The sequence below is a fragment of the Pseudomonas sp. Marseille-Q5299 genome (assembly GCF_943737035.1).
In the GTDB taxonomy this organism is placed as follows: domain Bacteria; phylum Pseudomonadota; class Gammaproteobacteria; order Pseudomonadales; family Pseudomonadaceae; genus Aquipseudomonas; species Aquipseudomonas putida_E.
Genome location: NZ_CALSFR010000001.1, coordinates 903,135 through 959,259, shown reverse-complemented (window position 1 = coordinate 959,259; position 56,125 = coordinate 903,135). Strand labels below are relative to the sequence as shown.

Sequence of the window (56,125 nt, the reverse complement as noted above, 5' to 3'; positions counted from 1 at the left end):
CTTGCCTGGCATGGCGCGGCGGCATGGAGGCTGTGGCGGGCGCGGCAGTGTTGTTGGCGCTGCTGGGCAGGGTACGCGAACGCGCCATCTACCGCCGCGGCCTGGCCATGTTGCGCAGCGAGCGCGGGCGGGGCGGCGGGCGCGCCGGACCGCGGGCCGCGCTCACGGGGGGGGGGGTGGGGGCGGGTGATGCCTTGAGTGTTGCAGCGCTGATGAATCGAGCGCCGCCCGCGGCCTTGCGCTGATCGGTCGCTACCTGAGCGCGTGAGCGGTAGAATTGCGCGATTACCGCAATCCCCAGGCCCGTTTCGCCCATGAACACCCAGAGCATCATCGTCCCGAAACTCTCCACCGTGCCGGTGCACGAGGCCCGCGCCCGGGCCATCCTGCGCTGGCTGGTGCGCGAAAAAGTGGTCGAGGAGCAACTGACCACTTGCGGTCGCACCGGCAACCGCATGGGCCATGCCCTGGCCGAAGGCGCGCGCAAAATCGCCCTGCACCCGCAAAAGCTGCCGTTTGGCGCGCCGGTCAACGGCCTGGAAGTGATGCTCAAGCGCTGCATCTATACCCCCACCGAGGGTTTCCTCGAAGAAGCCGGCTGCCCCGAGTGCCGGCGCGAGGTGGGCGAACCCTTGTTCGAAAGCCTGGAAGAGTGGATGCCGGGGGTGAGTGACAACTTCACCTGCCCCTTGTGCGGCTTCGAGGACGACATCAATGGCTTCATTTACCTGCAGCCATGTGCCTTTTCCAACCTGGGGTTCATCTTCAACAACTGGGGCGAGGCCGGGTTTACCCAGGCCTTTCTCGACAGCTTCGCCGACTGGCTGGACCAGCCGGTGGCGGTGGTGCAGGTAAAACTGCCAGAACGCTGACCGAAGGCCCTTATTTTGCATTGAGCGGCGCGCCGTGGATGAGTATAATGGCGCGCTTCCATTTTTCCCGCCCGGGAGCCCCCGCGATGCTGCGTATCAGCCAAGAAGCCCTGACTTTCGACGATATCCTCCTTGTACCTGGCTACTCCGAGGTACTGCCCAATGAAGTCAGTCTCAAGACCCGTTTGACTCGTGGCATCGAGCTGAACATCCCTCTGGTTTCCGCCGCCATGGATACCGTGACCGAAGCGCGCCTGGCCATTGCCATGGCTCAGGAAGGCGGCATCGGCATCATCCACAAGAACATGACCATCGAACAGCAGGCCGGCGAAGTACGCAAGGTCAAGAAGTTCGAGGCTGGCGTGGTCAAGGACCCGATCACCATCGAAGCCGACGCCACCGTGCGCGACCTGTTCGACCTGACCCGCCTGAACAACATCTCGGGTGTTCCGGTGCTGGAGAACGGCGACCTGGTCGGTATCGTCACTTCCCGTGACGTACGCTTCGAAACCCGCCTGGATGCCAAGGTGCGCGACGTGATGACGCCCAAAGAGCGCCTGGTCACCGTGCGCGAAGGCGCCGACAAGAACGAAGTCCGCGAGCTGCTGCACAAGCACCGCCTGGAAAAAGTCCTGATCGTCGACGACAAGTTCAGCCTCAAGGGCATGATGACCGTCAAGGACATCGAAAAAGCCAAGGCCTACCCGCTGGCCAGCAAGGACGACCAGGGTCGCCTGCGCGTCGGCGCTGCCGTCGGCACCGGCAAGGACACCGGCGAGCGTGTTGCCGCCCTGGTAGCTGCTGGCGTTGACGTGGTTGTCGTCGACACTGCCCACGGCCACTCCAAAGGTGTGATCGACCGCGTTCGCTGGGTCAAGGAAACCTATCCGCAAGTTCAGGTGATCGGCGGCAACATCGCTACCGGCGCTGCGGCCAAGGCCCTGGCAGAAGCCGGCGCTGACGCCGTCAAGGTCGGTATCGGCCCAGGTTCGATCTGCACCACCCGTATCGTCGCTGGTGTCGGCGTACCGCAAATCAGTGCCATCGCCAACGTTGCAGCGGCACTGGAAGGCACTGGCGTGCCACTGATCGCCGACGGCGGCATCCGCTTCTCGGGTGACCTGTCCAAGGCCATCGTCGCCGGTGCTTCCTGCGTGATGATGGGTTCGATGTTCGCCGGTACCGAAGAAGCCCCGGGTGAAGTCGAGCTGTTCCAGGGCCGTTCCTACAAGGCCTACCGCGGCATGGGCTCGCTGGGTGCCATGGCACAGGCGCAAGGCTCCTCCGACCGTTACTTCCAGGACTCCTCGGCCGGTGCCGAGAAGCTGGTGCCGGAAGGTATCGAAGGCCGCGTACCGTACAAGGGCGCCCTGGCCGCGATCATCCACCAGCTGATGGGCGGCCTGCGTTCGTCCATGGGTTACACCGGCAGCGCAACCATCGAAGAGATGCGCACCAAGCCGGAATTCGTGCGCATCACCGGTGCCGGCATGGCCGAGTCCCACGTGCATGACGTGCAGATCACCAAAGAAGCCCCTAACTACCGGGTCGGCTGAAGCCTCCAGCGGTAAGTAGCAAGCTTCAAGCTCCAAGCGGTAGTTGCGTTGCAGCAGCTACCGCGTTTTCCCCGATCAACTTGCAGCTCGCAGCTAGACGCTTGCAGCTGCACCAGAGATTGAGTCATGGCCCTCGACATTCACGCTCACCGCATCCTGATCCTCGATTTCGGTTCCCAGTACACCCAGCTGATCGCCCGCCGCGTGCGCGAAATCGGCGTGTACTGCGAACTGCACCCGTTCGACATGGACGATGAAGCGATCCGCGAATTCAACCCGCGCGGCATCATCCTCGCCGGCGGCCCCGAGTCGGTCCACGAAGCCAACAGCCCGCGTGCACCGCAGGCCGTGTTCGACCTGAATGTACCGTTGCTGGGCATCTGCTACGGCATGCAGACCATGGCCGAGCAGCTGGGCGGCAAGGTCGAAGGTTCGGACCTGCGCGAGTTCGGTTATGCCCGCGTTGACGTGGTCGGCAAGAGCCGTCTGCTCGACGGCATCGAAGACCACGTTGATGGCGACGGCGTATTGGGCCTGGACGTGTGGATGAGCCACGGCGACAAGGTCACCCAGATGCCGGGCAACTTCAACATCCTGGCCAGCACCCCGAGCTGCCCGATCGCCGGCATGTTCGACGACGCGCGCGGCTACTACGGCGTGCAGTTCCACCCGGAAGTGACCCACACCAAGCAAGGCGGTCGCATCCTGTCCCGCTTCGTGCAGGACATCTGTGGCTGTGAAGCCCTGTGGACGCCTTCGAACATCGTCGAAGACGCCATAGCCCAGGTGCGTCAGCAAGTCGGCTCGGCCAACGTCCTGCTGGGCCTGTCTGGCGGTGTCGACTCCTCCGTGGTAGCCGCGCTGCTGCACCGCGCCATCGGCGACCAGCTGACCTGCGTCTTTGTCGACAACGGCCTGCTGCGCCTGCACGAAGGCGACCAGGTGATGGCCATGTTCAAGGAGAACATGGGCGTCAAAGTGATCCGCGCCGATGCCGAGAAGCAGTTCCTCGACAACCTGGAAGGCGAAGCCGACCCGGAGAAGAAGCGCAAGATCATCGGCCGCACTTTCATCGACGTGTTCGATGCCGAAGCCAGCAAACTGGACAACATCCAGTTCCTCGCCCAGGGCACCATCTACCCGGACGTGATCGAGTCTGCCGGCGCCAAGAGCGGCAAGGCCCACGTGATCAAGTCGCACCACAACGTGGGTGGCCTGCCGGAGGAAATGAACCTCAAGCTGGTCGAACCGCTGCGTGAACTGTTCAAGGACGAAGTGCGCAAGATCGGCCTGGAACTCGGCCTGCCGTACGACATGGTCTACCGCCACCCGTTCCCGGGCCCGGGCCTGGGTGTGCGTATCCTCGGTGAAGTGAAGAAGGAGTACGCCGACATCCTGCGTCGCGCCGACCACATCTTCATCGAAGAGCTGCGCAAGGCCGACTGGTACCACAAGACCAGCCAGGCGTTCGTGGTGTTCCAGCCGGTGAAATCGGTTGGCGTCGTGGGCGACGGCCGTCGCTACGCCTGGGTCGTGGCCCTGCGTGCTGTCGAGACCGTGGACTTCATGACCGCGCGCTGGGCGCACCTGCCTTACGACCTGCTGGAAACCGTCAGCGGCCGTATCATCAACGAAATCGACGGTATCTCGCGCGTGACTTACGACGTGTCGAGCAAGCCGCCGGCCACTATCGAGTGGGAATGAGTTGAGCCACGAGGGCGCCGCAAGGCGCCCTTGTTGTTTGCGGTTCGCAAAGTGGTTGATGGTCTTCAATGGGCTACATGACGCATGCCCCGCATCCTGAGGAAGATGTCCAGATCGGAAAGATGCTCTAGTCGTCGCTCATGAATGGTCGGCCAGTCTGGTCGCTCGATGTAATAGAAGCGTCCATCGCGTTTGACGGGGGTACGGCGCAGGCTAAGGTCGCGGCTGCGATTGATCAGGTACGTGTCGCTGTCGATATGTTCAAAGGTGTAGTCACCCGGCCTGATCAGCAATGTTTCAAAATCGGTCGCCGCTGTGGTGAATGGCTCAATCGAGGCGCGCAGCCGTATGTCGCTTTTCAGGTGCCAGACTTTGCCCCCCTTTTCTGGCGCGTCTACACCAGGGTCGACCGCATAGCTGTCGACGCCTCCGACCGGAGTATCCTCGACGCGCAACCCTACCACGCCTTCGGTTTCTGCCAGGCCTGTAACGCCATGGAAGTTATTGGCATGGGTGTTACCGACCAATGCGACCCATTTGCCTGGCCCGCGGGCAGCCTGGTCAGCTTCGATGATCAGGTGAGCATAGAAATTCATCATCTCCTGACGTGCCACGGGGGATGGTGGCGTTGCCCACGCCTGGCGGTAGCTTGCCATGCAGTCGATGGACTGGATACGCAAGCCGTTTTTCTGCGCCTCCAGCAATACCCGGCGGAAGGTGTATCGGCCTGCCAGGTCGGTCTGGTGTCCAAAGTCCTGTGCGGTGATATAGCGGTCCAGCGCTGTGGGCAGTTGGCCGCTGCGGTTGAAGGCGTCCAGGTCGGCCTGCTGGAAGTCGGTCGTGAAATGTTCCATGTACAACGTCTTGACCTTCAGCTTGCGTAGCACAGCCATGTTGTCGATCAAGAAGCGCTTGCTACCCAGGCTGCTATGCGCCTCGCCTACCACCAGGCCCTGGCTGTTCTCATAGATGTTTTGCAGGATCTGTTTTGGCGTTGTTCCGGGGATTATGTCTGGTAATCGAGGGCGCGCAGGCGCTTGCACAGTAGCCATGAAGTCGCGGGCATCCGTAGCCAGTTGCTCGCGAAGCGTGAGAAGGCGAGCGACGGCCGCTAGCCTGTCAGGGTCATGAATATTGATTCGCACCCCTGTTAGCTCTTCGTCTGCCACGTCTTTGAGTGAGGCGCGCAAGTCGGCAGGCACTTCGTAAGGTGTGGCGGCTAGCGCAGGCTGGCTTGTCCCGGTGGCGCGGCGCCCCCAGATTTTAAGCCTCGGGAGCATGCCACCCTTGAGCCCGCCCCGGTCGACGGGATACCAATGGCCCTCGTCATCCAGCCGGATGGGCTGGCTTTTGTAGAAAGAGAAGGGGGTCTCGGGAGGCACAATGGCCCAGGTTTTCAGCTCGGGCGCAAAGCGCACCTGATAGGGTAGCTCGTCGATCAGTACATAGAACTGCCCATCCTGCGTATAGATACCTTGGAGTGCTCCTGTGCCGGGCTCGCCGCTCAGTAGAACGTTGGTTTCGAATGGGCTAAGCAACGGCCAGCCTTCTGCGGGCTGGAACGGCGCAGGGACCCAGGCTTTCACCGCATCCGTCACGCTGGCATCCTCCTCCTCGCCCTGGACCACTTCGCCGGCCGTGGCTGGATCTTCTGCCGAACCTAGGTTTTTCCCTGTGCCTGCTTCAGTGACCTCGGCCAGTTCTGCAATGGGTTGCCCCGGCGCACTCAGGAGAAACGTGGCGTTGAACAGGGTTTCGATGGCCGAAAGAATTGCGCCTGTTACGCCTGCCTTGCGTTCGCAGGTTGTATGGCCACTGATCGCTTGATCGATATTGAGGCCAGTTTCTGCCATGCCGGCACCCACCAGGGCCAACGCAACGGGCCAGTCCACCGCAGCCATGGGGCCGAAGACTCTCAGCGACGCCCTCAGGTAGCCGATCCACAGTTGTTTGCGCAAATCGTCATTCGAGCGCAGGGAAACGTGCGCATCATCGAGCATTCGCTGATGGGCTTTGTCGCGCAGCCAGCTAAAAACATCGCCATCGATTCGCTGATCGAGCGTGTTAAGGCCGGAGTAATCATCTTTTCCCCAGCCTTGATACAGCAGGTCGACAAGGTGGTTGAGCCCGATGCTGGTATTGCCCTCGTCACGATCTTGGAGGGAGAAGTGCGCCATGAAGCGGGCCCGGTTTTCGGCCTGATTGCAGTGGTTGAGCACCCACCAGAACAGCGCCTGATCATTGTCGAACACCTGCAATGCATCGACATCGCCGGGCAAGTAGACAAGTTGCCTGCCATCTTGCATTTGTACGCGCAGGATATCCGTAGCCACATGTCCGCCGATATCGAATGTGCATGCACGAATACCCTTGCCCGTTGCAGACTGATGTTGCAGTGCTTCTATCGAAGGCGGCCAGGAGATGTCTCCCACCAAGGCTTGGGTGACTTCCCGGCAACACTTTGCAAGCCCTGACGTGGGGTCCTGTGCACAGGCTTCTAGCACTTTGCTCAGGAAGTTGGCCTTGGCCAATGTACGAAAGTTCTCGGAATGCGTTGACCAGAATGACTTCAACCGGCTTTTGAAGTGACTGGCGAAATCGATGCTCCAGAAGTACTCCAGGACATTCCTCGCGTCGAGTCGCACTTCGTTGAGTTCGTCGTAGGCATTTTTGCCGGGGCCATCGCTGTAGAAACCGACGAGGTAGCCGAGCAAGTCGGCATTGTCCTGATCATTGGCATCGAAGCGGTGCATGACCAGCTGGGGCAATGTCAGGGACTCGTACGGTGGGTCCAGATGTTGCCATCCGTTGAAGGTTCTGGGGCTGCTGACGGCGGTGTGAAACCGGTGCAGATAGACGCTGTCAGGGTCATGTGCCTCCAAGCCATGCCGGTCAAGGATCTGCTGCGCGACCTCTCGCGCCATCTGGCGCATGTCCGGGCACGTTTCACTCACTTGCCTGGCCAGCTTGGTCAGCGAATCAAGGGTATCTGGTTGCGTTTTGCCAAGTAACATAAGGGCTCTCAAGGGTCGAGGGTGAGGGCCGGAAAGTGGCAGAAACGGTGCCGTGGTGGCGGTATATAGTGCCTGCCAGGTGTGCTCAGGGCAGCGCTATGCAACACTTCACTTAATCTTTCCCATTTGCAGGTGTATCGTATTCGCCCTTCATCGCCAGCCGTGCTGGCAGCTTGACTGCGCTTAAACGAGGTACCCGCACCGATGTCCTTCACCCGTCGACAAATGCTCAAGGGCCTGACCGGCCTGGTTGTAGTAGGCCTGGGCGCCGGAGGCGCAGCGCGGTACTGGCTGGGCAAGGTCGAGGACGAGAATGCCGGGCACGACTACGAGCTGATCGCGGCGCCCCTGGAGGTCGAGCTTGTGCCCGGCTTCAAGACCGAGGCCTGGGCGTTCGGCCCGTCGGCGCCAGGTACCGAGTTGCGGGTTCGCCAGGGCACCTGGCTGCGGGTACGGTTCATCAACCATCTGCCGGTGGAAACCACCATTCACTGGCATGGCATCCGCCTGCCGCTGGAAATGGACGGTGTGCCGTATGTATCGCAGTTGCCGGTCAAGCCGGGCGAGTATTTCGACTACAAGTTCCGTGTGCCTGACGCCGGCAGCTACTGGTACCACCCGCACGTCAGCAGCTCTGAAGAACTCGGCCGCGGCCTGGTAGGCCCGCTGATCGTCGAGGAGCGTGAGCCAACCGGGTTTTTGCATGAGCGCACGCTGAGCCTGAAGAACTGGCACGTGGACGAGCAGGGTGCCTGGCTGCCATTCAGTATCCCCCGCGAAGCGGCGCGCAATGGTACCGCCGGTCGGCTGATCACCATCAATGGCCAGGCTGACTCGGTCACCGAATTACCGGCCGGGCAGGTGGTGCGCCTGCGTCTGCTCAACCTGGACAACACCTGGACCTATCGCCTGAACCTCAAGGGTGGCAATCACGAGGCCAGAATCTACGCCCTCGATGGCAACCCGGTCACCCCGCGTGTGCTCGATGACGAGTACTGGCTGGGGCCAGGCATGCGTATCTGCCTGGCGATCCGCATCCCCGAGGCAGGTGAAGAGATTTCCCTGCGCGACGGCTTCGTGCGCTTGGGCACCTTGCGCTCGGTAGCCAGCAACGATGCGCCCAGCGACTGGCCGCCTGCCTTGCCGCCGAACCCTGTGGCCGAGCCGGACCTGGAGAATGCCGAGAAGCTGAACTTCAATTTCGAATGGGTGGGCAAGGTTTCGGTCAACACCGAAAATGGCAGGCCGCCGAGCCTTTGGCAGATCAATGGTCAAGCCTGGGACATCACCGACAAGACCTGCGCCGACCGGCCGATCGCCACGCTGCAAAAAGGCAAGAGCTACATCTTCGAGTTGAAGAACATGACCCAATACCAGCACCCGATCCACCTGCATGGCATGAGCTTCAAGGTCATTGCCTCCAACAGGCACAAGATCGTCGAGCCGTGGTTCACCGACACCTACCTGCTGGGCAAGAACGAGCGGGCCCAGGTGGCGCTGGTGGCCGATAATCCAGGCACCTGGATGTTCCACTGCCATGTCATCGACCACATGGAAACCGGCCTGATGGCCGCGATTGCGGTGGTCTGATGCGCCCACAGATCATCGATCGCAGCCGTGATCAGGAATTCATGCGCATGGCCCTGGACCTGGCGGCACAAGGTGCCGCGCTGGGCGAGGTGCCGGTGGGCGCGGTGCTGGTGCAGCACGGCCAGGTGATCGGGCAGGGCTTCAACCGGCCGATCATCGACAGCGACCCCAGTGCCCATGCCGAGATGGTCGCCATCCGCGCGGCGGCAAAGTCTGCGAGCAATTACCGCCTGCCGGGCAGCACCCTTTATGTGACCCTGGAGCCTTGCAGCATGTGCGCGGGGCTGATCGTGCATTCGCGGGTGGCCCGGGTGGTGTATGGCGCGCTGGAGCCCAAGGCCGGCATCGTGCAGAGCCAGGGGCAATTTTTCAGCCAGGGCTTCCTGAACCATCGGGTAATGTTCGAAGGAGGGGTGCTGGCCGAGGAATGTGGCGCAATCTTGAGCGAATTCTTCAAGGCGCGGCGCGCCAAGGTGTAGGAGCGGCCTCGTGTCGCGAAAGGGCTGCAAGGCAGCCCCGCCTTTAATGCCTCAATACTGAACCCTGGACAGCTGTGCGGGCCTTTCGCAACACAAGGCAGCGCCTACATCGGCGGCGACTGTTCCGCCGGTTTGTCCTTGTTGACCCCCGGCACGTGCAGGTTGCCCTCGGCCACCTGGCCCTCGAGCTGCGGCTGGGTCACCCAGGTGAGGATGTCGTAGTAGCGGCGGATGTTGGCCACGAAATGCACCGGCTCGCCACCACGGGCGTAACCGTACTTGGTCTGGCGGTACCACTGTTTCTGCGACAGGCGCGGCAGCATCTTCTTCACGTCCAGCCACTTGTTCGGGTTGAGCTTTTCTCGTTTGGCCAGCGTGCGCGCGTCTTCAAGGTGGCCGCTGCCGACGTTGTAGGCCGCCAGGGCGAACCAGGTGCGGTCTGGCTCCTTGATGCTGTCGTCGAGCTGCTGCTTGACCAGCATGAAGTATTTGGCACCACCTTTGATGCTCTGCCTCGGGTCCAGGCGGTTGGACACGCCCATCGCCTGGGCGGTGCGCTGGGTCAGCATCATCAGGCCGCGTACGCCGGTCTTGGAGGTGACTTCCGGTTGCCACAAGGATTCCTGATAACCGATCGCGGCCAGCAGGCGCCAGTCCACCTGTTCGACCTTGGCGTAGCTCTTGAAGTATTTTTCGTATTTGGGCAGGCGCTGCTGCAAATGCTGCGCAAATGTGTAGGCGCCCACGTAACCGAGCACGTCGACGTGGCCGTAATAGCGGTCTTTCAAACGCTGCAGGGTGCCGTTTTTCTGCGATTTGTCGAGGAATTCGTTGACTTCGTTCAGCAGGCTGTTGTCTTCGCCCGGGGCGACCGCCCAGCGTTGGTTGCGGGTTTCGCCAAGGTCGAAGGCCACCCGCACGTTGGGGAAGTACACCTGGTTCATCGCCAGTTCGTTGGAGTCGACCAGCGTCAGGTCGACCTGCCCTTCATCGACCATGCGCAACAGGTCGACCACCTCCACCGCGTCGGACTCTTCGTATTCCAGGCCCGGGTAGCGCCTTTTCAGTTCGGCCAGCTGGTCGGCGTGGCTGCTGCCTTTTAGCACCATGATCTTCTTGCCGACCAGGCCCTTGGGGTTTGTTGGGCGCGAGCGGCCGTTGCGATAGATGACCTGAGGGGTCACTTCCAGGTATGGATGGGAGAACCTGGCCTGGGTCTTGCGCCGCTCGCTGCTGACCAGGCCGGCCGCTGCCAGCACCGGACCGGACGGTTTACCCAGGTCGTCGAACAGTTCGTCGAGGTTGTCGGCGGTCTCGATCTCCAGCTTGACGCCAAGATCGTCGGCGAAACGCTTGACCAGCTCGTACTCGAAGCCGGTTTCGCCGTTGCGGTCCTGGAAATAAGTGGCCGGGCTGTTGCGGGTGATCACGCGCAGCACGCCGTCCTCCTTCACGCGCTCGAGGGTGCTGGGTTTTTCAACGCAGGCACCGAGCAACAGAAAGAGACCGGTTGCGAAAAGCCATTTGGCGCAACGCTGGCGCAAAGCAGTATGGGCGAACATAGCTTGCAGTATACGCAAAGGACGGGGGGCGCCATATCTCGACAACTGCCAGGTTGTCTGGTAGCGCGTTCTGTGATGCAGCTTGCGGCTTGTCGCTTTTTTTGACCCCGAAGTCCGGTTCCGCCGCCCGGCAGCATTGCCCTCTGGCGGGTGCCGCAAGCCGCGGAATTAGGCTAGAATGCACGGCCTCTAAGCACACCCCTTCCTGAGGCTGTCCCGACGATGTTGATCCTGCGCGGCGCTCCTGCCCTTTCTGCCTTTCGCCACGGTAAATTACTCGAGCAACTGAGCCAGAAAGTCCCCGCTGTTACTGGTTTGTATGCCGAATTTGCCCACTTCGCCGATGTCGACGGCGAGCTGACCGCCGACCAGCAGCAGGTGCTGGGCCGTCTGCTCAAGTACGGCCCGAGCGTGCCGGTGCAGGAGCCGACTGGCCGCCTGTTCCTGGTCGTGCCGCGCCTGGGCACCATCTCGCCCTGGGCCAGCAAGGCCAGCGACATCGCCCACAACTGCGGCCTGCAGTCGATCCAGCGCCTGGAGCGCGGCATCGCCTACTACGTTGCCGGTGACCTGAGCGACGCCGACGCCGCCGTTGTCGCCGCTGAACTGCACGACCGCATGACCCAGCGCGTGCTGGCCCAGCTGGAGCAGGCGAGCGACCTGTTCAGCCATGCCCAGCCCAAGCCGATGACGTCGGTCGATATCCTGGCCGGTGGCCGCGACGCGCTGGCCAAGGCCAACATCGAGCTGGGCCTGGCCCTGGCCGAAGACGAGATCGACTACCTGGTCAACGCCTTCCATGGGCTCAAACGCAACCCGAACGACATCGAGCTGATGATGTTCGCCCAGGCCAACTCCGAACACTGCCGCCACAAGATCTTCAACGCCAGTTGGGACATCGACGGCCAGGCTCAGGAAAAGAGCCTGTTCGGCATGATCAAGAACACCTACCAGATGCACAGCGAAGGCGTGCTGTCTGCGTACAAGGACAACGCCTCGGTGATCGTCGGCAACGTTGCCGGGCGTTTCTTCCCGAACCCTGAGACCCGCCAGTACGGCGCGGTGCAGGAGCCGGTGCACATCCTGATGAAGGTCGAGACGCACAACCACCCGACCGCCATCGCTCCGTTCTCCGGTGCCTCCACCGGCTCGGGCGGCGAAATCCGTGACGAAGGTGCTACCGGCCGTGGCGCCAAGCCAAAAGCCGGCCTGACCGGCTTCACCGTGTCCAACCTGCGCATCCCGGGCTTCGAACAGCCATGGGAGCAGGCCTACGGTAAACCTGAGCGTATCGTTGACGCCCTCGACATCATGATCGAAGGCCCGCTGGGTGGCGCAGCGTTCAACAACGAATTCGGTCGCCCGGCTCTGACCGGCTACTTCCGTACCTTCGAGCAGGCCATCAACACCCCGCACGGTGAAGAAGTGCGCGGCTACCACAAGCCGATCATGCTGGCCGGCGGCATGGGCAACATCCGTGAAGACCACGTACAGAAGGCCGAAATCACCGTCGGCGCCAAGCTGATCGTGCTCGGTGGCCCGGCCATGCTGATCGGCCTGGGCGGCGGCGCCGCTTCGTCGGTCGCCACCGGTGCCAGCTCGGCGGACCTGGACTTCGCCTCGGTGCAGCGCGAAAACCCGGAAATGGAGCGCCGTTGCCAGGAGGTCATCGACCGTTGCTGGCAGCTGGGCGACAAGAACCCGATCGCCTTCATCCATGACGTTGGCGCCGGCGGCATTTCCAACGCCTTCCCTGAACTGGTGAACGACGGTGGCCGCGGTGGCCGCTTCGAACTGCGCAACGTGCCCAACGACGAGCCGGGCATGGCCCCGCACGAAATCTGGAGCAACGAATCGCAGGAGCGTTATGTGCTGGCCGTCAGCGCTGTCGACTTCGAACGCTTCCAGGCCATCTGTGAGCGCGAGCGCTGCCCGTTCGCCGTCGTTGGCGAGGCGACCGAAGAGCCGCACCTGACCGTGACCGACAGCCACTTCGGCAATACGCCGGTGGACATGCCGCTTGACGTGCTGCTGGGCAAGCCGCCGCGCATGCACCGTTCGGTAACCCGCGAAGCCGAACTGGGCGATGATTTCGACCCGAGCAAGGTAGACCTGGACAGCGCCGTGCAGCGTGTCCTGAACCACCCGGCGGTTGCCAGCAAGAGCTTCCTGATCACCATCGGCGACCGCACCATCACCGGCCTGGTGGCCCGCGACCAGATGGTCGGCCCGTGGCAGGTACCGGTAGCCGACTGCGCCGTCACGGCCACCAGCTTCGACGTGTACACCGGTGAAGCCATGGCCATGGGTGAGCGCACGCCGCTGGCAGTGCTCGACGCGCCAGCGTCCGGCCGCATGGCGATCGGTGAAACCCTGACCAACCTGGCTGCCGCGCAGATTGAAAAGCTGTCCGACATCAAACTGTCGGCCAACTGGATGTCCGCTGCCGGCCACCCAGGCGAAGACGCCCGTCTGTACGACACCGTCAAGGCTGTCGGTATGGAGTTGTGCCCGGAGCTGGGCCTGACCATTCCGGTCGGCAAGGACTCCATGTCGATGAAGACCAAGTGGAGTGAAGAGGGCGTCGAGAAGAGCGTCACTTCGCCAATGTCGCTGATCATCACCGGCTTCGCCCCGGTCACCGACATCCGCAAGACCCTGACCCCGCAACTGCGCATGGACAAGGGTGAGACGGACCTGATCCTGATCGACCTGGGCCGCGGCAAGAACCGCATGGGCGCTTCGATCCTGGCGCAGACCTACGGCAAGATCGCAGCCCAGGCTCCGGACGTCGACGACGCCGAAGACCTCAAGGCATTCTTCGCCGTGATCCAGGGCCTGAACGCCGACGGCCACCTGCTGGCCTACCACGACCGTTCCGACGGCGGCCTGCTGACTACCGTGCTGGAAATGGCCTTCGCCGGCCACTGCGGCCTCGACCTGCAACTGGACCCGCTGACCGACAACAGCAATGACGTGCCGGCCATCCTCTTCAACGAAGAGCTGGGCGCAGTCATCCAGGTTCGCCAGGATGCTACCCCGGACGTGCTGGCGCAGTTCAGCGCCGCAGGCCTGGGTGAAGGTTGCGTGGCGGTGATCGGCAAACCGGTCAACAACGCCGAGGTGTCCATCAGCCTGAACGGCCAGGTGCTGTTCGACGACGACCGTCGCATGCTGCAGCGCCAGTGGGCCGAGACCAGCTACCAGGTTCAGCGCCTGCGTGACAACGCCGACTGCGCCGACCAGGAGTTCGACGCGCTGCTCGAAGAAGACAACCCGGGCCTGTCGGTCAAGGTTGGTTACGACGTCAACGAGGACATCGCTGCGCCGTACATCAAGAAGGGCGTGCGCCCGCAAGTGGCGATCCTGCGTGAGCAGGGCGTCAACGGCCAGGTCGAGATGGCTGCCGCCTTCGACCGCGCCGGCTTCGCCGCCATCGACGTGCACATGAGCGACATCCTCGCTGGCCGCGTCGACTTCGAAGCCTTCAAGGGCCTGGTTGCCTGCGGTGGTTTCTCTTACGGTGACGTGCTCGGTGCCGGTGAAGGCTGGGCCAAGTCGGCCTTGTTCAACGCCCGTGCCCGTGATGCCTTCCAGGCCTTCTTCGAGCGTACCGACAGCTTCGCCCTGGGCGTGTGCAACGGTTGCCAGATGATGTCCAACCTTCACGAGCTGATCCCGGGCACCGAGTACTGGCCGCACTTCGTGCGCAACCGCTCGGAGCAGTTCGAAGCCCGTGTGGCCATGGTCGAGGTGCAGAAGTCCAACTCGATCTTCCTGCAGGGCATGGCCGGTTCGCGCATGCCGATCGCCATCGCCCACGGCGAAGGCCATGCCGAATTCGCCAGCGAAGAGGCACTGCTGGAAGCCGACCTGTCCGGTTGCGTGGCCCTGCGCTATGTCGACAACCACGGCAAGGTCACCGAAGCCTACCCGGCCAACCCGAACGGCTCGCCGCGTGGTATCACCGGCCTGACCAGCCGCGACGGCCGCGTGACCATCATGATGCCGCACCCGGAGCGCGTGTTCCGCGCCGTGCAGAACTCCTGGCGCCCGGATGAGTGGCAGGAAGACGCCGCGCTGATGCGTATGTTCCGTAACGCGCGCGTCTGGGTGAACTAAGGCGTGTACAAGCTCGCCTTCTTCGTCCCGGCCAGCCACGTCGACGTGGTCAAGGCCGCCGTGTTCGCCGCCGGTGGCGGGCGTATCGGCGACTACGACCACTGCGCCTGGCAAACCCTGGGCCACGGCCAGTTTCGCCCCTTGGACGGCAGCCAGCCGTTCCTTGGGCAAACCGGCCAGGTCGAGGTGGTGGAGGAGTGGAAGGTAGAGCTGGTGGTGGCCGACGACCTGATTGCCCAGGTCGTCGCTGCGCTCAGGCAGAGCCATCCTTACGAAACACCGGCCTACGAAGTCTGGCGCCTCGCCGATTTCTAGGCCGAGCTGAGTTCATCGCCGGCTTGCCGGCGATGAACCCGGTTCATTCAGCGACGCTCTGCGGCGCTTGCCCCTCCCGCCGCAACCCGGCACACGCCAGCAACCCCACCTCGAACAGCACCCACATCGGCACCGCCAGCATGGTCTGTGAGAACACATCCGGCGGCGTCAGGACCATCCCCACCACAAAGCAGCCGACAACTACGTAGGGCCTGCTGCGCCGTAACGTGGCCACGTCGGCCAGCCCCACCCAGACCACGATGAACGTTGCCACCGGGATCTCGAAGGCCAGGCCGAACGCCAGGAACAGCGCCATGATGAAGTCCAGGTACTGGCTGATGTCGGTCATCATCGCCACGCCGTCCGGCGTCACGCTGGCAAAAAAGCCGAACATCATCGGGAATACCAGGTAGAAGGCGAACGCCATGCCGGCGTAGAACAGCACAATGCTCGACACCAGCAAGGGCAGGGCGATGCGCCGCTCGCGGCGGTAAAGGCCCGGCGCAAGAAAACCCCAGGCCTGATGCAGCAGCAGCGGCATGGCCACGAACAGCGCACACATCGCGGTCAGCTTGAACGGTGTGAGAAAGGGCGAGGTGACACTGGTGGCGATCATGCTGGCGCCTTCCGGAAGGAAGCGGCGCAGCGGTTCGGAAATCAGTGTGTAGAGCTGCTGGGCGAAGGGGAACAGGCCGGCGAACACCAGCGCGACCAGTAGCAGGCAGCGCACCAGGCGCTTGCGCAGGTCGCGCAGGTGACCGGTGAGCGGCATGTGTGCCGCCGGGTCCAGGGCGATACTCATGAGGTGGTCTCCCGAATGACCGTGGCCGTTGCAGCGTCAGTGGCCGGTTCCGCCTTGAGGCTGATGCCCTGGCGCAGCTCCTGCTCGAGGCGTTGCAATGGCGCGCTGTCGAGGTTGGGCATGTCGATTTCGCGTTCCATCTGCGCGCGCAAACCCTGCATTGCCCGGCGCGCCTGGCCCAGGCCACGGCCCAGCGTACGCGCCGCGACGGGCAAGCGTTCCGGGCCAAGCACCAGCAGCGCGACGATGCCCACCAGCAGCATCTCGCTGAAGCCTACCTCGAACATCAGGCCTGCCGATCCGCGTGCGGCTGTGGCGCAGGCGAACGGGTCAGTGGCTCCTGTTGTACCTGCGGTGCTGCAGTTTGGGTGCTGGCATCGCTGTCGCCCCCCATGGACTTGCGAAAGCCCTGGATCGCTTCGCCAACATCACTGCCCAGACCCTTGAGGCGTTTGGTGCCAAACAGCAGAAACACGATCATCAGTACGATCACCAGCTGCCAGATTCCGATGCCACCCATTACGACCACTCCTGTAAGGCCATGAAAAGAAAGGCCAATCCTGCCTCGCGTAGATGACGCGAACATGACTGCAAGGTATTTGCAATCTGCCTGCAACAACTCCCCTGTTGACTGGCGCCTTGTTCGATAAGAGGAGTGCTGCGCCATGGGTGGCAAGCGACAGCAGGGCGCCGCGCTGCTGATGGTGTTGGTGGTACTGGCGATGCTCGCAGCGGGGATGGCCTGGCTGGTGGAGGACGGGCGGCGTCAGGTCGATGACGTACAGCTGCTGCGCCAACGGGTACAGGTGCGGGCCATGGAGCAGGCTGGCCTGGCCTATGCCGAGCAGGCCTTGCGTGACCCCGCCTGGCGGCTTAGCCCGCTGTTCTGGCAGGCGCTGCGGGGGCAACCGTTGACTTACGATTTTGGCGCCGGCCAGGCACAACTGCGGGTGTACGACCAGCACACCTGTTTCAACGTCAATGCGCTGCTGGGGGATGACGGTGAACGTGCCGAGCGCCAGCTACGGCGTTTGCTGGGCGACAACATGGCCGCGCAACGTCTGGTCGACGCCTTGGCAGACTGGCTCGACAGCGACAGCGATGCACGCCTGCAGGGCGCCGAAAGTGCCCAGTATCTGCGCCAGCAGCCGCCTCGTCTGGCGGCCAACCAGCCGATGCTGGACACCAGTGAGTTGAACCTGCTGCTCGAAGCGGATGCCTCGCGCCAGCGCCGTTATCCGATGTTGTGTGCTTTGCCGCAGACCACCGGCTGGCGTCTGAATGCCAATGCTGTAGGCCTGGAGCATCTGCCATTGCTGGAGGCGCTTTATGAAGGGCGGTATCCCCGCTCGTTGCTCAGCCGCATCGTCAGTGGTCGGCCGGCGTCGGGCTATGTAGATGCCGCGGCGTTGCGTCAGGCGCTGGGGGCGGTGGATGACGAAACCTTTGAGCGGTTGAGCGAAGGGTTGCTGCTCAACAGTGGGCATTTTCAGTTGCAGCTTTCGTTCGAAGAACAGGGCAGGACGATACGCAGCGCGTTTGAGCTGGAGGCGTTGGGAGTGGTGCAGTGGCATGCGCGGGTGCCGGCGCAGCAGGTGCGGGTGAAGAGTCGGGCGCCAATGGCCTGGTGATCATGTTCAAGGGCTGCCGTGCAGTCCAATCGCCGGCAAACCGGCTCCCATACCTGTAGGAGCCGGCTTGCCGGCGATTGGGCCGCGCAGCGGCCCTGATGCAAAAACGGATCAGACGGTCCCGATCTCCCCGCCATCATCGCGCTGGATCACCACGGTCGAAGCCCTCGGCCGTACCGTGGTCCCCGCTGGGGTCACATCGGTGGCCTTGTCGGTGTAAGGCCAGTTTTCCGGGTGCTGGATATTGACGAACATCGACTTGTTGTCCGGGCTGAAGGCAATCCCGGTCACCTCGCTGCCGTTCGGCCCGACGAAGAAGCGGCGCAAGTCCACCTGGTTCTGGGCATTGACCGGTATTTGGTTGCCAGCGGCATCCACCAGGTTGGTAGGGATCACCGCCAGCAACTGATCGTTGGTGTAATCGGTGACCGTGCTCTCGCCGTTGTCAGTCTCGAACCACAACACGCCACGGCTATCGAAGCTCATACCGTCGGGGCTGGCGAACTGGTTGAGTTCGGTCAGGCCCGAGCGGTTGATGTCTGCGGTGCCGGCGGCGTTGGCACCGAACACGAAGATATCCCAGGTGAAGCTCACGTGATCGTCGCTGTCGTGCCAGCGGATGATGTGGCCGTGGCGGTTAGGGCCACGCGGGTTGGCCGCATCGACTTTTTCCGGGGTGCGCGCGCTGTTGTTGGTCAGGGTCAGGTAGACGTCGCCATTGAGCGGGTTTACCGCTGTCCATTCCGGGCGGTCCATCGGTGTTGCGCCCACTGCATCACCGGCACCGCGAGTGTTGAGGATGATGCCTGCCAGGTCACCGTACAGCGCCCCGAGGGTGCTGCCGGCAGTGGTGGCGGTGGTCACGTCGAGCAGGATCCACTCGCCCGTGCCGTCTGCATTGAAGCGGGCCACGTAGAGGTTGCCCTGGTCCATGTACTTGGCGCCGGTGGCCAGGCGGTCGGCCGGGCTTGCGTCGGCGGCATCCCACACCGCGGTGGAGACGAACTTGTACAGGTACTCGTTGTTGGAGTCGTCGCCCATGTACCAGACCAGCGGTTTACCGGCCACCGGCAGGCCCGGGCAGCAGCCTTCGTGGCGGAAGCGGCCGAGTGCGGTGCGCTTGGTGGCCAGGGTGCTGCTGTTGTACGGGTCGATCTCGACAATGTAGCCATAGGTGCTGGCTTCGTTGCGGTAGTCGTCGGTGGCGCTGGCACCTTTGATGGTCACGTCGAAGCGGGCGAATTCATCGTTTTCTTCGGTGCTGTCACCAGCAGCGGTCTCCCACTTGTACTGGCCGCTGGAGGTGCCTACGCCGATGCGTCGCTGGTCCTCCGGACGGGTGTCCTTGTTGACGAAAATGCCAGGCCAGTTCTCTTCGCAGGTCAGGTAAGTGCCCCACGGGGTGTAGCCGTTGCCGCAGTTGTTGTTGGTGCCGCGGCAGTGCGTGCCGTCAGCCGAATACTTGGTCTTGACGTGGTCGGTGCCACGCAGCGGGCCAGTGATTTCCATGCGTGAGGCGGTGGTGAAACGGCGGTTGAGCGGGTCGTTGTCGACCACCTGCCAGCGCCCGTTGAGCTTCTGCAGGCGCACCACGCCGGCACCGTGGGCGTTGATTTCCTTGCGCACTTCTTCGGCCGGGCGATTGCCGCTGGCGTCGGTGGTCGGGCCGTTGGGGTGCAGGGCGGCGGCATCGATGTATTCGAAGTTGATCGCCAGCAGGCCGTCTTCGGAACTGCCATTGATGGGGAAGAAGTGCATGCCGTCATGGTGCATGCCCATGGCATTGGCCTGGTCGCTGGAGGTATTGCTGCCGTCCGGTTTCCAGGGGTTGGCGTTGCTGTTGATCGGCGTGCCCCACGGTGCCAGCACGTAGGCACTGTAGCCGGCGGCGACGACACAGGCGTCGGTGCGTGAACCCGCGATGGACTGGAAGCCCAGCGCCAGTTTCGGTACTTCAGGTTCGGTAACCGGCGGCTCGGTGGCCGGGTCATCGTTGTCGGAACCGCCACCACTGTCGAAGCAGCCGGTCAGGCCGGTACCGGCAATCATGGCGATAGCGGCACCCAGGCTGCCGCGCATCACGCTGCGACGGCTGAGGTAGGCGTCCATGACGCTGGCCATCGGCAGGTTGCCACTGTGGTTGCGGTCCAGGTTGTCGCCGGTTTCTCGACTCATCAGGGTGTCCTTGTATTGGCTGAGTTGGAGGAAACCGCGACTTTAGTGCGCAAAGATGATGATTCTTTGGCAGAAATATTAACGTCGCTTTAAAACATTAAGTTCTTATCGCTGTGCCAGACAGAACAATCTGGAATGGTTGTCGGATTTCTGCCATCAAACTGTAATGCCAACGCCGCAACATCCGGGGCCCAAAGAGAACTCGGATAAGGATGGCGGGCCCGATGGCAAGCAGTGTGTACAGGCGCGAAATGATCAGATGGATGGGTGTCGGTGCCCTGGCACCGTTGCTCGGTGCCTGTTCTGCATTCCCGGGCCAGCGCGGCGGCAATGCCAGCCTGGACCTGTTGTACGTCGCCGACACCCTCGATGCGCGCCAGCCCGGCCAGCCCGTGGTGCCGGCGACCCGCCTGGGCCCGGTCAGCCACCTGGGCCGTGCCCCCTGGATGACTGGCCACAGCGCCAGCGTGGCTCACCCTCAACTCGCGCCTTTGCTCGATGCCAGCCAGGCGGCCGGCGTGCAATTGGGTGGCTATGCCGTGCTCGCGGCCCTGTTGGAACAACTGCGCGCCGAGGTGGGGCCGGGCAATAGCCTGACTCTCGAAAATGGCCAGGGCTGGAACGGCAGTGGCCTGGCCTATCTGACCCAGGGCGAGAGCGGTGTGCAGGGCAGCCGGCTGTTGGGCAGCGAAGCCCGTGTGAGCAGTGATGAACGCGTGCTTTGGCCACAGCGCAGTGCCGCCCTTTACCACCAGTCTTCAGCGATGACCCTTGCTGCGGGTATTGCCGACGGACAACGCAAAACCTTGGGCCTGGAGCCTCTGCACATTTTCGAGCGCGGCGGTGCACGCATCGCCGTGGTGGGCGTAACCGACCCTTACGCCCAGGACCAGAAAGCCTCGCTCAAACAGTGGTACCAATCGCTGCTGCCGACCTTCGAGCAGGCCCGCCGCGAAGCGGACCTGGTGGTGGCGCTGGCGGATGTCGGTACCGGCCCGGGCCTGTGGCTGGCCGAGCGCGTGGCGCAGATCGACGTGCTGCTCTGCGCACGTGGCCAGGACCTGTGGCCCACACCTGTGCAGGCGACCCAGGCCAGTGGCCGGCGCATCCCGGTGTTGTTTGCCGGTTGCCGGGGCAGTGGTGCGTTTCGCCTGCGTTGCCAACAGGTTGCCGGGCAATGGCAGTTCGATGGGCGCTTCTTTCCTGCATTGGCCCAGCAACTCTCACCCGCAGCGCAGTTGCGCGCCAGCCAGTTGCAGGCCGAGTTGCACCAGCAGCGCGCAGGCCATGCAGCGTGGCTCGACCAGCCGCTGGCGGTTGCGCCACAGGCGCTGTGGCGTCGCGACACGCGTGGCGGCAGTTGGGACCGTTTGCTGCACCAGGCCCTGGCCGATGACAGCAGCATGCCGGTGCTGTTGCCGGGCCTGCGCTATGACTACCCATTGGCCGCTGGCGAGGCCATCACGCGCGAGCACCTGATCAGCCTCACCGGCGGCTACCCGGCACCGGTGGTCGAGGCGCCGGCCCGGCAGGTCGAGCAGGTGCTGGAAAACGCCGCCGAGCAACTGTTCGGTGACCCCTTGCTGCTGGACAACAGCCAGGACCTGCCACGCTGGCAGGGCCAGGCCTGGCAGGTGAGCTACAGCCCGCAAGGCAAGCGCATCACTGGCCTGGATCCGGTGCAGGGCCTGTGCCGCACCTTTGGTCTGCAATTCGAGCCCCAAGCCGGTGAGCCATTGTGGCAACGGGTCGAGGCCTGGCTCGGGCGGCAGCAGCCGGGTTGGCAACTGGCGGCCTTGCAAGTGCCGCAGGTGCGCTACGTGCAAGGCCACCCAGGCTGGCACCCACGGCAGCTGATGTCATGACATTCGCCGCTCGCCTGATGACCGGTGGCCTGCTGACGCTGGCCGGGTGGCTTGCCGCCCAATGCGTGCTGCAACTGGCGCGCCAGCCGCAACCGGCCAGCGCCCCGGTTACCGTCGACGCCCCGCTGCCGGGGTTGCTGGTCGGCCATTGGCAAGCGCCAGGCGACGACGGCTCGATTGCGCTCACCCGGTTGCCATTGCAGTACCTGGGCGGCCTCAAGGCCAAGCCGTTGTCGGCCAGCGTCGTGGTGCTGCGCTACGGCCAGCAGGTGCGCACCTTGGGCCGCGGCCAGCGCCTGGCACCGGGGATCGTGTTGCAGGACATCGACGCCGATGGCCTGATTTTCGACAACCAGGGGCGGCGTGAACGCTTGCCCTGGCCGCCACGCCCCGCCGTGACCGGCTTCAAGCGGCAAGGATGAACAATGCTGGTGAAATATTGCGTGGCCGCTGCCTTGACCCTGGCTCTTGCTGCGGCCTGGGCAGAAGAACCGGAAACCTTCGATGATAACGGCACCCCGCTTTACGAGGTGAACTTCGTCGACACCGAGCTGGGCGAATTCATCGACAGCGTGTCGCGCATCACCGGCACCACCTTCATCGTCGACCCGCGGGTCAAAGGCAAGGTCACGGTGCGTACCGTCGACCGCCACGATGCCGATGCCATCTACGACATCTTTCTCGCCCAGCTGCGTGCCCAAGGCTATGCCGCGGTCGATCTGCCCAATGGCAGTGTGAAGATCGTCCCCGACCAGGCCGCGCGCCTGGAGCCGGTGCCAGTTGAAGCCGCCGGCAAGCACAGCGAAGGCAGTGATGGCGTGGCCACCCGCGTATTCAATGTGCGTAACGCCGCCAGCGAGCAGATGCTCGGTATTCTCAAGCCGCTGATCGACCCGCGTGTTGGTGTGATCACCCCTTATCCTGCGGCCAACCTGCTGGTGGTCACCGATTGGCGCAGCAACCTCGAACGCATCGACAGCCTGTTGCGCCAGCTTGACCAGGTCAGTGACGAACCCCTGAAGGTCATGCCCCTGCGCCATGCCAGCGCCGCCGACACCGCGCAGTTGCTGACCCGCCTGTTGGCCCGAGAGCAGGGCGCCGACAGCACCCAGGTGGTGGCTGACCCGCGCAGCAATGCCTTGCTGGTACGTGGCAGCACCGACCGTGTGCGAGCCCTGTTGGGCCAGCTCGATCAGCCCAGTGAGAACCGGCACAGCAGCAACACGCAGGTGATCTACCTGCGCCATGCCAATGCAGGCGAAGTGGTGAAGGTGCTGCGCGGGTTGAGCCAGGAAGGCGGTGTGCCCAGCGAGGGAGCAGGCGAAGGCGAGGCCAAGGACAAGCCGGTGATGGCCGCCGCCAGCGATTCGGGCATACGCCTGGAGTACGAGGAGGGCACCAACGCCGTGGTCATGGTCGGCCCCGACAGCGAGCTGGCCGCCTACCGCTCCATCGTCGAGCAGCTGGACATCCGCCGCGCCCAGGTAGTGGTCGAGGCCATCATCGCCGAAGTGTCCGACAGCCGTGCCCAGGAGCTTGGTGTGCAGTGGCTGTTCGCCGACGAAAAGTTCGGCGCCGGCATCGTCAACTTCGGCAGCAACGGGGTGAACATCGCCAACATCGCGGGCGCCGCCGCCAGCGGCGACAACGAAGCGCTGGGCGACCTGCTGTCGGCCACCACGGGCGTGACTGCCGGCATCGGCCACTTCGGCGGTGGCTTCAACTTCGCCATGCTGATCAACGCACTGAAGGGCAAGAGCGGCTTCAACCTGCTGTCCACGCCGACCCTGCTGACCCTGGACAACGCCGAGGCATCGATCCTGGTCGGCCAGGAAGTGCCCTTCGTCACCGGCTCCGTGACGCAGAACAACGCCAACCCCTACCAGACCATCGAGCGCAAGGAAGTCGGGGTGAAGCTGCGTATCAAGCCGCAAATCAACATCGACAACAGCGTACGCCTGGATATCGTTCAGGAAGTCTCGTCGATCGCCGACTCCAGCGCCGCCAGCGATGTGATCACCAACAAGCGCGAGATCAAGACCAAGGTCATGGTCGAGGACAATGGCCTGGTGATTCTTGGCGGCCTGATCAGCGATGAGCTGAGCACCAGCGATCAACGCGTACCGTTTCTCGGGGATATTCCGGGGCTGGGCCGGCTGTTCCGTTCCGAGGCCAGCAAGAACACCAAGCAGAACCTGATGGTCTTCATCCGCCCGCGCATCCTGCGTGACGGGCCGAGCCTGGCGGGTTTGAGCGAAGACAAGTACCGCACCCTGCAGCAGACCACGCCGCTCAAGCTGCCAGGCCTTGCGCAGGACGGCCAGCTGCTGCGGGTATTCCCGGCCAGCCGCGCGCGCCTGGACGGGGGCGACTGGTGATGCTGCCCTATCGCCTTGCGCGTCAGGCCGGGCTGGCCATGGCCCCGGCGGATACCGGCTGGCAGTTGTGGCTGCGCCGCGATGCCGACAGTAACCAACTGCAGGAACTGCTGCGTGTGCATGGCCAGCCCGTGGCACTGCACTACCTGGAAGCTGCGCCGTTCGACGAACGCCTCGGCCAGTTGTATCAGGCCGGGGATGCTGCCACCGAAGCACTGATCGAAGGCATCGGCGAACAGGTTGATCTGGACAGCCTGATGAGCGAAATGCCGCGCATCGAGGACCTGCTCGAAAGCGATGATGAAGCCCCGGTGATCCGCCTGATCAACGGCCTGTTCGGCCAGGCCCTGCGCCTGCGCGCTTCGGACATTCATATCGAGACCTTTGAGCAGAGCCTGGTGGTGCGCCTGCGTGTCGATGGCCACCTGCGCGAGGTGTTGCGCCCGCCGCGCGCGTTGTCGGCCATGCTGGTGTCGCGGATCAAGGTCATGGCGCGCCTGGACATCGCCGAGAAGCGTCAGCCCCAGGACGGTCGCATCACCTTGCGCGCCGCCGGGCGTGAGGTGGACGTGCGCGTCTCGACCTTGCCCGGTATCCATGGCGAGCGCGTGGTGATGCGCGTGCTCGACAAGCAGGCCAGCTTGCTGGCGTTGGGCAACCTGGGCATGCCCAACGCAGTGCTGCACGGCCTGCGCAATTGCCTGACAAGGCCCAACGGTATCGTGCTGTCGACCGGGCCGACCGGCTCGGGCAAGACCACCACCCTGTACGCCAGCCTCAACAGCCTCAATGACGGCAGCCGCAACATCCTCACCGTCGAGGACCCGGTGGAATACGCCATCGCCGGCATTGGCCAGACGGCCATCAATCCGCGCGCCGGGCTGACCTTTGCCACTGGCCTGCGCGCCATCCTGCGCCAGGACCCGGACGTGATCATGCTCGGTGAAATCCGCGACCAGGAAACCGCGCAGATCGCCGTGCAGGCCAGCCTCACCGGCCACTTGGTACTGTCGACGTTGCACACCAACAGCGCAGTGGGCGCGGTCACCCGCTTGCGCGACATGGGCGTCGAGCCGTTCCTGATCGCCTCATGCCTGCGTGGCGTGCTGGCCCAGCGCCTGGTGCGGCGGCTGTGCCATTGCGCGGTGGCGCAGCCATTGCAGCCGGCCGAACGGGCGCTGTGGCCTGAGCTGGCGGCGCTGGGCAGCAGCTACCACGCGGTGGGCTGCGAGCAATGCCAGGGCACTGGCTATATCGGTCGTTTGGGGCTGTACGAATTCATCGAACTGGACGCTGGCCTGATCGGCCTGCTGTATGACGGCGCCAGTGAACTGGCCATGCACGACTACCTGGCCGAGCGCCGCCAGAGCCTGGTGGCGATGGCCAGTGATTGCCTGGCCCGCGGCGAGACCAGCCTGGCCGAAGTACTGCGTGTGGTGCAGGGCTGACCCATGCCGACCTTTCGCTACCAGGCCGTTGATCTAGCCGGCAAGACCCACAAAGCCAGCCTGCAGGCCGATACCGAACGCCACGCACGCCAGTTGCTGCGCGAGCAGGGCTTGTTCCCCCGCCAGTTGCAGCGCTTCGAAAGCGGTGCCCGGCAGCCGCGCCGACAACGCCTGAGCCGTGCCCAGCTGTGTGAGCTGACACGCCAGCTGGCGACCTTGACCGGCGCGGGCATCCCGCTGGTCGATGCCTTGGCGACGCTTGAGCGCCAGTTGCGCCAGCCAGCCCTGCACGGGGTGCTGGTGGCTCTGCGTGGCTCGCTCGCCGAGGGCCTGGGCCTGGCCCGTAGCCTGGCCCGCCAGGGCGCGCCGTTCACCGGTCTGTACTGCGCGCTGGTCGAAGCCGGTGAGCGCTCCGGGCGGTTGGCCCAGGTGCTTACCCGGCTGGCAGACCACCTGGAACAGGTGCAGCGCCAGCAGCACAAGGCGCGTACGGCACTGATCTACCCCTGCGTGCTGATGGGCGTGTCACTGGCGGTGGTGATCGGCCTGATGACCTTCGTCGTACCCAAGCTCACCGAACAGTTTGCCCATGCCGGGCAGAGCCTGCCGCTGATCACCTCATTGCTGATCGGCCTGAGCCAAGGCCTGGTGCACGCCGGCCCCTGGCTACTGGGGCTGGCCATCCTCACGTCGCTGCTGGCCAGCTGGTTGCTGCGCAAGCCGCACTGGTGCCTGCGCCGCGACGACCTGCTGCTGCGCCTGCCACGCGTGGGGGGGCTGTTACAGGTGCTGGAGAGTGCCCGCCTGGCGCGCAGCGTGGCGATCCTCACCAGCAGCGGTGTTGCCTTGCTCGAAGCCTTGCAGGTGGCCACTGAAACCGTCGGCAACCGGCGTATCCGCCTGGCCATGGAGCAGGTGCGCCAGCAGGTGCAGGGCGGCACCAGCCTGCACCGGGCGCTGGATGGTTGCCAGCAGTTCCCGCCGTTGCTGGTGAACATGGTCGGCAGTGGCGAGGCCAGCGGCACCCTGGCCGACATGCTCGAGCGCGTGGCCGACGACCAGGAGCGTGGCTTTGCCCGCCAGGTGGATACGGCCATGGCGCTTTTCGAACCCCTGATGATCCTGGTGATGGGCGCCGTAGTGCTGTTCATCGTGCTGGCGGTGCTGCTGCCGATCATGCAGCTCAACCAGGGCCTGCAACTGTAGATGACAAGGAGCAACCCCATGCAGCATCGACGCAAGCGCCAACACGGCTTCACCCTGATGGAAATCATGGTGGTGATTTTCATCATCGGCCTGCTGATCGCCGTGGTCGCGCCCAGCGTGCTCGGCAACCAGGACAAGGCCATGCGGCAGAAGGTCATGGCCGACCTGAGCACGCTCGAGCAGGCGCTGGACATGTACCGGCTGGACAACCTGCGCTTTCCCAGCAATGAGCAAGGCCTGGCTGCGCTGGTGAAAAAACCGACCCAGGAGCCGCTGCCGCGTGCCTGGCGCAGCGATGGTTATGTACGCCGCCTGCCGGAGGACCCGTGGGGCACCCCGTACCAGTACCGCATGCCTGGCGAGCATGGCCGGGTCGATGTGTATTCGTTGGGCGCCGATGGTGTACAGGGCGGCGAAGGCCAGGACGCCGACCTGGGTAACTGGGCGCTGTGAGCGATGCGCCCACAGCGCGGTTTCAGCCTGCTCGAATTGCTGGTGGTGCTGGCCATCGCCGGCCTCATGACCGGGCTTGCGGTGGCCTGGCTGGACAGCGGCAAGGCCAGCGTCGATCAGGCGTTGCAGCGGCTGGCGGCGCACGTCCACACCCAGGCTGCACTGGCCCGGCATGCCGGGCAATTGCGCGGGCTGCGCTGGACCGGCCAACACCCGGAGTTCGTGCGGCGTGAGCGCGAGGGCTGGGTGGCCGAACCGGTCAGCTTTGGGGACTGGCCCAAAGGGCTGCGCCCCGACTGGCCGGCCAGCCTGCAGCCGCATCTGCAGTTCACGCCGCAAGGGTGGGCCCAGCCGGGTTCGGTGCGCTGGCACTGGGCAGGTGGCAGCCAGCGCTGGGCGTGGGGGCGTGACGGCCAGTTGCGAGTGGGGTTGTCACCATGAAGCGCACGCAACAGGGGTTCACCCTGCTGGAGGTGACCGTGGCCCTGGCGATTGCTGCTGTGCTGGCGGTGATCACCAGCCAGGTTCTGCGCCAGCGCCTGGCAGTGCAGGACAGCGTGCAACAGCATCGCCTTGGCGTGCTGTGCGCTCGCGAGCTGCAGGCGCGCTTTGCCGTGGAACGGTACTGGCCGGCCAGCAACCAGCCCAGTGGGGTGTTGAACCAGGGCGGGCAGGCGTGCCACTGGCAGATGCAGCTGCGCCGTACCGGCGTGCGCGACCTGCGTCGCGGCGAGATGCAACTGTATGCCGACCGCGATCAGCGCCTGCCGTTGGGCCAGTACACGGTTTTTCTGGAGCGTCCATGAAGCGGCGCCAGGCAGGCTTGACCCTGATCGAACTGATGGTAGCCATGGCCTTGACCGCGCTGCTGGGGGTCATGCTCGCGGCGCTGGTCAATGGCTGGCTCAAGGTCCGCGAGCGGCTGCAGGTAACCCGCCAGGAGAACAGTGTGCTGGAGTTCTGCCTGGCGCTGGAGCGGCGCTTCGACAGCCCAGTACTGCGCCGGGTGTATGAGCAGCGTCTGCCACTGGCCAGCCGCTGGCTCGACTGGCAGCCCGATCGCCAGCAGTTGCTGTGGGTGGCAGCCACGGCTGTGCCAGAGGCCGAGGGTGGCTCACGGCTGCAGCGCCAACGCCTGCGTTTCGACCCCCGCGAACAACGCCTGATGCTGGAAACCTCGGCAGACCTGTACGCCGCCAGCGAACCCCGTTGGGTCGTGCGCGAGCAGCTGCAGCAGGTCAGTGCGCTGAATGTTCTTTATCACCAGGGAGGCCGATGGCTGCCCTGGCCTTCCGACCAACCCGCGCACCCCGGCCGTGGTGTGCGCGTGCAACTGCAGCGTGATGGAGCCCCCTATGTCTGCACCTTCACGCTCCCTTGGGGGCGTTCATGAAGCTTGAATGGCGGCGCCGTGCGCCGGCGCGGTCTTGGTTGCTGCTGCGCCCGGGCGTGATCTGGGACTGGCTGTTGGTTGAAAACGGTGTGGCCCAACGGGAAGGCCAGGGCGAGCCCCCGGCGAACCTGGACGCAAAGGTAGCGCTGATCATCCCGGGCGAGCGGTGCAGCCAGTTCGAGCTGGCTGCACCGCCGGGCCTCAAGCGTGATGAGTGGCCCTTGCTGCTGGAAGACCACTTGCTGCAGAACGCCGAACAGGTGCAGTGCGCTTGCCTCGCTCGCCAGGCAGGGCAGTTGCGCCTGCTGGCGGTAGCCCGCCAGGCGCTGGACGAATGGCGTGGCCAGTGCAGCGAATGGGGGCTGCAGATCGAGCGCTGTTGGGCCGAGTTCCAATTGTTGCCCACGCCTGAGCCCGGGACGGGCTGGCAGTGGCAGCGCGCGCCTGGCCTGTGCCTGTACCTGGGGCGCAGCGAAGAGGGGAAAGCCCATTGGCTGGCCTGGCCTGACGCGCTGGGTGAGGTACCGCAGCAGCCCTGGGATAGCCTGCGCAAAGCCACCCAGGTCGGGCGCTGGCCGGGAACGCTGGCGTCGCTCGACACGCTGCCAAGCCTGTTCGAGCGAACCCGTCAGGCCCGCTCGGCGCCCCGTGTGCCGGCCCTGCCGCGCGCGCTGGTTGTCGCCTGCCTGGTGCTGGCCGTGGTGTGGTGCGGGCTATGGGCGGGCCAGCAATGGCGGCAGGTACAAACCTGGCGCACGCAGGTGCTGGCCGTGACCGGCACCCAGGCCAGCCCTCGGCAAGCGGCGCAGGCCCTCAAGCGCCTGCGCGAAAGCGAACTGCAACAGCAACTGCGGGAGCGTCAGCTTCAAGACCTGCAGGCACACCTGCAGGTGTGGCTGCATGAGTACCCAGGCTGGCGTCTGCAAGCGGTGCGCTTCGACGGCCAGCGTTGGCACCTGCGCCTGCAGGGCGAGGGGAGCGAGCCGCCCTGGCAAGAAATGGCAAGCGCCGCCGGAGCGGCGGTGCAGGTACTGAGCGCTGCGCCAGCGGCGCACGTGGTTTTCGATCTGGGAGCGCCAACATGACCCGAGCGTGGTTTCAGCGTCATCGATTGTTGCTCGCCTGGTGCCTGATCGGCTTTCTGCTGGCGTTGCTGGCACTGCGCCAAGGCGTGTCGCAATGGCGCGAGCTCAGTCAGTGGCATGGGCTGGCAGTGCAGGCCGCCGCCTTCCCCAGCGGGCCAGGCGTGAGCCTGGAGCGGCTGCGTCAGTCTGCCCAGGCGCGGCGGGTCGAAGTTGCCGAGGTCGAGGTGCAAGGCAAGGTGTGGCAACTGCGCGGCCAGGTGGCCGATGAGCAGGTTTTGCAGCGCTGGCTGCAGGCCTTGCGCGCAGAGGGTGCGCAACCGCTGCAGTGGGCCCTGGAACAGGATGCCAAGGGCCTGCGTTTCGACCTGGTGGTGCAGCCATGAGCCGCCGTGGGCTGCTGTGGGCCGGGCTGGTGTTCAGCCTGACCTTGCTGGTGCAGTTGCCGGCGTCCTGGGTTGCAAAGGGCTTGGGCCTGCCGATGCATGCGGTCAGCGGCAGCCTGTGGCAGGGGCAGGCGCAGCAGTTCGGGCCTGCCGGCCCCGTACGCTGGGCCTTGCAGCCTTGGCGCTTGCAGGCCAACGCACAGCTGGGCTTTCAGGGCCAGGGCTGGCAGTTGCATGCCGAAGGCTGGCCATGGCGCTGGCGGTTGGACGTCACTGCACAGGCTCCCCAGGCGAGTGTGCAGACGGCCTATCGGCTGGCCGGGCAGTGGCAGGGCACGCTGCGCCTGCAAGGCGCGGGGGAGCAGTGCCGCACCAGTGAAGGCCGCATCACGGTCACCGACCTCGCCTTGAGTGAACCTTGGTCGCTGGGGTTGGGGCAGGGCTGGGTAGAAATGGATTGCCGCACAGGCTGGCGCCTGCATGGGCAACTGATACAACAGGGCGAGCATCAGTTGGCGCTGGATGCAGACCTTCTGGGGCGCCACGCAGTGGTGGCGGCCGAACTGCAGCCGGACGCGGCCCTTACACCGCTGCTGCGCGCTGCTCGGTTGCTGGGGCCACAGGCATTGACGGGGCAGGGGGAGTGGCGTTGGTAAGCAGCGGTTGACGTGACGTTCATGGCCCTATCGCCGGTTTGCCGACGACAGGGCCTGTGGATCAGTTGGCTTTCCCTTCAATCCCCGATGCCCACTGCTCACTTCGGCTATGCCCACTGGTGCGCAGCAAGCCAAGGTCCAGTGCATTCTCGCCGTCTGCGGCACCTTTGCCTTTGCTGATCTGGGCAATGGCGGTACCCAGGTCTACCGGCGAGTTCGACGCATCGATCGACACATCCCGGCGGTAATCATTGCCGCTCAGCGTTTCCTTGGTCACCGCGTTGGCGGTGAGTTTTACCTCACCCTTGGCCGAGTGCAGGCGGGCGCCCGTCAGGTGAGCGTCACCGCCAACCGTCAGGTCTACCCCATCGCTGCCCTTGAGCGCCGTCTGCTGGGCTACGCCATCACGCTGAACATGCGACACATCGAGCCTGAAGGTTGGCGAAACGCCCGGGTCGGCCTTGGCCAGGGCGGAACCTGCTTTTTCGCTGACCTTGCTTCCCAGCGGCCCTGCGACGGCCGTGGCAGCGTTCACATAGCCTTGCGGGTTTTTCTCTTTGCTCAGCCGTGCATCACCTTTTACGGTCAGGGTATCGACGCTGTCCTTGCGGCTGGCGATGCGCAGATCGCCGTCGATTGCGCCGCTGATGCGCCCGGCTTCCAGGCTTACGCCTTCGATGCGGGTGTCGCCGCGGCTTTGCAGGTCGATACGCTCGGCGCGCAGGTTGCCGGCGTTCCAGATGAGGTTGTCGCGCTTGTCGAGGTTGACCTGAACACGGCCGTGCAGCCCAAGGGTGTCGGTGCCGCCCTTGGATGTGTTGAAGCCGGCGCCGGCGGTGATGTCCAGGTTGTCGCGCCGCTCGACGTTGGATGACGCTTCGATCAGCATGCCGCCCTTGGCGGCATTGATGCCGATGTGCTCGGCCGATGCCTGCAGGCCCTGCAGATGCACGGCGAGGTCCTCGCGAGCGCGGCTGTCGAGGGTCAGTTTGCCTGCGCTTTGGAACTGCGCATCGATTGCCTGGCGGGCGTCCTCGTTCTTCTTGCCATGGTTGAAATGGCCCCCGATGGCGCCACCTTGGGTGGTGCCGGTCTTCACGGCCAGCTCCAGGCCGCCGCCCAGGTTCCCGCCAGTGGCCTGTCGGGTATTGCTCGCAGCTTTGACCTGCAGGCGGCCATCGCTTTGCAGGCGCGTATCGCCGACCTTGGCCTCGCGGCTGCCAATACGCGTGCCTTCGAGCAGCATGTCGCCCCCGCTGGTCAGGCGCACTTGGCCTTTGGCGTCGACCTGCGCCACCTGGGCATTGGTTTGTGTAGCCTGCTGCTGGGCATGGTCGAGATAGCCTCGGCCGTCGACGCCGGTGCTGCCCGGGCGGTTGCCGACCTTGGCCCAGGCGTTGCCATCGAGCTGGCGAGCGCGCTGTTGAGCGTGGTCGGTGGCCTGGGCCAGCGACAGTGTAGTGCCACTCTGGATCACTACGTCGCCTTCACCGCCATCGATGCGCGTGCCTTCGTAGCGGCCGTCGCTACCCAACTGCACCTGAATGCCCTGTTGCCCATAAAGGCTGCCCGGCACTGCGGTGCTGGCGGTATCCTGCTTGCCCTGCGAGCCGCCCTTGCCGGAAGCGCGGACGTTCAGGTCGCTCCCCGAACTGGTATCCACGCGCAGGTCACCGCCGTAGGCCAGGCGCTGCACGTTATCTTCCCGGGTGTTTTCGGCGGCGCGCAGGTGGTGCTGCTGGGCGTCGACCTGCAGGGCGCCGGCGTTGGCACGCCAGGTGGTGCCCTGGTCATCGAGGGTATCGGCCTTGACCTTCACGTGCCCCCCTGCCAGTTCGCTCACCTGGGCAAAGCCGCGGCGCTGGTTTTCCAAGCGTTTGAGGTGGTCCAGGGTCATGTCGCCGCCAACGCTCGGTGCCACCATTGCGTCTTCGGGCGAGGCTTGCTGGAAGCGCGCCGCTTCTTCGCCCTGTACCAAGCGTTCGATCGGCCGGGTCACGTCACGGTACTCCAGGCTGGCGCCGATGCTGCCTGACCAGTCATTGCGCTGCACTTCACGTTCATGGGTGTCCTGCACGGCACGGTTCTCAATGCGCTTGGCAGTTACCTGAAGGGTGTCGCCTGCGTTGACGCGTGCAGCTTCGGTGATCAACTCGTCGGCGCTGAGCTTCAGGTCGCCGCTGGCCTGCAGCCCGGTGCGTTGCGTCTTGCTGTCGCGTTCGGTGGTGACTTCGTTGTTGCGATGGCCTTCGAACAGGCTGCCCAGCCGATCCATACCGCCGGTCACCGTCAGGCCACCACCGCTTTGGGTAGAGCTGCCGGACGACACGCGCTCGTTGCGTGTGACGCCAAGGCTCACCTGTTTGGCCTGCACGTTCAGGTCGCCCGCATTGGCCTGTACGCTGGAACCGTTGACCTGTAGCTGCGCGCCGCTGTCCAGGCCAACCGTAGCGCCCGTCAATTCGCTGGCCACCTGCGACGTTTCGCGTTGTTGGCCTGTGCTGGTGACCACCTCGTAAGCAACGCCGGCGGCGTACTGGCGCGACTCGGGCTTGCCGTCTTCGGCTTCTGCGGTCTGTTTGGCGCTGGCCGTGAAACCGCGCTGCTGGCTGCGTGTTTCGCTCTCATCGCTTGACTGTGTGCTACCGATCAACAGGTCGCCCTTGGCCTCGACCTGCAGATGCCCGCCGGCCGTCACCTTCGAACCCTGGATGCGCAATTCTTCAGCACTGGCCAGCCGCAGGTTGCTGGCAGAGCTGACGTCACTGCTCAGCACCTGCTGCTTGCGCTGCGTGCGCTCGCGATCGTTGCCGATCAGGCCGAACAGCTTGCTGCTGCTGTCGCGGTCGGTGGCCACAGTGCTGGCGTGGTCTGCCTCGATCGCCAGGGCGCCTTTTTCGCTGTACAACACCGCGTCTTGGGCGCCGTGGACGGTGCTGCCCTTGATGCTCACCTGTTCAGCCGCAACGTTCAGCTTGCCATCGGCTGTAACGGCGCTGCCGGCTACGCGCTTACCTTGGGTATCGTTGCCTTTGCGGTCACCAAAGAAGGTGCCCGATACCAGGTCGCCACGGTAGTTGCGGCGTGTGCCCTGTTCCTGCAGCGCCGTTGTGCCGATTTCGACGTTGCTGGCGTTGATGTCCAGGCCGGCGCGGCTGTGCAGCTTGCTGCCTTGGACGGTGAGCGTGTCATTGGCCTTGACCGTCATGCGTGCGGCATTGAGCGTGCTGCCTTGTGCTGATTCCTTGTACTGGCTGGTATCACTGTCGCCGCGCCACAGGTCTTTGCGGTGGCGTACCTGCTCCTCGATACGTTGGCTGTTGGTGCCTGCACTGATATCCAGGTTGGCAGCGCTGTCGAGTGTCAGGTCGCCGCCCGCATCCACATTGGCTGCCAACAGGCGCATGTCGGCGCCGGACTGCAACAGCACGCTGTCACTGGCTTGCAGCTGCGCCCCGCGCAGTTGGTCGGCGGTGGTGGTACGTTCGCGCTGGTAGGTCTCGCGGGTAACGAAGAGGAACTTTTTGTTCCAGCTTTCCTGCTCGCGGGCGATGCTCTGGCGGCTTTCGGCATCCAGAGTGAGCTTCTTTCCAGCCTTTATCTCGATACGCTCGGCTTTGCCGTCGACGGCGCCAAGGCGCAGGTCATCGGCAGCGGTGAGTTGCAATGCGCCGTGTTCGCTGAGCAGTTCCCCGGGCCGGTTTTCATGCCCGCTGACCTGCAGCGCGCCGGCAGATTGAAGGGTGATGCCCTGGTCGGCCTTGATCTGCACCGGCCCCACCCGCACACCCGCGCCCTCGGCAGTGCTGACCACACGAATGCGCCCGGCACGCATGGCGCCGAACAGGTTGGCGTCGATGCTGGACGGCGTGCCCGGCAGATGCTCGATGACCTGCCCGTCGTCGTGACGCATGCGGTTGCGGCCAACGGTCACGGTGAGATCGCCACTGGCCGAGAGTACGCCCTTGCTGTCGAGTTTCGGCGCGATCAGGTCCAGCGCGCCCTCGGCATTGTGCTGGCCGCCTGTGAGCACTTGCAGGGTGCCACTGGCATTTAGGGTGTTGAGGTATTTGAGCTGTTCGTCCTGCAGCTCCGGTGTACCTACCAGGAAACCGGCCCGGGTGGTGTTGATGAAGGTCCCGCCATTGAGGGTGATGCCGTTCGGGTTGGCCAGGATGTAGTCGGCCGGGCGGCCGAAGATTTCCTGTGGGCCTTCGATCAGCGAGGCGTTGCGGCTGATCACCTCGTTGAGGATGGTCGAGGCCGCCTGGCCCTGGAACTGGGGGTTGGCCGCCAGCGCGCCGGCCAGTTGCGACTGCCCGGCCTGGAGGGCGTTGTTCAGTACCACGCCGGGGCGGGCGACGTTGTAGTCCAGGAACTGGTTGTGCGACAGGCCGCTGGCGTTGGGCGCGACGATGTCGATAACAGGTACGCCATGATTGTTGCTGATGAGCGGCGTACCCCCAGGGCCGGTGGCTGCCTCCAGGCCGTGTTCGGCCAGCGCGCTGGTGGAGGCGAGCAGGGCGAGGAAAATGGCCCAGCGCAAGGTATCGGGGCGGATTGCGGGTATCTGCGAGAGTGTCTGCATGTTCTCGTTCTCTTTGTTGTGGGTGAATCAGATGTTCAGGGCCCATTCAAGTACCCAGAATCCGGGTTCGAGCAGCGGGCGCTGCAGGTCGCTGGCATAGAGGGCGCGCTGATAGTCCAGGCGCAGGCGGCTGTGCGGCAGGCTCACTTCGATACCCGCCGTGGCACCTGCCAGCCGGCGCGGCGAAGCGCCTTGCGCCAGCCGCTCCCAGCCCAGGTCCAGGCCCAGGTAGGGGCGCACCGTAGCCAGTGTGGTCCAGGGCAATGCCAGCGGTTGGCTGAAGGTATTGCGCCAGGTGGCGGCGCTGGCGCCACTGTAGGTACGCAGGCGAAAGCCACGCACCGCCGAATCGTCGCTCAACAACATTTGCTCGACGGCCGGCAAGACATCGGTGCTGTACTGCAGGCCAAGTTCGCTTTGCCAGCGCCACGGCCAGTTCGCTGGCCCTTGGCGCAGGTGCAGCAGGCTGGCGCGGTACTTTCTAAAGTCGAGCTGCGGCGCAGCTGCGTGCTGGGCGGGTTGCTCGGCGCCCAGCCAGTGAGTGCCCTGGGCGACGCCGATGTAGGCGTTCCACAGGCCGTGGTCCAGCCAGAGCAGGTTGAGCCCGGCCTCCACGCTGGTCAGGGTGGGGCTCTGCAGGCCGATGACTGCAGAGCCGGTGCGGTTGATCAGTTGTTTGCGGTCCAGCCGGGCGCTGGCGCTGAGCATGCCGTACTGGTTGCGCCAGAGCATGCGCTCGGCGCTGACGCTCTGGTAGCTACTGTTGCCGTTGCTGTCGTACCGCCCTTGCGGAATCGGCGCGTTGTAGCGCAGTTGGCCGACATTGAGCGTGAAACTCCATGGGCCGTAGGGGATGCTGTAGTACAGGGTGACGCCCTGGCTGCGCCCCGGAGCATCGATGACCGTTGTCGACAGTGACAGGCGCAGGTCGTCGTTCAGGCCCAAGGGGCTGTCCAGGCCGATGCCGAGGTTCAGGCGGTGACGCCCGGTCAGCGGGCTGCCTCGGTTATCGAAGCGGCTGTCCAGGTGCCAGCGTGAAGCCACTTGGCGAGGCTGCAGCAGCACCCGGGTGCCGCCCTGCAGTTCGCCTGGCAACAGGTCGGCACTGAGCTCGAAGGCCCGCAGGCGGTTGAGCTGGTCCAGCCCCTGCTCAAGGTCTGGCAGGTACAGGGGGTTGCCCAGCAGATGGGGGAATGCGCTGTTCAGGGAGAGCGGCAGCTCGGCAGCCAGCTCGATCGACTCGACGAAGCCTTCGATGATGACGATGTCCAGCGGCGCGTCATGCGCTGGCGCTTGGCGCAGATAGGGGCGGCTGGCCGGGTAACCGGCGTGCACGTAGCGCTGGGTGATGGCCTTGAGCAGGTGGTTGATGTCGGCGATGCCCATGCAGGGCTTTATCAGCGCCTGGATGGCCGGCTCAAGCGCCTGTGCCGAAAGCTGCCGGTTGCCGGCCAGGCGAACGCCGGCTATCTCCCAGCAGCGGCTGTCGCTGGGTGGGTTCGGTGCGAGGGCGTCGCTGTGTTGCGCCGCTGGAGGGCGCTGCCAGCGCTGCAGCCGCTGTTGCTGCTCGAGCTGGCGCAAGGTTCGCTGTTGATCACGCAGTTGCTGGCTGGCAGGGTCGTCCGCCCATGCCTGCGGCATGGCCAGCAAGGTCGTCATGCAGCAGGCAAGCAGCCTGCTGGCGATGTGGCGGTATCGGGCTGGCATGGAAGAACCCCGCAAATGGCGTACGGCCTGCGTACTCGTTTGCGTGGATGCTAAAAACTTTGCCAGTCGATTGGATGCAGTCTGCTGCCTACACGGCAGTAGGGCAGATGTTTAATTGAAGTGGGAAGGTTCCTACAGCCTCAATTGGAATGCCGGACTATCAGGGCCGAATCTCGATCAATGTGCCGTCCGGCACCAGGTCCCAGACCTCGCGCATGTCCGAGTTGCGCATGGCGATACAGCCGTCGGTCCAGTCAAGCGTATGGAAATACCATTCGGGATACTCGTCGTTGATCGGGGTGCCGTGGATCATGATCATGCTGCCGGCACTCCAGCCCTCGCGTGTGGCCCGGGCTGCATCGCTGATGTTCGGGTAGGTGATGTGCATGGACAGGTTGAAACGGTCGCTTTGCTTGCGCCAGTCCAGCCAGTACAGGCCCTCGGGGGTCTTCTTGTCGCCTTCGCGCTGCTTGGCGCCCTTGGGCTGCTTGCCCAGCGAGATGCGGTAGGTTTTCAGCGGTTCGCCACGGCTGATCAACTGTAGGCGGCGCTCGGACTTGATCACCAGCACCTTGTCGATCAGTGGCTGCATGGCCGCCTGCGATTGCGATTGTGCCGGCAAAGGCGGCTGTGGCTTGCGAATGATGGTCTCGGTGAAGGCCGCCTGGGACACCGAGGTAACGCAAAGGCAGAAAAGGGCGAACAACCAGCGCATGAAGCGGTACCTGCAAACTTAAGTGGTGGGCGAAACGCTCATCGGTGGCAGGTACTCATGGCCTATGGGGTAATGCTGCCCGATGCGGTCGCGATAATAGCATTCTAGTGTGCGTGTGACGGTCCGGAAAGCCAGCTCGCCCCACGGTATCTCGTGTTCGTCGAACAGCCGCACCTCCAGGCTCTCGACGCCGATGTCGAAGTCCAGGTCGGCCAGTTCGGCGCGGAAGAACACATGCACCTGGTTGATGTGCGGCAGGTCGAACAACTGGTACAGGGCCATCGTGCCGACCCGGGCGCAGGCTTCTTCGACAGTTTCACGGCGGGCGGCCTGGTCCAGTGTTTCGCCGTTCTCCATGAAGCCGGCGGGCAAGGTCCAGAAGCCGCGGCGAGGCTCAATGGCTCGCCGGCAAAGCAGCACCTGGCTGCCCCAGACCGGCAGCACCCCGGCAACGATGTTCGGGTTCTGGTAGTGAATGGTCTGGCAATGATTGCAGACATACCGCAGGCGGCTGTCGCCTTCGGGTATCCGCTGAATGACCGGCTGGCCGCACGCGCTGCAGAATTTCATGCTGTTCTTCCCTTGAGCCCACGCTATCTTGGCGTGCCAGGCAGGCCTGCCGCAAGCGTACAGGGCTTGGGTGCTTCGCGGCTTTGGTGCATCATGCAGGGCAGGCCTTGGAAACGAGAGTGCGCAATGCTGGACGAGCTACTTCGCCGAATGAGCAACCACCAACCAGCTTCACTGGAAACCGACCGACGGTTCCCCGAGGCGGCGGTACTTTTGCCCATTACTCGCAGCGAAGCGCCCGAACTGGTCTTGACCCTGCGTGCCAAAGGGCTTTCCACCCATGGCGGTGAAGTCGCCTTCCCCGGTGGCAGGCGCGACCCGGAAGACCCCGACCTGATATTCACCGCGCTGCGCGAGGCCGAAGAAGAAATCGGCCTGCCGCCAGGCCTGGTGGAAGTGCTCGGCCCGCTGAGCCCGCTGATTTCCCTGCATGGGCTGAAAGTGACGCCATTCGTCGGGGTGATCCCTGATTTCGTCGAATACCGCGCCAATGATGCGGAGATCGCGGCAGTATTCAGCGTGCCGCTCGAATTTTTCCGCCAGGACCCGCGCGACCACACCCACCGTATCGATTACCAGGGTCGCAGTTGGTATGTGCCCAGCTATCGTTATGGCGAATACAAGATCTGGGGGCTGTCGGCGATCATGATCGTCGAACTGGTCAACTTGCTGTACGACGCAGGCATCAGCCTGCATCAGCCCCCCGAGCGTTATATAGAGATCTGAACGGGGCACACCCCGTCGCCGCTGATACCTGAGGAGCGAGAATGAAATACCGCTTGGGCGACCTGCGGGTCGAGAGCCATGCCACCAGTTGGGCCGCACCCAATGCCATGCTGATTGGCAAGGTACGCCTGCAGGCGCGCGCCAGTGTGTGGTTCGGCGCGGTGCTGCGCGGCGACAACGAGCTGATCGATATCGGCGAGGACAGCAACGTCCAGGACGGTACCGTGATGCATACCGACATGGGTTCGCCGCTGACATTGGGCAAAGGCGTGACCGTGGGCCACAACGCCATGCTGCACGGTTGCACGGTTGGCGATTACAGCCTGGTCGGCATCAATGCGGTGATCCTCAACGGTGCGCGCATCGGCAAACACTGCATCATCGGCGCCAATGCACTGATCCCCGAAGGCAAGGAAATCCCCGATGGTTCGCTGGTAATGGGGTCGCCCGGCAAGGTGGTGCGTGAGCTGACCGAGCAGCAGAAGCGCATGCTCGAGGCCAGCGCCGCGCACTATGTTCACAACGCCCAGCGTTATGCGCGGGACCTGGTGGTGGACGATGAGTGAGGTGATCGCTACCGAACGCCCGGTCGCTTCACCCTGCGTGAGCATCTGCGCGCTGGACGAGCAGGATGTCTGCACCGGGTGCCAGCGCACCGTAGCGGAGATCGGCCGTTGGGGGCGGATGGACAATACCGAACGCCGGGCGGTGCTCAAGCTGTGCCATGAGCGGGCGGTGGCGGCCGGATTGATCTTGTAAGCGCTGCGGTTGACTCGAAAATCAGGTAATCTGTGCCGCTTGCCGGACGGTCACTGCCCATGTTCTTTCTAATCGCTTACATCAGCAGCGTTGTACTGATCAACTTTGCCTTTTCCAGCGCCCCGCATCTGGACGTGATCTGGTCTGCCTGGGGCGGGCTGGTGTTCATCCTGCGTGACATGGTGCAGACCCGCTACGGCCATGGCGCGCTGATCGCCATGCTGCTGGCGCTGGTGCTGTCGTATGTCACTTCCGAGCCGGCCATTGCCCTGGCCAGTGCCACTGCGTTCTTCGTTTCCGAGCTGATCGACTGGCTGGTGTTCAGCATCACCCGGCGCCCCTTGCGTGACCGCTTGTGGTTGAGCTCGGCATTGAGCATTCCGGTGGACACCTTCATTTTCTTCGGCATGATCGGTGCCCTGACACCGGCCGTGATCGGCACCGCGATGGCCTCCAAGTTCGCTGGCGTGACTGCGGTGTGGCTGGCCATGGCATTTCGTGCGCGGCGGGCTGCCGTGGCTGGCTGATGGTGTAGAATACGGGTCCTTTTTCAGCGGGCGGCGCTAAGACTGGCGCGGCCCCGGACGCCTTCGAGGACCTGAAATGACCCGTATCGGAACCCCATTGTCGCCTACCGCGACCCGTGTACTGCTCTGCGGCTGTGGCGAGCTGGGCAAGGAAGTGGTGATCGAGCTGCAGCGCCTGGGCGTCGAAGTGATCGCCGTGGACCGCTACGCCAATGCGCCGGCCATGCAGGTCGCGCACCGCAGCCACGTGGTCAACATGCTCGATGGTGTCGCCCTGCGCGCGGTGATCGAGGCTGAAAAACCGCATTACATCGTCCCCGAAATCGAAGCCATCGCCACCGCTACGCTGGTCGAGCTGGAGAACGAAGGTTTCACCGTCGTGCCGACCGCCCGCGCCACCCAGCTGACCATGAACCGCGAGGGCATTCGCCGCCTGGCGGCCGAAGAGCTGGACCTGCCGACCTCGCCGTACCACTTCGCCGATACCTTTGAAGATTATGCAAAGGCTGTGGCCGATGTCGGTTACCCGTGTGTGGTCAAACCGGTGATGAGCTCGTCCGGCAAGGGCCAGAGCCTGCTGCGCAGCGATGCCGACCTGCAGAAGTCGTGGGACTACGCCCAGGAGGGTGGCCGCGCCGGCAAGGGCCGCGTGATCATCGAAGGCTTCATCGATTTCGACTACGAGATCACCTTGCTGACCGTGCGCCATGTTGGCGGCACCACGTATCTGGAGCCGGTCGGTCACCGCCAGGAGAAAGGCGACTACCAGGAGTCGTGGCAGCCCCAGGCGATGAGCCCGAAAGCCTTGGCCGAGTCGCAGCGTGTGGCGAAGGCTGTCACAGATGCACTGGGCGGCCGTGGTTTGTTCGGCGTCGAGTTGTTCGTCAAGGGCGATCAGGTGTGGTTCAGCGAAGTCTCGCCGCGCCCGCACGATACCGGCCTGGTCACGCTGATTTCCCAGGACCTGTCGCAGTTCGCGCTGCATGCCCGTGCCATTCTGGGCCTGCCGATCCCGGTGGTGCGCCAGTTCGGCCCGTCTGCGTCGGCGGTGATCCTGCCTGAAGGCCAGTCGCAGCAGACCAGCTTCGCCAACCTCGGCGCAGCGTTGAGCGAGCCGGATACCGCGATCCGCTTGTTCGGCAAGCCGGAAATCAACGGCCAGCGCCGCATGGGCGTGTGCCTGGCACGTGATGAGTCGATCGAAGCGGCGCGGGCCAAGGCGACCCGTGCGGCGCAGGCGGTCAAGGTCGAGTTCTAAGCTGCAAGCTACAAGCTACAAGCTGCTAGGGGATGCCTTTTCTTGCAGCTTGAAGCTTGCAGCTCAAAGATCACAGCTCGGTATTGCGGGTCTCTTTCAGGCACAGCACAGCAATCAGGCTGATCACCGCCGCCACCGACACATACCCACCCACCCAGCTCAAGCCGCCCATGCTCACCAGTTTCTGAGCAAAGAACGGCGCCGCCGAAGCCCCGACGATGCCGCCCAGGTTATACGCGGCAGACGCGCCGGTATAACGCACGTGGGTAGGGAACAGCTCTGGCAGCAGCGCGCCCATCGGTGCGAAGGTCACGCCCATCAAAAACAGCTCGATGGCCAGGAACAACGCGACGCCAGTGGTCGAGCCGGAGGTCAACAAAGGCTCCATGGTGAAGCCCGAGGCCACCGCCAGCAGACCGCCGACGATCAGCACCGGCTTGCGCCCGTAACGGTCGCTGAGCCAGGCCGACAGCGGCGTGGCCAGGGCCATGAAGACCACGGCGAAGCACAGCAGGCCAAGGAAGGTTTCGCGGCTATAGCCCAACGTTGTGACGCCGTAGCTCAGCGAGAACACTGTCGAGATGTAGAACAGCGCATAGCACACCACCATGGCGGCGGCGCCCAGCAGGGTCGGCAGCCAGTACTTGCTGAACAGGTCGACCACCGGCATTTTGACCCGCTCGTGGCGGGCCACGGCCTTGGCGAACACCGGGCTTTCTTCAAGCTTCAGGCGTACGTACAGGCCTACCAGCACCAGCGCGGCACTGAGCAGGAACGGAATGCGCCAGCCCCACTCACGGAACTGCTCGTCGCTGAGCAGCAGGGCCAGGGTCAGGAACAGGCCGTTGGCCGCCAGGAAGCCGATCGAAGGGCCTAGCTGCGGGAACATCCCGAACCAGGCACGCTTGCCCGCTGGCGCGTTCTCGGTGGCCAGCAACGCCGCGCCACCCCATTCACCGCCCAGGCCCAGGCCCTGGCCGAAGCGCAGCAGGCAAAGAATGATCGGTGCCCACATGCCGATGCTGTCGTAGCCTGGCAATACACCGATCAGCGTGGTGGACACCCCCATCAGCAGCAGCGAGGCAACCAGCGTCGATTTGCGCCCGATACGGTCACCGAAGTGTCCGAACAGTGCTGAACCCAGCGGGCGGGCGAGGAAGGCGATGCCGAAGGTAAGGAAGGCCGCCAGCATCTGCGCGGTGCCTGACCCTGAAGGGAAGAATACGGGGCCGATCACCAGCGCGGCGGCAGTGGCATACACGTAGAAATCGTAGAACTCGATGGCTGTGCCGATGAAGCTGGCGGTGGCCACCCGCGCGGGCGAGTTGACCGGCGCGGCAGGCGCTTGGGCATAAGTGCTGCTGGTTGTCATTAAGTAGGTCCCTAACAGTCTGGTCGTGCTCCATGGGCTTGGCCCGCGACGGTATGCACTGGCCAGCAAAGGGCAGGTACGGTTCGCGGACGCCGGAGCGTATTGTTCTTTTGTTCGCCCGACTGACGATAGCCCAAGGGGGATAGGGGCGGGAGCGGGCACTGTTCGGGGTGTTGAAGCAGGACCGCAGGGCGCGTCAGTGGAGCGCGCTGGCCGTGTGGCGCCGGGTGCGGATAGCGGGCGGGACGGCAGGGCTGGGTAAGCGTGACCGGAGTATAGCTAGCGGGTCACGGTCCACACCAGTACCTTGCTGGCGCAATTGTCTTCTGTTTCGAGGATTTCCAAGCGATAGCGGCCGATCTTCAGGCAAACAGCGCTTTCCGGGATGCTTTCAAGGGCCTCGGTGACCAGCCCGTTCAGGGTCTTCGGCCCGCCGTCGCTGGGCAGGTGCCAGCCGAGGGTGCGGTTGATTTCGCGCAGGGAAGCGGCGCCATCGATGACGAAGGTGCCGTCGGACTGGGGGTGTACATGGGGGTTGTCGAGGCTGTGCTCTTCCTCGAACTCGCCGACGATCTCCTCGAGTATGTCCTCCAGCGTGACGATGCCCAGTACCTCACCGTATTCGTCCACCACCACGCCCAGCCGGCGCTGCTGCTTGTGGAAGTTCAGCAGTTGCAATTGCAGTGGGGTGCTTTCGGGGACGAAGTAAGGCTCGTAGCAGGCGCTGTGGAGCTTCTCCAGCGTCAGCTCGGCCTTGGGCAGCAGGTGGCTGATCAGCTTGGTGTTGAGGATGGCTTCTACCTGGTTGATGTCGTTGTGGTAGACCGGCAGGCGCGTGTGGCGGCTGAGGATCAGCTGCTCGATGATGCGCTCGATCGGCTCATCCAGGTTGATGCCATCGACCTCGTTGCGCGGCACCAGAATGTCGTTGACGGTGACCTTGTCCAGCGAGTGCAGGCCATCGAGCAGGCCGTGGCGCGGCATGTCTTGGTCTTCATCCTCGGTAAAGTCGTCATCTGCCTGCGGGTGCAGGGCCACTGCGGTGGGCGGTACGCGAAACGGCCGCAACATCAGCTTGGCACAGCCGTCCAGCAGGCAGGCCAAGGGTTGCACCAGCGCCAATGGGAGCTTCAGCAGGCTGGCGCCCAGGCTGATGAAGGCCAGCGGGTTGCGCCGAGCCAGGCGCCGCGGCAGGTATTCGGCAAACACCAGCAGGCCAGAGGTGGCGGCCAGGCCGGCCAGCCAGAAACCGTGCTCGCCGTTGAGGCGTTGGCCGATCAGGCAGGCCAGGCCCAATACCAGAAGCTTGCCCAGGCTGGCGCACAGCACCAGGGCCTGGGCTGGCACTACCGGTTGCCCGTCATCGCCGGGGCGCAACGAGCCGTTGAGTTGCAGGCGGGCGGCATCCACCGCGGTGAACAGCGCCGACCAGAGCAGCGCCAGTGCCAAAGTGCCGAGTAGCGGAGCGTACGGCAGGGTGTCCATGGGCGACCGTCAGATATGCAGGATGAATTCGCGGACCAGCTTGCTGCCGAAATAGGCCAGCATCAGCAGGCAGAAACCGGCCAGTGTCCAGCGGATCGCCTTGTGCCCACGCCAGCCCAGGCGGGTGCGGCCCCACAGCAGTACGCTGAAGACGATCCAGGCCACGCAGGCCAGCAGGGTTTTGTGTACCAGGTGCTGGGCAAACAGGTTGTCCAGGAACAGCCAGCCAGAGATCAGCGACAGCGACAACAGGCACCAGCCCGCCCAAAGGAAGCCGAACAGCAGGCTTTCCATGGTCTGCAACGGTGGGAAGTTGCGGATCAGCCCGGAAGGGTGCTTGTTTTTCAGCTGGTGGTCCTGCAGTAGCAGGAGCAGCGACTGGAACACCGCAATGGTGAACAGCCCATAGGCCAGGATCGATAGCAGGATATGAGCGAGGATCCCCGGCTCTTCATCGATCAGCGGAACGGTGCCGGGTGGGGCGAACTGGGCCAGCAGGGCCGTGATGGCGCCGAGCGGGAACAGCAGCACCAGCAGGTTTTCCACCGGTATGCGCAGGCAGGCCAGCAGGGTCAGGGTGATCACCGCCACGGCGATCAGGCTGGCGGCGCTGAAGAAGTCCAGGCTCAGGCCCAGCGGGGTGATCAGCTGAAAGAACAGCGCGCCGCTCTGGGCGATCACGGCGAGGGCGCCGAGCAGGCCGAGCAGCCGTTTGTCGGCTTTGCTCGACTGGGCCAGGCGCGAACCCTGATAAACGGTCGCCGCTATATATAGGCCGGCGGCGATCAGGTTGGGGATGAGGCTGGGTGAGGAGACCATAAGTCCTGGTGGGCAAGCCTTAAAGAGACGGAGTTTGGCATAGATCGCGCTGGGGGGGCTAGTGAGCTGCAAGCTTCAGGCTGCAAGCTGCAAGCGAAGGCAGATTCGTACGGGGGCGGGATTTTCTGATGGTTTGCGGCTTGAGCCTTGCAGCTTGAAAGTTGCCGCCGGGAAGCCGAGGTGTGCGCCGCCGCCGCTCTTCGCTATAATCGCCGCCTTGCTGTGCCCAGCGCGTGTGCATATTCACCTGGGCGCCTGACAAACCTCGGCTTTTACTTGGCCTGAAAGGATCACCATGTTCGAAAACCTGACCGACCGCCTGTCACAGACGCTGCGCCATGTCACCGGCAAGGCCAAGCTGACTGAAGACAACATCAAGGATACGTTGCGCGAAGTGCGCATGGCCCTGCTCGAGGCCGACGTTGCCCTGCCGGTGGTCAAGGATTTCGTCAACAGCGTCAAGGAGCGTGCAGTCGGCACCGAGGTGTCGCGCAGCCTGACCCCGGGCCAGGCGTTCGTGAAGATCGTCCAGGCCGAGCTGGAAAGCCTGATGGGTGCGGCCAACGAAGACCTCGCGCTCAATGCCGCCCCGCCTGCCGTGGTGCTGATGGCCGGTTTGCAGGGCGCGGGCAAGACCACCACCGCCGGTAAGCTGGCGCGCTTCCTCAAGGAGCGCAAGAAGAAGAGCGTGATGGTGGTTTCGGCCGACGTCTACCGCCCGGCTGCGATCAAGCAGCTGGAAACGCTGGCCAACGACATTGGCGTGACCTTCTTCCCGTCCGATATCAGCCAGAAGCCTGTGGCCATTGCCGAAGCGGCGATTCGCGAGGCCAAGCTCAAGTTCATCGACGTGGTCATTGTCGACACCGCCGGCCGTCTGCACATCGACGCCGACATGATGGACGAAATCAAGGCGCTGCATGCCGCGGTCAAGCCGGTTGAAACCCTGTTCGTGGTCGATGCCATGACCGGCCAGGACGCCGCCAATACCGCCAAGGCCTTCGGTGAAGCCCTGCCGCTGACCGGCGTGGTGCTGACCAAGGTCGACGGTGATGCCCGTGGCGGTGCCGCGCTTTCGGTACGTGCCATCACCGGCAAGCCGATCAAGTTCATCGGTATGGGTGAGAAAACCGAGGCTCTCGAGCCCTTCCACCCGGACCGTGTGGCGTCGCGCATCCTCGGCATGGGCGACGTGCTCAGCCTGATCGAGCAGGCCGAACAGACCATCGACAAGGCCAAAGCCGACAAGCTGGCCAAGAAGCTGAAGAAGGGCAAGGGCTTCGATCTCGAAGACTTCCGCGACCAGCTGCAACAGATGAAGAACATGGGTGGCCTGGGCGGCCTGATGGACAAGCTGCCGAGCATCGGCGGGGTCAACCTGTCGCAGATGGGCAATGCCCAGGGCGCAGCCGAGAAACAGTTCAAGCAGATGGAGGCGATCATCAACTCCATGACCCCGGCCGAGCGTCGCGATCCTGACCTGATCAGCGGTTCGCGCAAGCGCCGGATCGCCCTGGGTTCCGGTACCCAGGTGCAGGACATCGGGCGGCTGATCAAGCAGCACAAGCAGATGCAGAAGATGATGAAGAAATTCTCCGCCAAGGGCGGCATGGCCAAGATGATGCGCGGCCTGGGCGGGATGTTGCCTGGCGGCGGCATGCCGAAGCTGTAACCCTTATTCCGGGCGCTTGTCTTTTGAAGAATGAGCGCTCAGAACCCCCGCTGCGGCGGGGCAATGGCCACGCAATCCGTGGCTCAACCGGCAAATCTGGACGGCAGGGCGAGGCCTTGTCGAAAAAGTCATTTGCAAATGTCCGTGTATTCCCCGAGAATATGCGGCCTTTTGGGCACCCGTGTGCCTATTTGGCATTCAGATTTGCAGCACCGACTATAGGAACGATGTTCACATGGTAACCATCCGTCTTGCCCGTGGCGGCTCGAAAAAGCGCCCTTTCTACCACCTGACCGTGACCAACTCGCGTAACGCCCGTGACGGCCGTTTCGTTGAGCGCGTAGGTTTCTTCAACCCGATCGCTGCTGGCGCTGAAGTCAAGCTGTCGGTCAACCAGGAGCGCGTCAGCTACTGGCTGAGCCAAGGCGCACAGCCGTCTGAGCGTGTTGCTCAGCTGCTGAAGGACGCTGCCAAGGCCGCTGCCTGAGCAATATGAACGCGACGCCAGAAAAGGCTGACGACCTCATCGTCGTTGGCAAGATTTTTTCGGTTCACGGCGTTCGCGGCGAGGTGAAGGTGTATTCCTTTACCGATCCGATTGAAAACCTGTTGGATTATCCACGCTGGACGCTTCGGCACGAAGGCAAGGTAAAGCAGGTCGAGCTGGTCAGCGGTCGTGGCTCCCAAAAGGGCCTGGTCGTTAAACTGAAAGGCCTCGATGATCGTGATGAAGCGCGTCTTCTGAGCGGCTTCGAAATCTGCATCCCGCGGAGCCTTTTGCCCAACCTGGCCGCAGGCGAGTACTACTGGTACCAACTGCAGGGCCTGAAGGTCATCAACCAGGACGAACAGCTGTTCGGCAAGGTCGATCACCTGTTGGAGACCGGTGCGAACGATGTAATGGTGGTCAAGCCCTGCGCAGGCAGCCTGGATGATCGCGAGCGTCTGTTGCCCTATACGGCGCAATGTGTGCTGGCAATCGACCTGGAAGCAGGCGTGATGCGGGTTGAATGGGACGCGGACTTCTAAACGATGGGTAACCTTCGCGTAGACGTCATCACGTTGTTCCCCGAGATGTTCTCGGCCATCACTGAGTACGGCATTACCAGCCGCGCGGTAAAACAGGGGTTGCTTCAGGTGACCTGCTGGAACCCGCGGGACTACACCACAGATCGCCACCACACAGTGGATGATCGGCCGTTTGGCGGTGGCCCGGGCATGGTGATGAAAATCAAGCCTCTGGAAGACGCCCTGGTTAGCGCCAGGCAAGCGACCGGAGCATCGGCAAAGGTGATCTACCTTTCGCCGCAAGGCCGCAAGCTGACTCAGCAAGCGGTCAAAGGCCTGGCCGAACAGGAATCGCTGATCCTGATCGCCGGTCGTTATGAAGGCATCGACGAGCGCTTTATCGAGGCTCATGTCGATGAGGAGTGGTCGATTGGCGACTATGTGCTTTCCGGTGGCGAGCTGCCGGCCATGGTACTGATCGATGCGGTTACACGGCTGCTGCCCGGAGCTTTAGGGCATGTGGACTCGGCGGAGGAAGACTCCTTCACCGACGGTCTGCTCGATTGCCCGCACTACACCCGACCTGAGGTGTATGCGGATCAGCGTGTTCCCGACGTGTTGCTAAGTGGCAACCATGCACACATCCGGCGTTGGAGAATGAAGCAGTCCCTTGGTAGGACCTTCGAACGACGCGCCGATCTTCTGGAAAGTCGCTCGCTTTCTGGAGAAGAGAAGAAGCTGCTCGAGGAATATCTCCGCGAGCGGGACGATAGTTAAACGTATCGATGGTGGATCACGTATCCATCTTAGGAGCACAGCATGACCAACAAGATCATCCAGCAGCTCGAAGCCGAGCAGATGAGCAAGGAAATCCCGACCTTCGCACCAGGCGACACCATCGTCGTTCAGGTTAAAGTGAAGGAAGGTGAGCGTTCCCGTCTGCAGGCGTTCGAAGGCGTTGTTATCGCCAAGCGTAACCGCGGCCTGAACAGCGCTTTCACCGTGCGCAAAATCTCCAGCGGCGTTGGCGTTGAGCGTACCTTCCAGACCTACAGCCCGCAGATCGACAGCCTGGCCGTGAAACGTCGTGGTGACGTGCGTAAAGCCAAGCTGTACTACCTGCGCGACCTGTCCGGCAAAGCCGCTCGCATCAAGGAAAAACTGTCCTGAGTACAGTTTGCCCGGTGGCCCTGGCCGCCTAGCGAGAAAAAAGCAGCCTTCGGGCTGCTTTTTTGCGTTTTGAAACCCGAAAGAAGTGACGGACATGACCAGCCGAGACCAGGAAATTCAGCGCCGCACCGAGTTGTCGGTGACCCGCGTGACCAAAGCGGTGTTCCCCAACACCACCAACCACCACAACACCTTGTTCGGCGGCACTGCGCTGGCCTGGATGGACGAAGTGTCGTTCATCGCCGCTACGCGCTTCTGCCGGCTGCCGCTGGTGACCGTGTCCACAGACCGTATCGATTTCAAACACCCGATCCCGGCAGGCTCGATCGTCGAGCTGGTGGGAACGGTGATCAAGGTCGGCAACACCAGTTTGCAGGTTCAAGTGGACGTATTCGTCGAGAACATGTACCTGGATGGGCGCGAGCGGGCAATCCATGGTGTGTTCAGCTTTGTCGCCATCGACGAGGACAAGCGCCCGGTGCCGGTGTTGCCACAAGCTTGAAGGCTCAGCCCGGCGCGGCAGTCGTCTCGGTGACGGGGGCCGGTTCCACCAGCGCCACCAGGGTCCAGCCAGGTTGCGGCGCAAGCGGGTTCTCGGGGCTTGATACATGTACCCAGCCCTGGGCATCCCGGGCAAACAAAAGATGTGCGCGCTCGCCATGCAATGCCTGGTAATTGTCCCAGTCGAAGCCCTCGGTAAGGTTGGTGCTGTACAGTTCCGCGCCATGATGCAGCCGATTGGCCATTTGCTGGTAGGTCATCGGGCTTGAGCCCAGCAGTTGGCCACGGTGCTCTTCGCTGGCCCGGTGTTTGTCGCTGCGCTGCTTTTCCAGGCCGCTGGCCAGCACATACAAGCGGCCGTGGCCGAAGTCATGACGAAAGCGCGCACAGGCCAAGGCGTTGATCTCCCCGGCAGGCGACAGCCCCAGCAAATGGCCGAGGCCTACCAGGTCCAAGTGCGCGTCGGCATGCTGCGAAGCCGGGTTGCCAAAGTAGGTCGGCAGCCCCTCCATGCGTGCCGCACGAATGTTTTCCCAGCTCGAATCGGTCAGCAACACACGGCAGCCCAGTTGCTGCAGGGCCTTGCCGATGGCGCGTGCGGGTTGGTTGGCGCCGACGATGAGAAAGCCGCTGGGCGCCGGCTCGGCCACCTTGAGCAGGCGCGCCAGGGGGCGCGCCGTAGCGCTCTGCAGCACGACAGTGCCGATGATCACGGCAAAGGTGAGCGGCACCAGCAGCAGTGCGTCCTGATGCCCGGCCTCATGCAGGCGGATGGCGAATATCGCCGACACTGCGGCGGCAACGATGCCGCGTGGTGCGATCCAGGCCAGCAGGGCCCGTTCCCGCCAGTTCAGCGAGGACCCCAGCGTTGACAGCAAGACATTCAGCGGCCGCGCCACCAGCTGGATCACCAGCAGCAGTGCCAGTACGGCCGGGCCCAACCCCAGCAGGGCATGTAGATCGAGCCGCGCGGCAAGCAGGATGAACAGGCCGGAGATCAGCAGTACGCTGAGGTTCTCCTTGAAGTGCAGGATCTGCCGTACATCGACGCCACGCATGTTGGCCAGCCACATGCCCATTACCGTCACCGCCAGCAGCCCGGACTCGTGAACGATCTGGTTGGCGGCGATGAAAATACCCAGTACGGCGGCCAGCGACGCCAGGTTGTGCAGGTATTCCGGCAGCCATTGCTCGCGCATGATCTGCCCCAGTAACCAGCCACCGGCGGCGCCCAGGGCGCTGCCGCAGAAGATCACCCCGGCAAAGGTCCCCAGGCTCTGGCTCAGGCCATCGCCATCGGCGCTGGCGATGATGAAGCTGTACACCACGACGGCGAGCAGGGCACCGATCGGGTCGATGACGATGCCTTCCCAGCGCAGGATGTTGGCAATGGTCGCCTTCGGCCGTACCACGCGCAGCATGGGCACGATGACCGTAGGGCCTGTCACCAGGGTCAAGGTGCCGAACAGGATCGCCAGCGGCCAGTCGAAACCCAGCAGCCAGTGTGTCGCCAGGGCGATCACCAGCCAGGTCGACAGGGCGCCGACGGTGACCAGGCGGTGCACCACGCTGCCGATGTCCCGCCATTGCGAGAGGTGCAGGGTCAGGCTGCCTTCGAACAGGATCAGTGCCACCGCCAGTGACACCAGCGGCATCAGCAGCGGGCCGAACAGCGCTTGCGGGTCGAGCCAGCCGAGCAACGGGCCGACCATTATCCCGGCCAGCAGCAGGAAGAGAATCGCTGGCAGCTTCAGGCGCCAGGCCAGCCACTGGCAGGCGAGGGCGGCGGCACCGATACCGCCCACACTGAGTAGGATCTGCTGTTCGTTCATGCGGGCTCCCTATGCCGGCGTTGTTATGAAAGACTAAGCGTCATTTCGTCGTTTGCCACCGAGTTTTCATGCCAGCCCTTGACCACCCCTTGATCGACCAGTTCCTTGATGCCCTGTGGCTGGAAAAAGGCCTTTCAGACAACACTCGCGTCTCTTATCGCAGTGACCTGGCGCTGTTCAATGGCTGGCTGCAGGATCACGGCCTGGCCTTGCCTGCCGCCGGTCGAGAGCTGATCCTCGATCACCTGGCCTGGCGTCTGGATCAAGGCTACAAACCGCGTTCCACTGCGCGTTTTCTCTCAGGTCTGCGTGGCTTTTTTCGCTACTTGCTGCGGGAAAAGCTCATTGCCGTCGATCCAACCCTGCAAATAGAGATGCCTCAGCTGGGCAAACCCTTGCCCAAGTCGTTGTCAGAAGCCGACGTCGAGGCCCTGTTGCAGGCCCCGGACCTTGGCGAAGCCATTGGCCAGCGCGACCGTGCCATGCTTGAAGTCCTGTACGCCTGTGGTCTGCGCGTTACCGAACTGGTCAGCCTTGCCCTGGACCAGGTGAACCTGCGCCAGGGCGTGCTGCGGGTGATGGGCAAGGGCAGCAAGGAGCGCTTGGTGCCGATGGGCGAAGAGGCGGTGCTGTGGCTGGAACGCTACCTGCGCGATGGCCGCGCCGAACTGCTCAGCGGGCGCCCGAGCGATGTGTTGTTCCCCAGCCTGCGCGGTGAGCAGATGACCCGCCAGACGTTCTGGCACCGCATCAAGCATCACGCGCGAGTTGCCGGCATCGACAAGCCGCTGTCACCGCACACCCTGCGGCACGCCTTCGCCACCCATCTGCTCAATCATGGTGCCGACCTGCGCGTGGTGCAGATGCTGCTGGGGCACAGCGACCTGTCGACCACACAAATCTATACCCACGTGGCCAAGGCCCGCCTGCAGCAACTGCACGCACAGCACCACCCGCGTGGATGAATGATTTTCATGTTCCGCCGGCCGGTACTCGCAGACCCCTTCACCGGTAGCGTGTTGTGGTAGGCTTGGGCGGTTTGCACCAAGGGCCGCACGGTCGCCGCGTTTTTGCGCAGGTGACGCCCTCCGGCCCCTGTCCGCCCTCAGGAGTTCCCATGCGCGTGACCCAGATTTTCGCCGCCGCCGCGTTGGCGCTGGCCAGTACCTTTGCCGTTGCTGCGGCGACCGACAGCAATGCCGCTGCCGAGCAGGCGATTCGCAAGTCGTTGCAGAACCTTGAGCTGGAAGTGCCGGTCGAGAGCGTGGCCAGCAGCCCGCTCAACGGCCTGTATGAAGTCAAGCTGCAGGGCGGCCGTGTGCTGTACGCCAGCGCCGATGGCCAGTTCGTCATGCAGGGCTACCTGTACCAGATCCAGGACGGCAAGCCGGTCAACCTGACCGAGAAGACCGAGCGCCAAGGCGTAGCCAAGCTCATCAATGGCATTCCAGCTGCCGAGATGGTGGTTTATCCTGCCAAGGGCCAGACCAAGTCGCACATCACCGTGTTCACCGACACCACCTGCCCGTATTGTCACAAGCTGCACGCCGAAGTGCCAGAGCTCAACCGTCGCGGTATCGAAGTGCGCTATGTCGCCTTCCCGCGCCAGGGCCTCGGCTCGCCGGGTGACGAGCAGTTGCAGGCCGTGTGGTGCTCCAGTGACCGCCGCGCAGCGCTGGACAAGATGATCGACGGCAAGGAAATCAAGGCTGCCAAATGCGCCAACCCGGTCGGCAAGCAGTTCCAGCTGGGCCAGTCGATCGGCGTCAACGGCACGCCGGCGATCGTGCTCGAAAACGGCCAGGTGATTCCAGGTTATCAACCGGCACCGCAAGTGGCCAAACTGGCCCTGGCCGGCCAGCAGCAGGCCGCCAAGTAAATCATTCAGTACGCCGTCGTCATGGGGTGACGGCATGTTTCACGGTCGGCGCAGGTGCCGGCCGTTCAATGGGGAGTTCACAGTGAAACCGGTCAAAGTAGGCATCTGTGGGTTGGGGACCGTCGGTGGCGGAACCTTCAATGTACTTCAGCGCAACGCCGAGGAGATTGCCCGCCGTGCCGGGCGCGGTATTGAAGTGGCACAGATCGCCATGCGCTCGCCGAACCCGAACTGCCAGATTACCGGTACCCCCATTACCGCTGATGTGTTCGACGTTGCGAGCAACCCGGAGATCGACGTTGTCATCGAGCTGATCGGTGGCTACACCATCGCCCGCGACCTGGTGCTCAAGGCCATCGAAAACGGCAAGCACGTGGTGACTGCCAACAAGGCGCTGATCGCCGTTCACGGCAACGAAATTTTCGCCAAGGCCCGTGAGAAGGGCGTGATCGTTGCGTTCGAAGCCGCAGTGGCCGGTGGCATCCCGGTGATCAAGGCGATCCGCGAAGGCCTGTCGGCCAACCGCATCAACTGGCTGGCCGGGATCATCAACGGCACCGGCAACTTCATCCTCACCGAGATGCGTGAAAAAGGCCGCGCCTTCCCCGACGTGCTGGCCGAAGCGCAGGCGCTGGGTTATGCCGAAGCCGACCCGACCTTCGACGTCGAAGGTATCGATGCTGCGCACAAGCTGACCATCCTGGCGTCCATCGCCTTTGGCATCCCGCTGCAGTTCGACAAGGCCTACACCGAAGGCATCACCCAGCTGACCACCGCCGACGTGAACTACGCCGAAGCCCTGGGCTACCGCATCAAGCACCTGGGTGTAGCCCGCCGCACTGCCGAAGGCATCGAGCTGCGCGTGCACCCGACGCTGATCCCGAGCGATCGCCTGATCGCCAACGTAAACGGCGTGATGAACGCCGTGATGGTCAATGGCGATGCGGCCGGCTCGACCTTGTATTACGGTGCCGGCGCCGGCATGGAGCCCACGGCTTCCTCGGTGGTCGCCGACCTGGTTGACGTGGTCCGCGCCATGACCTGCGACCCGGAAAACCGCGTGCCGCACCTGGCCTTCCAGCCGGACTCGCTGTCGGCGCACCCGATTCTGCCGATCGAAGCTTGCCAGAGCGCCTACTACCTGCGCATCCATGCCAAGGACCACCCGGGCGTGCTGGCTCAGGTGGCGAGCATCCTGTCGGAGCGCGGCATCAACATCGAGTCGATCATGCAGAAAGAAGTCGAGGAACAGGACGGCCTGGTGCCGATGATCCTGCTGACCCACCGTGTGGTCGAGCAGAGCATCAACGACGCCATCGTTGCTCTGGAAGCCTTGCAGGACGTGGTCGGCAAGGTCGTGCGCATCCGCGTCGAACAGCTCAACTAAGCGGCAAGCTTCAAGCTGCAAGCTGCAAGAAAAAGCAGTTCGGTGTTGGGGCTTCTAACAGTTTAAATTTGCGGCAAGGGCAGTGCAGCGCGTAAGAAAAATGCCGAGCAGCTTTTTCTTGGCGCTTGCAGCTTGCAACTTGCCGCTCGAACCGAAGGTTTGCATATGCGCTATATCAGCACCCGCGGCCAGGCACCGGCCCTGAATTTCGAAGACGTCCTGCTGGCTGGCCTGGCCAGCGATGGCGGCCTGTACGTGCCAGAGAACCTCCCACGCTTCACCCAGGAAGAAATCGCTTCCTGGGCAGGCCTGCCGTATCACGAACTGGCCTTCCGTGTGATGCGCCCGTTCGTCGAGGGCAGCATTGCCGACGCCGATTTCAAGAAAATCCTGGAAGAGACCTACGGCGAGTTCGCCCACGCTGCGGTCGCTCCGCTGCGCCAGCTGAACAGCAACGAGTGGGTTCTTGAGCTGTTCCACGGCCCAACGCTGGCCTTCAAGGACTTCGCCCTGCAGCTGCTCGGGCGTCTGCTCGACCACGTACTGGCCAAGCGCAACGAGCGCGTGGTGATCATTGGCGCCACCAGTGGCGACACCGGCTCGGCCGCCATCGAAGGCTGCCGTCGCTGCGACAACGTCGACATCTTCATCCTTCATCCGCATCAGCGTGTGTCGGAAGTTCAGCGCCGTCAGATGACCACCATCTTCGGCGACAACATCCACAACATCGCCATCGAAGGCAACTTCGATGACTGCCAGGAGATGGTCAAGGCCAGCTTCGCCGACCAGTCGTTCCTCAAAGGCACCCGCCTGGTCGCAGTCAACTCGATCAACTGGGCGCGGATCATGGCCCAGATCGTCTACTACTTCCACGCTGCCCTGCAGCTCGGTGGCCCGGCGCGTTCGGTGGCGTTCTCGGTGCCGACCGGCAACTTTGGCGACATCTTCGCCGGCTACCTGGCACGCAACATGGGCCTGCCGGTCAGCCAGCTGGTGGTTGCCACCAACCGCAACGACATCCTGCACCGCTTCATGAGCGGCAACCAGTACGTCAAGGAAACCCTGCACGCGACCTTGTCGCCGTCGATGGACATCATGGTTTCGTCCAACTTCGAGCGCTTGTTGTTCGACCTCCACGGTCGCAACGGTGCCGCTATCGGCGAACTGATGGCCAACTTCAAGCAGGGCGGCGGTTTCAGCGTCGACCAGGACCGCTGGACAGAGGCGCGCAAGCTGTTCGACTCGCTGGCAGTGAGCGACGAGCAGACTTGCGAGACCATCGCCGAGGTCTTCGCCAGCACAGGTGAAGTGCTCGACCCGCATACCGCGATTGGCGTAAAGGCCGCGCGCGAATGCCGTCGCAGCCTGGATACCCCTATGGTGGTGCTGGGCACTGCGCACCCGGTCAAGTTCCCGGAGGCTGTGGAGAAAGCGGGCGTCGGCAAGGCGCTGGAGCTGCCT

The 56,125-nt window shown here is 63.8% G+C and carries 49 protein-coding genes and 1 pseudogene (1 of these 50 running past the window's edge); 36 read left to right on the top strand and 14 right to left on the bottom strand.

Going from position 1 to position 56,125, the window contains the following annotated elements; translation table 11 throughout:
- The 4 genes and pseudogenes from NGJ21_RS04460 to guaA all read left to right on the top strand — a co-directional run.
- Positions 1 to 245: pseudogene (locus tag NGJ21_RS04460) on the top strand (hypothetical protein); the annotation flags it as partial.
- 69 nt (positions 246 to 314) lie between these two features.
- The gene (locus NGJ21_RS04455) at positions 315 to 872 is read left to right on the top strand and encodes a hypothetical protein (RefSeq protein ID WP_046784400.1); all 558 of its coding nucleotides are present in this window, start codon (positions 315 to 317) and stop codon (positions 870 to 872) included.
- A gap of 86 nt (positions 873 to 958) precedes the next feature.
- Positions 959 to 2,428, top strand: a complete 1,470-nt coding sequence (gene guaB / locus NGJ21_RS04450) for an IMP dehydrogenase (protein ID WP_008094438.1) — start codon at positions 959 to 961, stop codon at positions 2,426 to 2,428.
- A gap of 126 nt (positions 2,429 to 2,554) precedes the next feature.
- Positions 2,555 to 4,132, top strand: a complete 1,578-nt coding sequence (gene guaA / locus NGJ21_RS04445) for a glutamine-hydrolyzing GMP synthase (protein WP_012316007.1) — start codon at positions 2,555 to 2,557, stop codon at positions 4,130 to 4,132.
- 65 nt (positions 4,133 to 4,197) lie between these two features.
- On the opposite strand, the gene NGJ21_RS04440 is transcribed toward guaA, so the two are convergent.
- Positions 4,198 to 7,146 (bottom strand): membrane-targeted effector domain-containing toxin, encoded by a 2,949-nt coding sequence (locus NGJ21_RS04440; RefSeq protein ID WP_251961874.1) that lies wholly within the window; start codon positions 7,144 to 7,146, stop codon positions 4,198 to 4,200.
- A 204-nt stretch (positions 7,147 to 7,350) separates the two neighbouring features.
- On the opposite strand from NGJ21_RS04440, the gene NGJ21_RS04435 reads away from it, so the two are divergent.
- Both NGJ21_RS04435 and tadA read left to right on the top strand, forming a co-directional pair.
- On the top strand, positions 7,351 to 8,736 hold the full coding sequence (locus tag NGJ21_RS04435) for a multicopper oxidase family protein (protein WP_115273980.1): 1,386 nt from the start codon (positions 7,351 to 7,353) through the stop codon (positions 8,734 to 8,736).
- Positions 8,736 to 9,215, top strand: coding sequence for a tRNA adenosine(34) deaminase TadA (gene tadA / locus NGJ21_RS04430; RefSeq protein ID WP_115273981.1), 480 nt, complete (start codon positions 8,736 to 8,738; stop codon positions 9,213 to 9,215). Before NGJ21_RS04435 ends, tadA begins: the two co-directional genes overlap by 1 nt.
- 104 nt (positions 9,216 to 9,319) lie before the next feature.
- Here tadA and mltF read toward each other — a convergent pair whose 3' ends face one another.
- Entirely contained in the window at positions 9,320 to 10,777 is a 1,458-nt protein-coding gene (gene mltF / locus NGJ21_RS04425) for a membrane-bound lytic murein transglycosylase MltF (RefSeq protein WP_115273982.1), read from the bottom strand.
- A 222-nt stretch (positions 10,778 to 10,999) separates the two neighbouring features.
- On the opposite strand from mltF, the gene purL reads away from it, so the two are divergent.
- The gene (gene purL, locus NGJ21_RS04420; protein WP_251961873.1) at positions 11,000 to 14,899 is read left to right on the top strand and encodes a phosphoribosylformylglycinamidine synthase; all 3,900 of its coding nucleotides are present in this window, start codon (positions 11,000 to 11,002) and stop codon (positions 14,897 to 14,899) included.
- A 3-nt stretch (positions 14,900 to 14,902) separates the two neighbouring features.
- Positions 14,903 to 15,214 (top strand): YqfO family protein, encoded by a 312-nt coding sequence (locus tag NGJ21_RS04415; protein WP_039603162.1) that lies wholly within the window; start codon positions 14,903 to 14,905, stop codon positions 15,212 to 15,214.
- A gap of 43 nt (positions 15,215 to 15,257) precedes the next feature.
- Here NGJ21_RS04415 and tatC read toward each other — a convergent pair whose 3' ends face one another.
- The 3 genes from tatC to tatA are packed head-to-tail and all read right to left on the bottom strand — an operon-like array spanning position 15,258 to position 16,536.
- Positions 15,258 to 16,016, bottom strand: coding sequence for a twin-arginine translocase subunit TatC (gene tatC / locus NGJ21_RS04410; RefSeq protein WP_115273984.1), 759 nt, complete (start codon positions 16,014 to 16,016; stop codon positions 15,258 to 15,260).
- On the bottom strand, positions 16,013 to 16,303 hold the full coding sequence (tatB, locus tag NGJ21_RS04405; RefSeq protein ID WP_046784393.1) for a Sec-independent protein translocase protein TatB: 291 nt from the start codon (positions 16,301 to 16,303) through the stop codon (positions 16,013 to 16,015). Before tatB ends, tatC begins: the two co-directional genes overlap by 4 nt.
- On the bottom strand, positions 16,303 to 16,536 hold the full coding sequence (tatA, locus tag NGJ21_RS04400) for a twin-arginine translocase TatA/TatE family subunit (RefSeq protein WP_046784392.1): 234 nt from the start codon (positions 16,534 to 16,536) through the stop codon (positions 16,303 to 16,305). Before tatA ends, tatB begins: the two co-directional genes overlap by 1 nt.
- 145 nt (positions 16,537 to 16,681) lie before the next feature.
- Between tatA and gspK the strand changes: the two genes are divergently transcribed.
- Complete coding sequence (gene gspK, locus NGJ21_RS04395; protein ID WP_115273985.1) at positions 16,682 to 17,647, top strand: type II secretion system minor pseudopilin GspK; 966 nt, start codon at positions 16,682 to 16,684, stop codon at positions 17,645 to 17,647.
- 111 nt (positions 17,648 to 17,758) lie between these two features.
- Here gspK and NGJ21_RS04390 read toward each other — a convergent pair whose 3' ends face one another.
- Entirely contained in the window at positions 17,759 to 19,822 is a 2,064-nt protein-coding gene (locus tag NGJ21_RS04390; protein ID WP_115273986.1) for a PhoX family protein, read from the bottom strand.
- A gap of 224 nt (positions 19,823 to 20,046) precedes the next feature.
- Between NGJ21_RS04390 and NGJ21_RS04385 the strand changes: the two genes are divergently transcribed.
- The 12 genes from NGJ21_RS04385 to NGJ21_RS04330 are packed head-to-tail and all read left to right on the top strand — an operon-like array spanning position 20,047 to position 30,689.
- Complete coding sequence (locus tag NGJ21_RS04385; protein ID WP_251961872.1) at positions 20,047 to 21,687, top strand: bifunctional UDP-sugar hydrolase/5'-nucleotidase; 1,641 nt, start codon at positions 20,047 to 20,049, stop codon at positions 21,685 to 21,687.
- Positions 21,684 to 22,109, top strand: coding sequence for a pilus assembly protein PilZ (locus tag NGJ21_RS04380; protein WP_115273988.1), 426 nt, complete (start codon positions 21,684 to 21,686; stop codon positions 22,107 to 22,109). The genes NGJ21_RS04385 and NGJ21_RS04380 overlap by 4 nt, the downstream gene beginning before the upstream one ends.
- Before the next feature lie 21 nt (positions 22,110 to 22,130).
- Positions 22,131 to 24,065, top strand: coding sequence for a type II secretion system secretin GspD (gspD, locus tag NGJ21_RS04375; RefSeq protein ID WP_371316846.1), 1,935 nt, complete (start codon positions 22,131 to 22,133; stop codon positions 24,063 to 24,065).
- Positions 24,065 to 25,513, top strand: a complete 1,449-nt coding sequence (locus NGJ21_RS04370) for a GspE/PulE family protein (RefSeq protein ID WP_119687698.1) — start codon at positions 24,065 to 24,067, stop codon at positions 25,511 to 25,513. Before gspD ends, NGJ21_RS04370 begins: the two co-directional genes overlap by 1 nt.
- A 3-nt stretch (positions 25,514 to 25,516) precedes the next feature.
- Complete coding sequence (gspF, locus tag NGJ21_RS04365; protein WP_251961871.1) at positions 25,517 to 26,719, top strand: type II secretion system inner membrane protein GspF; 1,203 nt, start codon at positions 25,517 to 25,519, stop codon at positions 26,717 to 26,719.
- Positions 26,720 to 26,737: 18 nt separating this feature from the next.
- On the top strand, positions 26,738 to 27,172 hold the full coding sequence (gene gspG / locus NGJ21_RS04360) for a type II secretion system major pseudopilin GspG (RefSeq protein ID WP_046784384.1): 435 nt from the start codon (positions 26,738 to 26,740) through the stop codon (positions 27,170 to 27,172).
- 3 nt (positions 27,173 to 27,175) lie between these two features.
- On the top strand, positions 27,176 to 27,613 hold the full coding sequence (gspH, locus tag NGJ21_RS04355; RefSeq protein ID WP_046784383.1) for a type II secretion system minor pseudopilin GspH: 438 nt from the start codon (positions 27,176 to 27,178) through the stop codon (positions 27,611 to 27,613).
- A complete protein-coding gene (locus NGJ21_RS04350) occupies positions 27,610 to 27,978 on the top strand; it encodes a type II secretion system protein GspI (RefSeq protein ID WP_046784382.1) in 369 nt (122 codons plus the stop codon). Before gspH ends, NGJ21_RS04350 begins: the two co-directional genes overlap by 4 nt.
- The gene (locus NGJ21_RS04345) at positions 27,975 to 28,565 is read left to right on the top strand and encodes a type II secretion system protein (protein ID WP_046784381.1); all 591 of its coding nucleotides are present in this window, start codon (positions 27,975 to 27,977) and stop codon (positions 28,563 to 28,565) included. Before NGJ21_RS04350 ends, NGJ21_RS04345 begins: the two co-directional genes overlap by 4 nt.
- Positions 28,562 to 29,650 carry a GspL/Epsl periplasmic domain-containing protein gene (locus NGJ21_RS04340; protein WP_251961870.1) on the top strand — a complete coding sequence of 363 codons (1,089 nt, stop codon included), beginning with the start codon at positions 28,562 to 28,564 and terminating at the stop codon, positions 29,648 to 29,650. The genes NGJ21_RS04345 and NGJ21_RS04340 overlap by 4 nt, the downstream gene beginning before the upstream one ends.
- Positions 29,647 to 30,033 (top strand): type II secretion system protein GspM, encoded by a 387-nt coding sequence (gene gspM / locus NGJ21_RS04335; RefSeq protein WP_046784380.1) that lies wholly within the window; start codon positions 29,647 to 29,649, stop codon positions 30,031 to 30,033. The genes NGJ21_RS04340 and gspM overlap by 4 nt, the downstream gene beginning before the upstream one ends.
- On the top strand, positions 30,030 to 30,689 hold the full coding sequence (locus NGJ21_RS04330; protein WP_115273993.1) for a general secretion pathway protein GspN: 660 nt from the start codon (positions 30,030 to 30,032) through the stop codon (positions 30,687 to 30,689). The genes gspM and NGJ21_RS04330 overlap by 4 nt, the downstream gene beginning before the upstream one ends.
- A gap of 61 nt (positions 30,690 to 30,750) precedes the next feature.
- Here the strand turns inward: NGJ21_RS04330 and NGJ21_RS04325 are convergent, their stop codons facing one another.
- From NGJ21_RS04325 to NGJ21_RS04310, 4 genes are all read right to left on the bottom strand, one after another.
- Positions 30,751 to 35,277 carry a hemagglutinin repeat-containing protein gene (locus NGJ21_RS04325; RefSeq protein ID WP_115273994.1) on the bottom strand — a complete coding sequence of 1,509 codons (4,527 nt, stop codon included), beginning with the start codon at positions 35,275 to 35,277 and terminating at the stop codon, positions 30,751 to 30,753.
- Positions 35,278 to 35,304: 27 nt separating this feature from the next.
- The gene (locus NGJ21_RS04320) at positions 35,305 to 36,984 is read right to left on the bottom strand and encodes a ShlB/FhaC/HecB family hemolysin secretion/activation protein (protein WP_115273995.1); all 1,680 of its coding nucleotides are present in this window, start codon (positions 36,982 to 36,984) and stop codon (positions 35,305 to 35,307) included.
- A gap of 160 nt (positions 36,985 to 37,144) precedes the next feature.
- Positions 37,145 to 37,699 (bottom strand): L,D-transpeptidase family protein, encoded by a 555-nt coding sequence (locus tag NGJ21_RS04315; RefSeq protein WP_012315982.1) that lies wholly within the window; start codon positions 37,697 to 37,699, stop codon positions 37,145 to 37,147.
- Between the two features lie 18 nt (positions 37,700 to 37,717).
- Complete coding sequence (locus NGJ21_RS04310) at positions 37,718 to 38,269, bottom strand: NUDIX hydrolase (protein WP_046784376.1); 552 nt, start codon at positions 38,267 to 38,269, stop codon at positions 37,718 to 37,720.
- A 126-nt stretch (positions 38,270 to 38,395) separates the two neighbouring features.
- Here NGJ21_RS04310 and NGJ21_RS04305 point away from each other — a divergent pair, with 126 nt between their 5' ends.
- The 5 genes from NGJ21_RS04305 (at position 38,396) to purT (ending at position 41,539) form a co-directional block, all read left to right on the top strand.
- Positions 38,396 to 38,995 (top strand): CoA pyrophosphatase, encoded by a 600-nt coding sequence (locus NGJ21_RS04305; RefSeq protein ID WP_046784375.1) that lies wholly within the window; start codon positions 38,396 to 38,398, stop codon positions 38,993 to 38,995.
- A 41-nt stretch (positions 38,996 to 39,036) separates the two neighbouring features.
- Positions 39,037 to 39,561 (top strand): gamma carbonic anhydrase family protein, encoded by a 525-nt coding sequence (locus NGJ21_RS04300; RefSeq protein ID WP_039602029.1) that lies wholly within the window; start codon positions 39,037 to 39,039, stop codon positions 39,559 to 39,561.
- A complete protein-coding gene (locus tag NGJ21_RS04295) occupies positions 39,554 to 39,754 on the top strand; it encodes a DUF1289 domain-containing protein (RefSeq protein WP_039602028.1) in 201 nt (66 codons plus the stop codon). Before NGJ21_RS04300 ends, NGJ21_RS04295 begins: the two co-directional genes overlap by 8 nt.
- A 59-nt stretch (positions 39,755 to 39,813) precedes the next feature.
- Positions 39,814 to 40,281 (top strand): 7-cyano-7-deazaguanine/7-aminomethyl-7-deazaguanine transporter, encoded by a 468-nt coding sequence (locus tag NGJ21_RS04290; protein ID WP_174142354.1) that lies wholly within the window; start codon positions 39,814 to 39,816, stop codon positions 40,279 to 40,281.
- A 76-nt stretch (positions 40,282 to 40,357) separates the two neighbouring features.
- Entirely contained in the window at positions 40,358 to 41,539 is a 1,182-nt protein-coding gene (purT, locus tag NGJ21_RS04285) for a formate-dependent phosphoribosylglycinamide formyltransferase (protein WP_115273998.1), read from the top strand.
- A gap of 70 nt (positions 41,540 to 41,609) precedes the next feature.
- Here purT and NGJ21_RS04280 read toward each other — a convergent pair whose 3' ends face one another.
- From NGJ21_RS04280 to NGJ21_RS04270, 3 genes are all read right to left on the bottom strand, one after another.
- Positions 41,610 to 42,911, bottom strand: coding sequence for an MFS transporter (locus NGJ21_RS04280; protein ID WP_196996957.1), 1,302 nt, complete (start codon positions 42,909 to 42,911; stop codon positions 41,610 to 41,612).
- Positions 42,912 to 43,190: 279 nt separating this feature from the next.
- A complete protein-coding gene (locus tag NGJ21_RS04275; RefSeq protein WP_251961869.1) occupies positions 43,191 to 44,396 on the bottom strand; it encodes a transporter associated domain-containing protein in 1,206 nt (401 codons plus the stop codon).
- A gap of 9 nt (positions 44,397 to 44,405) precedes the next feature.
- Entirely contained in the window at positions 44,406 to 45,215 is an 810-nt protein-coding gene (locus NGJ21_RS04270; RefSeq protein WP_012315973.1) for a cytochrome C assembly family protein, read from the bottom strand.
- A 295-nt stretch (positions 45,216 to 45,510) separates the two neighbouring features.
- On the opposite strand from NGJ21_RS04270, the gene ffh reads away from it, so the two are divergent.
- From ffh to NGJ21_RS04240, 6 genes are all read left to right on the top strand, one after another.
- A complete protein-coding gene (ffh, locus tag NGJ21_RS04265; protein WP_046784370.1) occupies positions 45,511 to 46,887 on the top strand; it encodes a signal recognition particle protein in 1,377 nt (458 codons plus the stop codon).
- 235 nt (positions 46,888 to 47,122) lie between these two features.
- On the top strand, positions 47,123 to 47,374 hold the full coding sequence (gene rpsP / locus NGJ21_RS04260; RefSeq protein ID WP_012315971.1) for a 30S ribosomal protein S16: 252 nt from the start codon (positions 47,123 to 47,125) through the stop codon (positions 47,372 to 47,374).
- A gap of 5 nt (positions 47,375 to 47,379) precedes the next feature.
- The gene (gene rimM, locus NGJ21_RS04255) at positions 47,380 to 47,916 is read left to right on the top strand and encodes a ribosome maturation factor RimM (RefSeq protein WP_251961868.1); all 537 of its coding nucleotides are present in this window, start codon (positions 47,380 to 47,382) and stop codon (positions 47,914 to 47,916) included.
- A 3-nt stretch (positions 47,917 to 47,919) separates the two neighbouring features.
- Positions 47,920 to 48,672: a tRNA (guanosine(37)-N1)-methyltransferase TrmD gene (gene trmD, locus NGJ21_RS04250; RefSeq protein ID WP_008094486.1), complete on the top strand. Its 753-nt coding sequence runs from the start codon at positions 47,920 to 47,922 to the stop codon at positions 48,670 to 48,672.
- A 42-nt stretch (positions 48,673 to 48,714) separates the two neighbouring features.
- Positions 48,715 to 49,065, top strand: coding sequence for a 50S ribosomal protein L19 (gene rplS / locus NGJ21_RS04245; protein ID WP_008094487.1), 351 nt, complete (start codon positions 48,715 to 48,717; stop codon positions 49,063 to 49,065).
- A gap of 94 nt (positions 49,066 to 49,159) precedes the next feature.
- Positions 49,160 to 49,567 carry an acyl-CoA thioesterase gene (locus NGJ21_RS04240; RefSeq protein WP_012315969.1) on the top strand — a complete coding sequence of 136 codons (408 nt, stop codon included), beginning with the start codon at positions 49,160 to 49,162 and terminating at the stop codon, positions 49,565 to 49,567.
- 4 nt (positions 49,568 to 49,571) lie between these two features.
- On the opposite strand, the gene NGJ21_RS04235 is transcribed toward NGJ21_RS04240, so the two are convergent.
- A complete protein-coding gene (locus NGJ21_RS04235; RefSeq protein ID WP_115273999.1) occupies positions 49,572 to 51,398 on the bottom strand; it encodes a cation:proton antiporter in 1,827 nt (608 codons plus the stop codon).
- A 68-nt stretch (positions 51,399 to 51,466) separates the two neighbouring features.
- On the opposite strand from NGJ21_RS04235, the gene xerD reads away from it, so the two are divergent.
- The 4 genes from xerD to thrC form a co-directional block, all read left to right on the top strand.
- Positions 51,467 to 52,363, top strand: a complete 897-nt coding sequence (xerD, locus tag NGJ21_RS04230; protein ID WP_039603504.1) for a site-specific tyrosine recombinase XerD — start codon at positions 51,467 to 51,469, stop codon at positions 52,361 to 52,363.
- 152 nt (positions 52,364 to 52,515) lie between these two features.
- Positions 52,516 to 53,277, top strand: a complete 762-nt coding sequence (gene dsbC / locus NGJ21_RS04225) for a bifunctional protein-disulfide isomerase/oxidoreductase DsbC (protein ID WP_012315966.1) — start codon at positions 52,516 to 52,518, stop codon at positions 53,275 to 53,277.
- An 82-nt stretch (positions 53,278 to 53,359) separates the two neighbouring features.
- Positions 53,360 to 54,664, top strand: coding sequence for a homoserine dehydrogenase (locus NGJ21_RS04220; RefSeq protein WP_046784366.1), 1,305 nt, complete (start codon positions 53,360 to 53,362; stop codon positions 54,662 to 54,664).
- A gap of 165 nt (positions 54,665 to 54,829) precedes the next feature.
- Positions 54,830 to 56,125, top strand: partial view of a threonine synthase gene (gene thrC / locus NGJ21_RS04215; RefSeq protein ID WP_046784365.1) — the 5' portion only. Its footprint extends 114 nt past the window's final position; only the first 1,296 of its 1,410 coding nucleotides appear in the window; it begins with the start codon at positions 54,830 to 54,832; its stop codon lies beyond the right edge, outside the window.

Coding starts and splice junctions, on each gene's coding strand:
- NGJ21_RS04320 (WP_115273995.1), bottom strand. CDS start 36,984: ATGCCAGCCCGATACCGCCACATCGCCAGCAGGCTGCTTGCCTGCTGC.
- rplS (WP_008094487.1), top strand. CDS start 48,715: ATGACCAACAAGATCATCCAGCAGCTCGAAGCCGAGCAGATGAGCAAG.
- NGJ21_RS04240 (WP_012315969.1), top strand. CDS start 49,160: ATGACCAGCCGAGACCAGGAAATTCAGCGCCGCACCGAGTTGTCGGTG.
- tatC (WP_115273984.1), bottom strand. CDS start 16,016: ATGAGTATCGCCCTGGACCCGGCGGCACACATGCCGCTCACCGGTCAC.
- tatA (WP_046784392.1), bottom strand. CDS start 16,536: ATGGGTGGCATCGGAATCTGGCAGCTGGTGATCGTACTGATGATCGTG.
- NGJ21_RS04295 (WP_039602028.1), top strand. CDS start 39,554: ATGAGTGAGGTGATCGCTACCGAACGCCCGGTCGCTTCACCCTGCGTG.
- ffh (WP_046784370.1), top strand. CDS start 45,511: ATGTTCGAAAACCTGACCGACCGCCTGTCACAGACGCTGCGCCATGTC.
- NGJ21_RS04325 (WP_115273994.1), bottom strand. CDS start 35,277: ATGCAGACACTCTCGCAGATACCCGCAATCCGCCCCGATACCTTGCGC.
- guaB (WP_008094438.1), top strand. CDS start 959: ATGCTGCGTATCAGCCAAGAAGCCCTGACTTTCGACGATATCCTCCTT.
- NGJ21_RS04270 (WP_012315973.1), bottom strand. CDS start 45,215: ATGGTCTCCTCACCCAGCCTCATCCCCAACCTGATCGCCGCCGGCCTA.
- NGJ21_RS04390 (WP_115273986.1), bottom strand. CDS start 19,822: ATGAGTCGAGAAACCGGCGACAACCTGGACCGCAACCACAGTGGCAAC.
- mltF (WP_115273982.1), bottom strand. CDS start 10,777: ATGTTCGCCCATACTGCTTTGCGCCAGCGTTGCGCCAAATGGCTTTTC.
- NGJ21_RS04330 (WP_115273993.1), top strand. CDS start 30,030: ATGAGCCGCCGTGGGCTGCTGTGGGCCGGGCTGGTGTTCAGCCTGACC.
- rimM (WP_251961868.1), top strand. CDS start 47,380: ATGAACGCGACGCCAGAAAAGGCTGACGACCTCATCGTCGTTGGCAAG.
- rpsP (WP_012315971.1), top strand. CDS start 47,123: ATGGTAACCATCCGTCTTGCCCGTGGCGGCTCGAAAAAGCGCCCTTTC.
- purL (WP_251961873.1), top strand. CDS start 11,000: ATGTTGATCCTGCGCGGCGCTCCTGCCCTTTCTGCCTTTCGCCACGGT.
- NGJ21_RS04350 (WP_046784382.1), top strand. CDS start 27,610: ATGAAGCGCACGCAACAGGGGTTCACCCTGCTGGAGGTGACCGTGGCC.
- purT (WP_115273998.1), top strand. CDS start 40,358: ATGACCCGTATCGGAACCCCATTGTCGCCTACCGCGACCCGTGTACTG.
- NGJ21_RS04305 (WP_046784375.1), top strand. CDS start 38,396: ATGCTGGACGAGCTACTTCGCCGAATGAGCAACCACCAACCAGCTTCA.
- gspG (WP_046784384.1), top strand. CDS start 26,738: ATGCAGCATCGACGCAAGCGCCAACACGGCTTCACCCTGATGGAAATC.
- gspM (WP_046784380.1), top strand. CDS start 29,647: ATGACCCGAGCGTGGTTTCAGCGTCATCGATTGTTGCTCGCCTGGTGC.
- NGJ21_RS04300 (WP_039602029.1), top strand. CDS start 39,037: ATGAAATACCGCTTGGGCGACCTGCGGGTCGAGAGCCATGCCACCAGT.
- NGJ21_RS04275 (WP_251961869.1), bottom strand. CDS start 44,396: ATGGACACCCTGCCGTACGCTCCGCTACTCGGCACTTTGGCACTGGCG.
- guaA (WP_012316007.1), top strand. CDS start 2,555: ATGGCCCTCGACATTCACGCTCACCGCATCCTGATCCTCGATTTCGGT.
- trmD (WP_008094486.1), top strand. CDS start 47,920: ATGGGTAACCTTCGCGTAGACGTCATCACGTTGTTCCCCGAGATGTTC.
- tatB (WP_046784393.1), bottom strand. CDS start 16,303: ATGTTCGAGGTAGGCTTCAGCGAGATGCTGCTGGTGGGCATCGTCGCG.
- NGJ21_RS04455 (WP_046784400.1), top strand. CDS start 315: ATGAACACCCAGAGCATCATCGTCCCGAAACTCTCCACCGTGCCGGTG.
- gspF (WP_251961871.1), top strand. CDS start 25,517: ATGCCGACCTTTCGCTACCAGGCCGTTGATCTAGCCGGCAAGACCCAC.
- NGJ21_RS04310 (WP_046784376.1), bottom strand. CDS start 38,269: ATGAAATTCTGCAGCGCGTGCGGCCAGCCGGTCATTCAGCGGATACCC.
- NGJ21_RS04340 (WP_251961870.1), top strand. CDS start 28,562: ATGAAGCTTGAATGGCGGCGCCGTGCGCCGGCGCGGTCTTGGTTGCTG.
- gspK (WP_115273985.1), top strand. CDS start 16,682: ATGGGTGGCAAGCGACAGCAGGGCGCCGCGCTGCTGATGGTGTTGGTG.
- NGJ21_RS04315 (WP_012315982.1), bottom strand. CDS start 37,699: ATGCGCTGGTTGTTCGCCCTTTTCTGCCTTTGCGTTACCTCGGTGTCC.
- NGJ21_RS04435 (WP_115273980.1), top strand. CDS start 7,351: ATGTCCTTCACCCGTCGACAAATGCTCAAGGGCCTGACCGGCCTGGTT.
- tadA (WP_115273981.1), top strand. CDS start 8,736: ATGCGCCCACAGATCATCGATCGCAGCCGTGATCAGGAATTCATGCGC.
- NGJ21_RS04380 (WP_115273988.1), top strand. CDS start 21,684: ATGACATTCGCCGCTCGCCTGATGACCGGTGGCCTGCTGACGCTGGCC.
- NGJ21_RS04290 (WP_174142354.1), top strand. CDS start 39,814: ATGTTCTTTCTAATCGCTTACATCAGCAGCGTTGTACTGATCAACTTT.
- NGJ21_RS04370 (WP_119687698.1), top strand. CDS start 24,065: ATGCTGCCCTATCGCCTTGCGCGTCAGGCCGGGCTGGCCATGGCCCCG.
- NGJ21_RS04385 (WP_251961872.1), top strand. CDS start 20,047: ATGGCAAGCAGTGTGTACAGGCGCGAAATGATCAGATGGATGGGTGTC.
- NGJ21_RS04280 (WP_196996957.1), bottom strand. CDS start 42,911: ATGACAACCAGCAGCACTTATGCCCAAGCGCCTGCCGCGCCGGTCAAC.
- dsbC (WP_012315966.1), top strand. CDS start 52,516: ATGCGCGTGACCCAGATTTTCGCCGCCGCCGCGTTGGCGCTGGCCAGT.
- xerD (WP_039603504.1), top strand. CDS start 51,467: ATGCCAGCCCTTGACCACCCCTTGATCGACCAGTTCCTTGATGCCCTG.
- NGJ21_RS04345 (WP_046784381.1), top strand. CDS start 27,975: ATGAAGCGGCGCCAGGCAGGCTTGACCCTGATCGAACTGATGGTAGCC.
- NGJ21_RS04440 (WP_251961874.1), bottom strand. CDS start 7,146: ATGTTACTTGGCAAAACGCAACCAGATACCCTTGATTCGCTGACCAAG.
- gspH (WP_046784383.1), top strand. CDS start 27,176: ATGCGCCCACAGCGCGGTTTCAGCCTGCTCGAATTGCTGGTGGTGCTG.
- NGJ21_RS04235 (WP_115273999.1), bottom strand. CDS start 51,398: ATGAACGAACAGCAGATCCTACTCAGTGTGGGCGGTATCGGTGCCGCC.